This window comes from Sphingopyxis sp. CR5, from assembly GCF_059693785.1.
Genome location: NZ_JCATIE010000005.1, coordinates 166,110 through 223,780, shown reverse-complemented (window position 1 = coordinate 223,780; position 57,671 = coordinate 166,110). Strand labels below are relative to the sequence as shown.

46 protein-coding genes, 1 tRNA gene and 1 pseudogene (2 of these 48 cut by a window edge) are annotated in these 57,671 nt (G+C 66.4%); 13 read left to right on the top strand and 35 right to left on the bottom strand.

Annotated features, from left to right (window positions below; genetic code table 11):
* Nucleotides 1-1,962, top strand: partial view of a hypothetical protein gene (locus AC58D2_RS09770; RefSeq protein ID WP_497389749.1) — the 3' portion only. It extends 864 nt beyond the left edge of the window; only the last 1,962 of its 2,826 coding nucleotides appear in the window; the start codon falls outside the window, past its left edge; the stop codon is at nt 1,960-1,962.
* 180 nt (nt 1,963-2,142) lie between these two features.
* On the opposite strand, the gene AC58D2_RS09765 is transcribed toward AC58D2_RS09770, so the two are convergent.
* From AC58D2_RS09765 to AC58D2_RS09750, 4 genes are all read right to left on the bottom strand, one after another.
* Nucleotides 2,143-3,318, bottom strand: a complete 1,176-nt coding sequence (locus AC58D2_RS09765) for a mandelate racemase/muconate lactonizing enzyme family protein (protein WP_497389747.1) — start codon at nt 3,316-3,318, stop codon at nt 2,143-2,145.
* Nucleotides 3,319-3,327: 9 nt separating this feature from the next.
* Nucleotides 3,328-4,257: a dihydrodipicolinate synthase family protein gene (locus tag AC58D2_RS09760; protein ID WP_497389745.1), complete on the bottom strand. Its 930-nt coding sequence runs from the start codon at nt 4,255-4,257 to the stop codon at nt 3,328-3,330.
* A gap of 84 nt (nt 4,258-4,341) precedes the next feature.
* The gene (locus AC58D2_RS09755) at nt 4,342-5,064 is read right to left on the bottom strand and encodes an IclR family transcriptional regulator (protein WP_497389743.1); all 723 of its coding nucleotides are present in this window, start codon (nt 5,062-5,064) and stop codon (nt 4,342-4,344) included.
* Between the two features lie 239 nt (nt 5,065-5,303).
* On the bottom strand, nt 5,304-6,671 hold the full coding sequence (locus AC58D2_RS09750; protein WP_497389741.1) for a hypothetical protein: 1,368 nt from the start codon (nt 6,669-6,671) through the stop codon (nt 5,304-5,306).
* A 245-nt stretch (nt 6,672-6,916) separates the two neighbouring features.
* On the opposite strand from AC58D2_RS09750, the gene AC58D2_RS09745 reads away from it, so the two are divergent.
* The 4 genes from AC58D2_RS09745 to AC58D2_RS09730 are packed head-to-tail and all read left to right on the top strand — an operon-like array spanning nt 6,917 to nt 11,762.
* Complete coding sequence (locus AC58D2_RS09745) at nt 6,917-8,656, top strand: sodium:solute symporter family transporter (RefSeq protein ID WP_497389739.1); 1,740 nt, start codon at nt 6,917-6,919, stop codon at nt 8,654-8,656.
* Nucleotides 8,640-9,377 carry an SDR family NAD(P)-dependent oxidoreductase gene (locus AC58D2_RS09740; RefSeq protein WP_497389737.1) on the top strand — a complete coding sequence of 246 codons (738 nt, stop codon included), beginning with the start codon at nt 8,640-8,642 and terminating at the stop codon, nt 9,375-9,377. Before AC58D2_RS09745 ends, AC58D2_RS09740 begins: the two co-directional genes overlap by 17 nt.
* The gene (locus AC58D2_RS09735; RefSeq protein WP_497389735.1) at nt 9,361-10,311 is read left to right on the top strand and encodes a 2-dehydro-3-deoxygalactonokinase; all 951 of its coding nucleotides are present in this window, start codon (nt 9,361-9,363) and stop codon (nt 10,309-10,311) included. The genes AC58D2_RS09740 and AC58D2_RS09735 overlap by 17 nt, the downstream gene beginning before the upstream one ends.
* Nucleotides 10,308-11,762 (top strand): 2-dehydro-3-deoxy-6-phosphogalactonate aldolase, encoded by a 1,455-nt coding sequence (locus AC58D2_RS09730; RefSeq protein WP_497389733.1) that lies wholly within the window; start codon nt 10,308-10,310, stop codon nt 11,760-11,762. Before AC58D2_RS09735 ends, AC58D2_RS09730 begins: the two co-directional genes overlap by 4 nt.
* 114 nt (nt 11,763-11,876) lie before the next feature.
* Here AC58D2_RS09730 and AC58D2_RS09725 read toward each other — a convergent pair.
* From AC58D2_RS09725 to AC58D2_RS09630, 20 genes and pseudogenes are all read right to left on the bottom strand, one after another.
* Nucleotides 11,877-12,107: pseudogene (locus AC58D2_RS09725) on the bottom strand (Arm DNA-binding domain-containing protein); the annotation flags it as partial.
* Between the two features lie 164 nt (nt 12,108-12,271).
* Nucleotides 12,272-12,347: transfer RNA gene (locus AC58D2_RS09720), tRNA-Phe, on the bottom strand.
* A gap of 96 nt (nt 12,348-12,443) precedes the next feature.
* Nucleotides 12,444-12,638, bottom strand: coding sequence for a DNA gyrase inhibitor YacG (locus tag AC58D2_RS09715; RefSeq protein ID WP_497389731.1), 195 nt, complete (start codon nt 12,636-12,638; stop codon nt 12,444-12,446).
* Nucleotides 12,628-13,608, bottom strand: a complete 981-nt coding sequence (locus AC58D2_RS09710) for a ribonuclease (RefSeq protein WP_497389729.1) — start codon at nt 13,606-13,608, stop codon at nt 12,628-12,630. Before AC58D2_RS09710 ends, AC58D2_RS09715 begins: the two co-directional genes overlap by 11 nt.
* On the bottom strand, nt 13,592-14,164 hold the full coding sequence (locus tag AC58D2_RS09705) for a Maf family protein (RefSeq protein WP_497389727.1): 573 nt from the start codon (nt 14,162-14,164) through the stop codon (nt 13,592-13,594). The genes AC58D2_RS09710 and AC58D2_RS09705 overlap by 17 nt, the downstream gene beginning before the upstream one ends.
* Before the next feature lie 14 nt (nt 14,165-14,178).
* Nucleotides 14,179-14,397, bottom strand: a complete 219-nt coding sequence (gene infA / locus AC58D2_RS09700; protein WP_003049127.1) for a translation initiation factor IF-1 — start codon at nt 14,395-14,397, stop codon at nt 14,179-14,181.
* A gap of 85 nt (nt 14,398-14,482) precedes the next feature.
* Nucleotides 14,483-15,349 carry a transcriptional regulator gene (locus AC58D2_RS09695; RefSeq protein ID WP_497389724.1) on the bottom strand — a complete coding sequence of 289 codons (867 nt, stop codon included), beginning with the start codon at nt 15,347-15,349 and terminating at the stop codon, nt 14,483-14,485.
* Entirely contained in the window at nt 15,346-16,542 is a 1,197-nt protein-coding gene (locus tag AC58D2_RS09690; RefSeq protein ID WP_497389721.1) for a GNAT family N-acetyltransferase, read from the bottom strand. Before AC58D2_RS09690 ends, AC58D2_RS09695 begins: the two co-directional genes overlap by 4 nt.
* Nucleotides 16,543-16,621: 79 nt before the next feature.
* Entirely contained in the window at nt 16,622-18,517 is a 1,896-nt protein-coding gene (locus AC58D2_RS09685; protein ID WP_497389719.1) for an XrtA/PEP-CTERM system amidotransferase, read from the bottom strand.
* A gap of 9 nt (nt 18,518-18,526) precedes the next feature.
* Nucleotides 18,527-20,041, bottom strand: a complete 1,515-nt coding sequence (gene xrtA / locus AC58D2_RS09680; RefSeq protein ID WP_497389717.1) for an exosortase A — start codon at nt 20,039-20,041, stop codon at nt 18,527-18,529.
* Nucleotides 20,041-21,246, bottom strand: coding sequence for a TIGR03087 family PEP-CTERM/XrtA system glycosyltransferase (locus AC58D2_RS09675; RefSeq protein WP_497389715.1), 1,206 nt, complete (start codon nt 21,244-21,246; stop codon nt 20,041-20,043). Before AC58D2_RS09675 ends, xrtA begins: the two co-directional genes overlap by 1 nt.
* Entirely contained in the window at nt 21,246-22,307 is a 1,062-nt protein-coding gene (locus AC58D2_RS09670; protein WP_497389961.1) for a FemAB family XrtA/PEP-CTERM system-associated protein, read from the bottom strand. The genes AC58D2_RS09675 and AC58D2_RS09670 overlap by 1 nt, the downstream gene beginning before the upstream one ends.
* Nucleotides 22,308-22,315: 8 nt before the next feature.
* Nucleotides 22,316-23,176: an XrtA system polysaccharide deacetylase gene (locus AC58D2_RS09665; protein WP_497389713.1), complete on the bottom strand. Its 861-nt coding sequence runs from the start codon at nt 23,174-23,176 to the stop codon at nt 22,316-22,318.
* Nucleotides 23,177-23,237: 61 nt separating this feature from the next.
* Nucleotides 23,238-24,458 carry an XrtA/PEP-CTERM system-associated ATPase gene (locus AC58D2_RS09660; protein WP_497389711.1) on the bottom strand — a complete coding sequence of 407 codons (1,221 nt, stop codon included), beginning with the start codon at nt 24,456-24,458 and terminating at the stop codon, nt 23,238-23,240.
* Between the two features lie 23 nt (nt 24,459-24,481).
* Nucleotides 24,482-26,209, bottom strand: coding sequence for a hypothetical protein (locus AC58D2_RS09655; protein ID WP_497389709.1), 1,728 nt, complete (start codon nt 26,207-26,209; stop codon nt 24,482-24,484).
* The gene (locus AC58D2_RS09650) at nt 26,209-27,222 is read right to left on the bottom strand and encodes an AAA family ATPase (protein ID WP_497389707.1); all 1,014 of its coding nucleotides are present in this window, start codon (nt 27,220-27,222) and stop codon (nt 26,209-26,211) included. Before AC58D2_RS09650 ends, AC58D2_RS09655 begins: the two co-directional genes overlap by 1 nt.
* 14 nt (nt 27,223-27,236) lie before the next feature.
* On the bottom strand, nt 27,237-28,778 hold the full coding sequence (locus tag AC58D2_RS09645; protein ID WP_497389705.1) for an XrtA system polysaccharide chain length determinant: 1,542 nt from the start codon (nt 28,776-28,778) through the stop codon (nt 27,237-27,239).
* Nucleotides 28,779-28,826: 48 nt separating this feature from the next.
* On the bottom strand, nt 28,827-29,483 hold the full coding sequence (locus AC58D2_RS09640; protein WP_497389703.1) for an XrtA/PEP-CTERM system exopolysaccharide export protein: 657 nt from the start codon (nt 29,481-29,483) through the stop codon (nt 28,827-28,829).
* A 173-nt stretch (nt 29,484-29,656) separates the two neighbouring features.
* Complete coding sequence (locus tag AC58D2_RS09635; protein WP_497389701.1) at nt 29,657-30,886, bottom strand: pyridoxal-dependent decarboxylase, exosortase A system-associated; 1,230 nt, start codon at nt 30,884-30,886, stop codon at nt 29,657-29,659.
* Nucleotides 30,883-32,415: an acyl-CoA ligase (AMP-forming), exosortase A system-associated gene (locus AC58D2_RS09630; RefSeq protein WP_497389699.1), complete on the bottom strand. Its 1,533-nt coding sequence runs from the start codon at nt 32,413-32,415 to the stop codon at nt 30,883-30,885. Before AC58D2_RS09630 ends, AC58D2_RS09635 begins: the two co-directional genes overlap by 4 nt.
* Before the next feature lie 35 nt (nt 32,416-32,450).
* Between AC58D2_RS09630 and AC58D2_RS09625 the strand changes: the two genes are divergently transcribed.
* The 4 genes from AC58D2_RS09625 to AC58D2_RS09610 are packed head-to-tail and all read left to right on the top strand — an operon-like array spanning nt 32,451 to nt 35,212.
* Nucleotides 32,451-33,449, top strand: coding sequence for a GNAT family N-acetyltransferase (locus tag AC58D2_RS09625; protein ID WP_497389697.1), 999 nt, complete (start codon nt 32,451-32,453; stop codon nt 33,447-33,449).
* Nucleotides 33,450-33,459: 10 nt separating this feature from the next.
* Nucleotides 33,460-33,720 carry an acyl carrier protein gene (locus tag AC58D2_RS09620; protein WP_497389695.1) on the top strand — a complete coding sequence of 87 codons (261 nt, stop codon included), beginning with the start codon at nt 33,460-33,462 and terminating at the stop codon, nt 33,718-33,720.
* A 17-nt stretch (nt 33,721-33,737) separates the two neighbouring features.
* A complete protein-coding gene (locus tag AC58D2_RS09615; protein WP_497389693.1) occupies nt 33,738-34,412 on the top strand; it encodes an alpha/beta hydrolase family protein in 675 nt (224 codons plus the stop codon).
* Entirely contained in the window at nt 34,397-35,212 is an 816-nt protein-coding gene (locus tag AC58D2_RS09610; RefSeq protein ID WP_497389691.1) for a hydrolase 1, exosortase A system-associated, read from the top strand. Before AC58D2_RS09615 ends, AC58D2_RS09610 begins: the two co-directional genes overlap by 16 nt.
* Nucleotides 35,213-35,436: 224 nt before the next feature.
* Here AC58D2_RS09610 and trxB read toward each other — a convergent pair whose 3' ends face one another.
* On the bottom strand, nt 35,437-36,402 hold the full coding sequence (trxB, locus tag AC58D2_RS09605) for a thioredoxin-disulfide reductase (RefSeq protein WP_497389689.1): 966 nt from the start codon (nt 36,400-36,402) through the stop codon (nt 35,437-35,439).
* 100 nt (nt 36,403-36,502) lie between these two features.
* Between trxB and AC58D2_RS09600 the strand changes: the two genes are divergently transcribed.
* Nucleotides 36,503-37,132: a class I SAM-dependent methyltransferase gene (locus AC58D2_RS09600; RefSeq protein ID WP_497389687.1), complete on the top strand. Its 630-nt coding sequence runs from the start codon at nt 36,503-36,505 to the stop codon at nt 37,130-37,132.
* 35 nt (nt 37,133-37,167) lie between these two features.
* Here AC58D2_RS09600 and AC58D2_RS09595 read toward each other — a convergent pair whose 3' ends face one another.
* The 5 genes from AC58D2_RS09595 to AC58D2_RS09575 form a co-directional block, all read right to left on the bottom strand.
* Nucleotides 37,168-38,421, bottom strand: a complete 1,254-nt coding sequence (locus tag AC58D2_RS09595; protein ID WP_497389685.1) for a multidrug effflux MFS transporter — start codon at nt 38,419-38,421, stop codon at nt 37,168-37,170.
* A gap of 60 nt (nt 38,422-38,481) precedes the next feature.
* Nucleotides 38,482-41,319, bottom strand: a complete 2,838-nt coding sequence (locus AC58D2_RS09590; RefSeq protein ID WP_497389683.1) for a M16 family metallopeptidase — start codon at nt 41,317-41,319, stop codon at nt 38,482-38,484.
* 169 nt (nt 41,320-41,488) lie between these two features.
* The gene (locus AC58D2_RS09585) at nt 41,489-41,791 is read right to left on the bottom strand and encodes a hypothetical protein (RefSeq protein ID WP_497389681.1); all 303 of its coding nucleotides are present in this window, start codon (nt 41,789-41,791) and stop codon (nt 41,489-41,491) included.
* A gap of 25 nt (nt 41,792-41,816) precedes the next feature.
* Complete coding sequence (locus tag AC58D2_RS09580) at nt 41,817-44,702, bottom strand: M16 family metallopeptidase (protein WP_497389679.1); 2,886 nt, start codon at nt 44,700-44,702, stop codon at nt 41,817-41,819.
* Between the two features lie 93 nt (nt 44,703-44,795).
* Nucleotides 44,796-46,949, bottom strand: a complete 2,154-nt coding sequence (locus AC58D2_RS09575) for an acylase (protein ID WP_497389677.1) — start codon at nt 46,947-46,949, stop codon at nt 44,796-44,798.
* Between the two features lie 130 nt (nt 46,950-47,079).
* Between AC58D2_RS09575 and clpB the strand changes: the two genes are divergently transcribed.
* Nucleotides 47,080-49,659 carry an ATP-dependent chaperone ClpB gene (clpB, locus tag AC58D2_RS09570; protein WP_497389675.1) on the top strand — a complete coding sequence of 860 codons (2,580 nt, stop codon included), beginning with the start codon at nt 47,080-47,082 and terminating at the stop codon, nt 49,657-49,659.
* Between the two features lie 59 nt (nt 49,660-49,718).
* Here clpB and AC58D2_RS09565 read toward each other — a convergent pair whose 3' ends face one another.
* The 5 genes from AC58D2_RS09565 to xseA all read right to left on the bottom strand — a co-directional run bounded on the left by AC58D2_RS09565 (nt 49,719) and on the right by xseA (nt 56,053).
* Nucleotides 49,719-49,979, bottom strand: a complete 261-nt coding sequence (locus AC58D2_RS09565; protein ID WP_497389673.1) for a hypothetical protein — start codon at nt 49,977-49,979, stop codon at nt 49,719-49,721.
* A 119-nt stretch (nt 49,980-50,098) separates the two neighbouring features.
* Complete coding sequence (locus AC58D2_RS09560; RefSeq protein WP_497389671.1) at nt 50,099-53,092, bottom strand: TonB-dependent receptor domain-containing protein; 2,994 nt, start codon at nt 53,090-53,092, stop codon at nt 50,099-50,101.
* 273 nt (nt 53,093-53,365) lie between these two features.
* A complete protein-coding gene (locus AC58D2_RS09555) occupies nt 53,366-54,310 on the bottom strand; it encodes a M23 family metallopeptidase (protein WP_497389669.1) in 945 nt (314 codons plus the stop codon).
* On the bottom strand, nt 54,307-54,519 hold the full coding sequence (locus AC58D2_RS09550) for a DUF2093 domain-containing protein (RefSeq protein WP_497389667.1): 213 nt from the start codon (nt 54,517-54,519) through the stop codon (nt 54,307-54,309). Before AC58D2_RS09550 ends, AC58D2_RS09555 begins: the two co-directional genes overlap by 4 nt.
* Before the next feature lie 79 nt (nt 54,520-54,598).
* A complete protein-coding gene (xseA, locus tag AC58D2_RS09545; protein WP_497389665.1) occupies nt 54,599-56,053 on the bottom strand; it encodes an exodeoxyribonuclease VII large subunit in 1,455 nt (484 codons plus the stop codon).
* Here xseA and purD point away from each other — a divergent pair.
* Both purD and AC58D2_RS09535 read left to right on the top strand, forming a co-directional pair.
* Nucleotides 56,052-57,329, top strand: coding sequence for a phosphoribosylamine--glycine ligase (gene purD, locus AC58D2_RS09540; RefSeq protein ID WP_497389663.1), 1,278 nt, complete (start codon nt 56,052-56,054; stop codon nt 57,327-57,329). The two genes, xseA and purD, sit on opposite strands and share 2 nt — an antisense overlap.
* 112 nt (nt 57,330-57,441) lie before the next feature.
* Nucleotides 57,442-57,671: the beginning of a helix-hairpin-helix domain-containing protein gene (locus AC58D2_RS09535; protein WP_497389661.1), read on the top strand. It continues 346 nt past the right edge of the window; 230 of the gene's 576 nt are visible here — the first part of the coding sequence; the start codon lies at nt 57,442-57,444; its stop codon lies off the right edge, out of view.

Here is a 57,671-nt window from a genome sequence, read left to right as displayed (position 1 = left end):
CGTACCTATCTGGTCCGCGAACCGGCGAAGGATCTGACGCGGCTCTATGAGCGGCTGGCGCGCGGTGTCTATGGCTTCGGCGATTTCCGCCACAATGCCGTCGGATCGCTCAATGCGACCTTCGACCGCATCGTCGATTATTCGATGTCGGCTTACGCCCGCTGGATCGCCGACCTCAAGGGCTCGTCCTATTCGACCGACGTTCCCGGCGCGGTGAAGAATGTCAGCAGCCTCAATCCGTTCGAACTGGCGCTCGTCACCGACCGTCCCGCGATGTTCGAGAGCCGCGTAATCCCCTATGTCGAATATATGCTGTCGCGGGAAAAATTCCTCTTCAGCCTCGACCCCGAGCAGAAGATCCAGAACCCCTCGCGCGCGCTGCTGGGGCCGACCGCCCCGATTTCCGAGCTTGCGACGCTTTATGCGGTGCTGGGCCGGCGCAATCCGGCACTCCTCGACCTTGCAAGGCGCGAATATGCGGGGTCGCGCACGCGCAATCTCGACGTCGCCGAAAATGGCCGCACATGGCAGAATGCGCTGTCGCTGTTCGAAGCGACGGGCGACCGCGCGATGCTGGCGACCGCGATCGAGGGCGCCGACCGCTATCTCGCGGTGCGTGTCGACACGCCGCAGCAGACGTTCGAGCATGCCGCCTTCTTCTTCTGGCCCGCTTTCGTGCCGGACTTCGTCGACCTCTACCGGCTCTACCGCGCAAGCGGCCAGCGGCGTTTCCTCGATGCGGCGCAGCTGGGCGCGCGGCGCTACACTATGTTCACCTGGATGGCGCCCGCGGTTCCCGACGCCGACATCACCGTCAATCCGGGCGGCAAGGCGCCGGTATACTGGTATCTGGCGTCGAAAGGCCACAAGCCGATGTCGGCGCCGCAGCAGGACGTCCCGGCGTGGCGCCTGTCGGAAATGGGACTGACCCCCGAAAGTTCGGGAACCAGCACCGGCCACCGGGCGATCTTCATGGCGAATTACGCGCCGTGGCTGCTGCGTATTGCCGAGGACGCGAACGACGCGTTCCTGCACGACGTCGCGCGCTCGGCGGTGATCGGGCGGTATCGCAATTTTCCGGGCTATCACATCAATACTGCGCGCACGACGATCTACGAAGGCGCCGACTATCCGCTGCACGAGCATGAAGCGCTGAGCGTGAACAGCTTTCACTATAATCATATCTGGCCGATGGCGACGATGCTGCTCGACTATCTGGTGAGCGACGCACGCGGACGGTCGGACGGAGCGATCGATTTCCCGAGCCAGTTCATCGAGGCCTATGCCTATCTGCAGAACGGTTTCTATGGCTATGCGCCGGGGCATTTCTATGGCGACGAAGGCGTCAATCTGTGGATGCCGAAGGGACTGCTCACCGGCTACGACCCCGAGCTCAACTATATCGCGGGCTATCGCGGCGACACGCTTTACGTGGCGCTCGCCAACCAGTCCGACACGGCGATCACGAGCCGCTTCACCATCGCGCCCGAGCTGGCGCAGCGTGTCGGTGCAGCTACGGTCGCGCGCCTGTCGCCAGGCGGCGTGGCACGGGCCGATGGCGATGACTTTGCGGTCGAGGTTCCCGCGCGCGGACAGGTGGCACTGCGGATCGACGGTCTGCGCGCCCGCCCGCAGATCCACCGCGCCGATCTCGAACGCCAAGCGGTGCCGGTGCCGAACGACCAAGCGGCGCTCACCGTGGGCGATACCCGCGCCTATCTGCTGGATTTCGGCCACTTCGGACGCCGGGCCTATGTCTATCTGCGCGACGACGACAGCAAGGTCGTCCGCGCCCGGCTGCGCTATCGTTCCGCGAAGGGCTGGCAGACGCTGACCGACGACGCCTTTCCGTTCGAGTTCAGCGTGCCGAGAAAGACGGGCGAGGATTTCGCGTTCAGCCTGTCGGTGGACAAGGTCGGCGGCGGCAGCGCGCGCAGCGCGGAGACCGTCCTCGGGAAATAGGGCGGGGATTCCCGGCCTCGAAGCGGGACGACTTTGTTTCGCGTTCTAACCCCGGCGAAGCCGTGGGAAGCAATCGCATGCGATCAAAGCCACCGTGGATTGCTCCCGTCGCTCGCGGTTCCTGATAAAGGTCGCATTGGACCGCGACCTTCCGCTGAAGGGCCCGGTTTGCTCCGACCTTTATCCTTGTATCTTTTCCGCATGCGCCCACAGCGCCGCGCCGGGCGCAACGCCAAGGCCCGGGCCGGACGGCAGCTTGTAGACGCCCGCCTCGCACGTCAGCTCGCCATCGAGCAACGCCGCGTTCCGATCGAGGATCGAGTGCTGATATTCGTGCATCGGCAACTCGTCGACCGCCGCCGATGCTTGAAGGCTCGCAGCCTGGAAGATGCCGACGCCGATCGTTGCATGCGGGATGGTAACGACATGATGCGCAGCCGCGAGCCGGGAGATCCGCATGAACTGCGTGATCCCCGTATGGCCCATTTCGGGCTGCACGATCGAAAGCGCCCCGACCGCGAGGCGTGGTAGCGCGTCATGGACGCTGCGCCATTCCTCGCCCGCCGCGACCGGGATGGATGTCATGCGCGCCACATGCGCAAGCCCCTCGACATCCTCGGGCTTCACCGGCGCTTCGGCGAAATAGAGCCCATAGGGTTCAAGCCGGCGGATCAGCGCCGCGGCTTCGCCGCGACCGAACATCCAGTGGAAGTCGATCATCAGCTTGATCCTGGGACCAAGCGCGGTGCGCAAGGCGGCGAGTTCTGCCTCGATGCCGTCGGGATCGACGGCGGCGGCGAATTTGATCGCGTCATAGCCCTTCGCAACGAAGTCGGCGGCGAGGTCCACCCGCTCCTCGAGCGACGCGCGCGGCAGGCCGGAAACATAGGCGGGAATCGACGCACGGCGCTCGCCGCCGAGCAACTTGCGCACCGGCACGTCGGCAAGCTTGCCGCATATGTCCCACAGCGCGATGTCGAGAGCGGCGAGCGCATCGAGCCAGAAGCCGCCGGTGTAGCCGCGCACCCGCAGCAGGTCATAGAGATCGTGCCAGATCGCCGACACATCGAACGGGTCGCGGCCGCGAACGAGCGGCAGGACCAGGTCCTCGATCAGTTCACCGATCACCCGCGGGGCGGTAAGGCCATAGGTTTCGCCCCATCCGACCGCGCCGCCCCTTGTCGTCACCTTGACGAGCACCGAACGGTCCTGGGTCGGATAGATGGTACGGTTCGACGTGCGGACCAGATAGCCGCGTTCGTTCACCGCCTCGCCGGCGCGCAGCGGCCCGAGATAGGGGGTATCGCGCGGGATCGTGACGACGAAGGTCTCGATATGGTCGATGGGGTCGAGCATGGCGAACGGCTATACCATCTGCGCCGCGGCGGGCGAGTGGCCCATTTCGCGCAGCAGCGGATCGAGCGCGGCGAGCAAGGCGTCGAGTTCGGCATGATCGTGGCGATCGAGCGCCGGACCGGGGGCGCGGACGAACGCCGATCCGATAAGGCCGCGGCGACGCAGGACTTCCTTGGTCAGCCGCCAGCGATACACCGCCTGCATGTTGAGCAGCGGCAAGGTTCGTTCGAAGAGTGTCCGCACGGTATCGGCGTCGCCCGCACGGTGCGCGGCTATCAGGCGTACGTGGAGGTCCGCGATCTCGGCCGCGGGCATCGTCCCGACGGCGCCGCGCGCCAGTTCGTCGGTGATATAGCGCCCGCCGGCGCCGCCGAAGATGCCGCGAAGCTGCGACGAGCCGGCGGCGAGCAGCGCCGAGATGCGCTGACCGCAGGGGGCGTTTTCCTCTTTCACGTAGCGAATGTTCGGGGCGCGGCCGACGATATGCAGCACCTCCTGTGCATCGAGGCCGAGACCCATCGGCTTCGGCGCGTTCTGGAGCATGACGGGAACGTCGGCATGGCTTGCAAGGCCGGCGTAAAAGTCGCCGATCGCGTCGAGATCGTCGCCCTTGCGTGCCGGCGTCACGATCATCGCCGCCGCGGCCCCTGCCTGCCCCGCGGCCGCGATCAACGTGGCACTTTCCTCGTCGTTCGCGCCGCTACATCCCGCAACGAATGCGGCCCGGCCCGCGGCGCGTTCTCCGATGAGCGCGATCAGGCGAAGCCGCTCGCCGAGGGTCAGGTGGTCATATTCGCTGGCGAGGCCGGGGAAGACCACTCCGTCGACCCCGCATTCGATCACCCATTCGATCGTCCGGACCATACCGGTCTCGTCGATCGCCCCGGCAGAATCAAAGATGGTCGGCAATACCGGAAAGGCGCCGGTGATATCGGTCATTCGTGTCACTCCCTTGGCACGGCCCCATCGCGGCCGTGCCAAAGGCGGTAGAGTAGTATTGCTAATTTAGCAATACTACTGCGACTATTCGCCGATCTGCCGCGCGGCGTTGACAAGCGCTTCGACGATCGGTCCATTATTCTGCTCGGGTATCCAGCCCGAAACGCCGATCGCCGCGAAGGACAGGTCCGACACCGGCACCGCGACCGTATGCCGGTCCTCGACCGGATCGACGCAGACGCGCGCATAGCCGAGGCGGCGCACGGTTTCGATCGACGCCATAAGATCGGCCAGACCGCCCGGAAAACCGTCGATTTCGCGGTCCGCAAAAAGCTCCTCGATATGAGCATCGTCGCGTTGGGCGAGCAGCGCCATGCCGATACCGCTCGACGTCGCCGGCAGGAGCCCGATCCGCCCGATCCCCTGGGTTGTCGTCATTCCCGGCGGCGCGTGAAAGAGATAGCTGACGCTGTCGCGCCACAGCACACCGAGCGCAATGGTAAGGCCGAAACGCCGCAACTCCTCGAGGACCGGCAGGGCGTCCTGCATGATACGCGAAGCATGCAAGCTCTGCGCTGCAAGCACGTGCATTCCGGGGCCGGCCGTATATTTGCGGTTCGCGGTCTGGCGCGCGATGCCGAGATAAGCGAGCGTCTTCAAGAGCCGGTTGACGCGGGTCGGGTTGAAGCCGAGTTGCCGCGCCAGTTCACGATTGCCAACGGGTTCGGGCGACACGGCCAGCGCCTGGAGTGTCGCGATTCCGTCGATCAGGCTCTGGTTCGGCTGCGCATTGGGTTTGGGGTTCATTCGCTTCGGTCCGTCCAACACAGAGGGTAAGAAAGCGATGATCGCTGCCCCTCGATCGTGCATGATAATCGCTCTGCGGGCAATTTCACCACCGCCCATACTTCCCGCCATATTGTCGCTAAGATTGCAACGTCAATGTTTCATCTGGCGTAACAAAATGGGCAGGCGGCATGGAAAGCCGCCTGCCCAGTTGGTGGTGGAGACGAGCGCCGGGGCCTTTGAGCAAGGCCCGGATCCGGTCAGCCGGGGTTGGACGAGGAGGGCGGGTCTGCCGGATAGTTGGTCACCGTGATCTTGCGCCGCGTGATACGCGTATGCCCGCTCGCGATCGACTTGCGATAAAAGAGATAGCTTTTGCCGTTGGAATAGAGGCGGTCGAAGTCGGAATCGCCATAATCGCCGCCGTCGAAATCGATCGCGACGGGATAATTGGCCTGGGCCGAGGTCGAAACGAGCAAATTCTGCCCGTCGCTCCAGTTCACCAGATCGGTCGAGGTCGCATAGCGGACCGCACTGCTGTTTCGGAAGATCGCGATGTAATGGCGCGACGGCTTGTGCCACACGACCGACCGCACATAGGAGTTGAACATCGTCGGCTTGACTACCGCGCAGGCACTGTTGGTATAGACCGTGGGGTTGCGCATTTGCTGGGTGAAGCCGGGTGTGCTGCTGTTCCCGTCCCACGCGCGCCAGCTCGTCCGATCGGTCGGATCGGCGGTGCGGAACAGGCACACCCCCTTCGACTGCCCGGCATAGGTCGAGCTGCTGTAGGCGAACATATAATAATAGCCGTCGAGCGAACCGTCGGGATTGCGCCCCCGGATGATGTTCGACGGCGTCCCGTATCCGATCCACCCCGCCGAAGTGGTGCTGGCGTCGCCGGGGTAGGCGACCTTCGGATAGATGGCGACATGATCGGGCGTCGCGGCCGAGCGCGCGAAGTCGAGATGGCGATCGGGCGGCGAAACCGAAGAGGTCCAAAGCGGGATGGACGCGTACCAGCAATAGGGTTTTCCGTCGCTCGTCCCCGCATCATGGCAATCGGGATCGTTCGTGCGCGTACCGAAATAATCCTCATGCCCATAGGCGTAGACGGTCGAGCCTTCGAAGTGCAGCGCCTGTATCCATGTCTTCTGGTCATAAGCGTCGGGGTCGGTGTTGCCGCTGTTGCCGATCATCACCGGATCGCAGTCGAGCACCGCGGTCTTCGGATTGTTGGTGAAGCCCGTCACCGAACCCGTCCACTGCCAGCCGGTCGCATTGGGATCGGAGACGGTCAGGTGAATGACATTATTCTGATCCTCGAACGCCCGCACCGGGCCGTCGATATGAACCTTTTGAGTCCCGCACAGATTGGCATCGCTGTCGTGGAAGGTTTCGATCACCGAATCGGCGAGGCCGAGCGTCGGCGCATCGGGGACCACCAAAGCCGCGGACGGCGTCGCATCCGTCCCGCCCGCCCTGGGGGCGGCCGGCGCCGATGGCGGCAGCAGGACCTGCACCGCGCCCGGTTCGGCGGCCGAGTCGCTGCCGAGCGCGAAGGCTGCACCGCCAGCCAATGCCGCAACGCCGGCAACGCACGCCCATTTCAACGCTTTATGCTGCATGTTTCCTCTCCTGTTGCACGGCGTTCACACCGCTGCCCTTCGGGGTATAGTCATAAAATGCTAATAAAGCAATTTTTTGAGAAGATCGCCGCCGCGAGACGGGCCGAAGAGAGGGTCACGGGAGTTGAAGATACGGTAGATTTTCTGGCAATGTCTGACTGAATTCTCCCGAAGCGATCGACAGCCTTGCCTTTATTTTTCGTTGCTTTAATAGCCTCCTTTGATCGTATGGAGAGAGGAAGTTTATGAGCAAAGCCGATGCGGTCGTGCTGATCGCGTATCTCGCGGGCATGCTGGCGCTCGGCGTCTATTACATGCGCCGCAACACGAACCTGAAGCAGATGTTCGCCGCGGGCCATCAATCCCCTTGGTGGGTCGCCGGGCTCTCCGGTTTCATGACGATGTTTTCGGCCGGCACTTTCGTCGTCTGGGGCGGGCTCGCCTATCGGTCGGGCCTCGTCGCCGTGGCCGTCAACATGGCCTATGGCGTCGCTGCATTGCTAGCGGGCGCAGTGCTTGCGGGACGCTGGCGCGAACTGGGCGTCGATTCCCCCGCGCAATATGTGCGGCTGCGTTTCGGCGCGTCGGCAGTGCAGCTCTATCTGTGGGCGATGATGCTCTTTCGATTGATCGGCGCAGGTATCGCGCTCTACGCGCTCGCGGTGCTGCTATGCGTTCTCGTCCCGCTCGACCCCGGAAGCCTGTTTCGCGATCCCGCAACGGGCAATCTGTCCGTCACCGCCGCGGTCGTGGCCTTCGGCGCCGTGATCATCGTCTACACGATGCTTGGCGGCCTCTGGGCGGTGCTGATGACCGACGTGATGCAGTTCATCATATTGAACATGGCGGTGCTGATCACCGTGATCCTGATCCTCGCGCGGCTCGGCGGGTTCGAGGGGTTCGCCGCGCGCGTGCCGGCCGATTTCTTCGCGCTGACCGACGCCGACTATGGCTGGTGGTTCATCGCCGCCTGGGCCGCGATCCATTTCTTCATGATCGGTGCCGAATGGGCGTTCGTGCAGCGCTTCCTGAGCGTGCCGACGCCGCGCGACGCCCGCCGCAGCGCCTGGCTGTTCGGCGGCCTCTATCTCGTGTCGCCGCTTTTCTGGCTGCTTCCACCGATGCTCTATCACGCGATCGATCCCAACGCCGATCCCGAGCAGGCTTACATGCTTGCGGCACAGGCGGTATTGCCATCGGGGATGCTTGGTCTCGTGCTTGCGGCGATGTTTTCGGCCACGGCAAGCCTGATCAGCGGCCAGCTCAACGTCTTTGCCGGCGCGCTGACGCCGATGCTGACCGCCGACGCGGAAGGAGCGAAGGCCGTGCGCGTCGGACGCCTCGTAACCGTTGGCCTGGGGGCGTTCCTGACGATCGTCGCCGCATCGATCCCGCTCCTCGGCGGCGCCGAAAAAGTGATCGTCGCCGCGACGAGCCTGCTTGTCGTTCCGTTGGTCGCGCCGAGCGTATGGGGATTTTTCAGCCGCCGCGTCGACCAGCGCGCCGCGTGGCTGACCGCGCTTTGTGCAGCCGCGCTCGCGCTGTTCCTGCGCTATCTGATCACGCCCGCCGGGCCGCTGGGCTCTGTAGCGGCGCTCCGCCCGCTGCGGCAATGGGCGGAGACCTCGGGTATATTGGTCGATGTGGTCGTAGGCGTTGGAGTCCCGATGCTCGTGCTCGGCGTCTATCACATGCTGTCGCGCCGGGACGCGCCGGGGGTCGCCCGCATTGCCGCATTGCCGCCCGCGCCGCCCGCCGGCGCCTCGAACAGCGTTGCCTCGGACGCGCCGCGCATCGTTGCATTGACCGTGGGAGCGAGCGGCGCGCTGCTATGGCTCACCGCGATCGCTGCCGACCGCAACGACCGCCTCGTGCTGCTCGCGACCGGCGCAGGGCTCGCAGCGCTGGCCGCGCTCGCCGAATGGATCGCACGGCGCACCACGCGGAATAATGCAAAGGAGGCTGCTTATGACCCGGCGCTTTGAAGGCAAGCGGATATTGGTCACCGGCGCCGCCGGCGGCATCGGGCGCGCGATCGTCGACGCGTTTCGCAGCGAGGGCGCCTGGGTCTGCGCCTGCGGGTACAGCCTGCCCGATAATGGCGATTGCAATGTCGCCGCCGACCTCGCCTCGGACACCGAGGTCGAACAGGCGGTCGCGGCGATGGTCGCCGCAGGCGGATCTGCCGACGTCGTGGTCCACGCCGCGGCGGCGAGCGTCAACGCCGGCATTGCCGATACGCCAAGCACCGACTGGCTGCGCCTCTACGACGTCAATGTCGTCGGCGCGGTGCGCTTGATGCGGGCATGCGCGCCGGCGATGCGCGATGCGGGGGGCGGCGTTTTCACTCTGCTGTCCTCGATCAACGCCCGCTTCGCAACGCCGACACTCGCTGCCTATGCGGCATCGAAGGCCGCCCTCGACGGGCTGATCCGCACCGCCGCACTCGAGTTGGCAAGGGACGGTATTCGCGTCAACGGCGTCGCCCCGGCGTCGGTCGATACCGCGCTGCTCGCGCGCAATTTCGAAGGTGCGCCGGACCCTGCTGCGGCGCGCGCAGCCAACGTCGCGCGCCATCCGCTTGGGAGACTGGGCACGCCCGAAGACATCGCGCGGAGCGTGCTTTTCGTGTCGTCGGCCGAGGCCGGCTGGATGACGGGAACGATCATGGAAATCGATGGAGGTGCCGGTGTCACACGCCGCTGACAGGACCCGGCCGATGGTCGGGATCAACTGGGGAAGCAGCAATTTCCGGGCGTGGCGGATCGCGCCCGACGGCGCGATACTCGACCGGGTCCAGATGCCCAAGGGAGTCGCGGCGCTCGACCGGGAGGGGATGGAGGCCTGCCTTGGCGAGCTTGTCGCGCGCTGGGGCGACCTCGGCGACTGCTGGGCGTCGGGCATGATCGGCTCGAACGTCGGCTGGATCGACGCCGGCTATTTCGAAACACCCTCGTCGGTTGCGGACCTCGCTGGCGGGGCCGTCGCGGCGCAGATCGGCGGCCAGGCGGTGAAGATCGTGCCGGGGCTGACCTGCACCGGACCGCATGGCGGCCCCGACGTGATGCGCGGCGAAGAGATCGAACTGTTCGGCTATCTTGCCGAACGCCCGGATGCGGAAACCGGCGAGCATTTCATCGTTCTGCCGGGCACGCACAGCAAGTGGGTGCATTGCCGCAGCGGCCGCATCGTCGATTTCTTCACCAGCATGGGCGGAGAGATATTCGACCGGATGACCGCACAGGGCCTCCTGGCGTCGGTGACCGAAGGCAACGGCACGGCCGGCAAGATGTTCGACGCCGCATGCGACCGCGGGCGAGCGAGCGGGGTGGGACTCGGCAGCCTGGCTTTCGAAACGCGCGCCCGCGCCGTTCGCGAGGGGCTCGGCAAGGCCGACGCGGCATCGTGGCTGCGCGGCCTGCTCGTCGGCCGCGAAATCGCCGACGCGCTGCATTATTATCCGCGGCTCGCCTCGGGACGCGTTACGCTGATCGGCAGCGGGGCGATGTGCAGCCTGTTCGCGCATGCACTGGGGCGCCTTGCCATCGAGGCCGAGACGGTGGCGTCCGAACGTTGCTGTATCGCGGGCTACCGCGCGCTGCGCTCGGCGCATGCCGCGCGGCAGGCCGAAGCGGCATGAGCGGCGATATCGCGGCGGCCCTCGAAGCCGCGCTCGCATCGGCGCCCGTCGTTGCGATCCTGCGCGGACTGACACCCGATCGGGCGATCGCGGTCGGTGAGGCTTTGTTCGATGCCGGCGTCCGGGTCGCCGAGGTACCGCTCAATTCGCCGTCGCCGTTCGAGAGTATCGCCCTGCTCCGCGCCCATTTCGGCGAGCGGATGATCGTCGGCGCCGGCACGGTGCGCGATCCCGCCGATGCCCTGAGGCTGGCGGACGCCGACGGGCAGATTTGCGTCGCGCCGGACTGCAACCCCGCCGTTATCGCAAAGGCGCTGGAGTGCGGCATCGTCCCGATGCCGGGGGTCGCATCGCCGAGCGAGGCGTTTCGCGCCTATGACGCGGGCGCGCGGTGGCTTAAATATTTTCCCGCCGGCGACGCAGGTCTCTCGGCGATCAGCGCTTTGCGCCCGGTCATGCCGTCCGGGGTCCGCTTCGTCGCGGTCGGCGGTGTCGGCGCGGCCAATGCAGCGACGTTCCTCGCCGGTGGCTGCAGCGCGATCGGCGTCGGCTCCGAGCTGTTTCGCCCCGGCAGGACCGCCGCGGACGTGGGGGCCGCGGCGCGCGCAATCATGGCGGCGGCGGCGGCTCCAGTAAGCCCCGCGCTCATCGCAAATCCGCGCGCCACGATAAGCGAATCGCCGCTGCTCTCGCGCGACGGCACGAGCCTCTTCTTCGTCGATCCCGTGCAATCAAAACTGCATCGGGTCGCACTCGACGATGGCGCGATCGCGTCGGTCGCGACCGCAGTACCGGTGAACGCGATCGGCTGGCGCAGCGAAGCGATGATCGGCCTTGGCGACGACGCCCTGGTGGAACTTGACCCCGCCACGGGCGATGTCATACCCCTGGTGCAAGTCGAGGTTGGGAGCGGCTGCCGTTTCAATGATATGACGATTGCCTCGGACGGTACCGTCTGGGCGGGTACCATGCACCGGGGTCTGCTGGCAGGACGCGGTGCATTGTTCCGGATCGACGCCGCACACGCCGTCACGCGCGCGTGCGATGGTCTTGGCGCCTGTAACGGCATGGCGCTCGCCGCCGACGAGCGATCGCTCTATCTCGTCGACACGCTGCTGCGCACGCTGATCCGCTTTCCCGTGGCGGAGGATCGCACGTTGGGCGAGCCGGTGATCGTCAGCGATTTCATGGGCCTCGACGGCAAGCCCGACGGCATGACGCTCGCGCCGAACGGCCATTCGCTTGTCGCCATGTGGGGCGGGAGCGAGGTGGTGGAACTGGGCCCCGACGGAGCGCTGCAGAACCGGTATCGCCTGCCCGCGCCGCATGTCAGCAGCCTGTGCATCGGCACAGGGGGCGATCTCCTGGTCACCACGTCGCGCATGCGGCTTAGCACCCCGGTTGCCGACGCCACCACATCGGGCGGCGTCTTCAGGATCACCCGGTGCTGACTCTGGCCCCGCCGCGGTTGCCAAACCGCGAAAAGCGCCGCGTCTTCGACATGGCCGAGCTGCCGCTCGATCGCGTCGGGATGCCACTCGCGGCATTCGTTGAGGAGCGTCTTCGTCCGCCGCAACGAGTCGCCGCGCCTCCTCGCACTTGTCGCGCGCCATCGCGAGGCCGGTGTCGGGATAGACGCCCAGCGAGATCGTCTTTCGCTTGCCGGCGAAGCTGTAGCTGACGCGCCAGCAGCGGGCGCCGTTCGGCATCACGAGAAGATAGAGCCCGCGCTCGTCCCAGAGCTTGTACTGAAAGCCCTGCGGCCGGGCGTGCGCGACGGCCGCGGCGCTGAGCATGTCGGTAACTCCTTTCGCTCACCTGCGATAGTTACCGCAAATCTGTGCAAAAAGAGGCTGGGATGCAAAGCGACGCCTCGCGACGAAGCGAACAAATAAATCATTTATTCAAAATGACTTACCTGACGTTCTAGGATTTTTTGGAATGCCCTGAAAAAGGGTAATGGTGCCCGGGGGCGGGATCGAACCACCGACACTGCGATTTTCAGTCGCATGCTCTACCAACTGAGCTACCCGGGCACGGGATCTGCGAGGCCGGACGGCCTGTTCGCGAGCGGCGGCTATAGGCAGGGGGGGACGCCGTGTCCAGCGTCTTTTCGGACCAATTTTCACGACCTAATCCTCGTCGTAACGATCGGTCTCCATCGTGCCGTCGGGCGCCTGTTCGGCGGGAACGCGATAATTTTCGTCGAACCAGCGATTGAGGTCACGATCGCGACATCCGCGGCTGCAAAAGGGCTTGTACGCCTCGTCCCGCGGTTTGCCGCACAGGGGGCATTTGCGCGTCCTGGCGGTCGTCTTACTGGGCATGGCCGGCTCCTTTGATTAGCGGATCGGCGAGGATTTCGACCCGGCGTCCGGTGCGCGCCTGCAAGGCGTCGACCCACGCGCGACGCGAAGCGATATAATCGGCAACCGCCGGACGCGCGACGAGTTGCAGCCCCCCTGCCCCGACCGCGCGGACGGCGAGGCGCAGCAACTCGGCGGCGTCGGTCGCCACCGCGTCGAACCGCACCTGTTCGATCAGCGAAGGGCGCAGCCGGCGGCGCACGATCTGCAAAAAGCCAAAGCCGTTGGTAGCGGTGCGTTCGAACGGCTGCGGCAGCAATCCGTCGATCAGCCCGTCGATCGCCTGCCGTTCCGCGCGGCCCGGCAGCGAAGGAAAGTCGATCCCGATCGCGCCGCCGACATCGCAGCAGCGAAGGACATGCACTGCCGCCTCGCCGCCCGCCCTTGCCAGCGCAAGCGCATCGCCTTCGCCGTCGATGTCGATCATCAGCATCGCCGGCGTCGGATCGACCCACAGCGCGCCGCCGACAAAGGGCCAATGGCCGGTACGGACATGGTCGATCAGGTCCGACCATCCCGCCGCCTCGAACCGGTCGGGTCCGGTCGATGCGCTGTCGATGATCGGTACGCCCATGACGGCGATGCGCGCGCGCAGGTCTGGCCCATCGGTCGGCGCCGCGGCCGGATCGGCGATCCGGGCACGCGCCGGCTTGTCGCGCCCACGTTCGCGCAGCGCCATGCGGGTTATCTCGACCGCGACGCGACTCCCGAGCGACAGGCCCGGAGCCGCCGACAGGGTTGCCACGGGCTCGCCCGGCAGGTCGAGAACCGCCCGCCCCGGCTCGACCAGCCGGGCACCGAGAACCGCGCCGATGCGCGGCCCATCGCTCGTGCGTTCGATCCGTGCCTCGATGATTCGGTCGCCCTCGACCAGGGCGGCACGCGTCTCGCCGATCCCGGCATCGTAAAGCCACTCAGCCAAGTGGCACACCCACGCTGGTCAGCAGCGCGCGCGTTTCGAACAGCGGCAATCCGACCACGTTCGAATGGCTGCCCGACAGGAAGCGCACGAACACTTCCGCGCGTCCCTGGATCGCATAGCCGCCGGCCTTGCCCATCCCTTCGCCGCTTTGGACGTACCAGTCGATCTCGGCCTCGGTCAGCCGCTTGAACGCCACGACGGTATCCGACACGCGCACGCGCGGCTTGCCGTCGGCGCCGACGACGCAAACGCCCGACCAGACATGGTGGCGCCGCCCCGACAGCAAGCCGAGCATCCGGCGCAGATCGGCTTCGTCGACGGGCTTTCCGAGGATGCGGCGACCGACGGCGACGGTCGTATCGCCCGCGAGCACCACTTCGTCCGCCGCGCGCTCGACCGCGAGCGCCTTGCTCTCGGCAAGACGTGCCACATACACGCGGGGGAGTTCGCCGGCCTGCGGCGTTTCGTCGATGTCGGGGGCCGCGATGCGGACAGGTTCGATTCCGATCCGCGCCAGCAGTTCACGCCGACGCGGCGACGTCGAGGCCAGAACAAGCGCGGGCATGGTCGCCGCGCCGCTCACTTGAAGCGATAGGTGATCCGACCCTTGGTCAGGTCATAGGGGGTGAGCTCGACAAGCACTTCGTCACCCACCAGCACACGGATGCGGTTCTTGCGCATCTTGCCGGCCGTATGGCCCAGAATCTCGTGGTCGTTTTCCAGTCGGACGCGAAACATCGCGTTGGGCAGCAGCTCGACCACCTGGCCGCGCATTTCGAGAAGTTCTTCTTTCGCCATCAATCCTCTATGGGCTCGAACAATCGGGATGGGCGCCCATAGCCCCAAATGCGACCAATTGAAAGCTATCTGTGGGCCGCGCGGTTCAGGACACGAGGCGCAGTTTGCGCGCGATGCGCCAGCCGACGGTCTTGGCGCGCGCATGGTCGGGCCAGCGCGGCGGCATCGAAGGGTTCATGCCGGCGTGGCGGAGCAGCGCATTGGCGGCATGGGCCTCGGATTCGCGATAGCTCCATTCGCTGCGCCAGGTGATCGACAGAGAGATCGACGGTGTATCGCCATTGGCGACGAAATGCGGCGCCATCACCGGCATCAGTACCGCCTCGCCGGGCGACAAGGGAACGCGCTGCTGCCCCCCTTCGAACCCGTCCTGCCACGGCAGATTGCGGTGACCGCCGGTGTGATAGCGTTCATGTTCGACCCGGTGCGCAAACCGCTCGTCGCCCGCGGGCCACACGTTCATCACCTTGCTGCCCCGCAGTTGCAGCAGGATGTTGTGCTCGGGATCGAAATGATAGGGCGTGATCGAGCCCGGTGACGAAATGAAGACAAACCCCTGCGGGGTCAGCATCGCGCCGGTGCGCGGCTCTACAACGGGTTTCAGCTCGGCGAGAAGCGACAAGAGAAGTTCGCGGTACGCCGGTACGCTCTCGATATTCTTGAGCACCGCCCAGCTTCGGTTGCTGTCGATCGTGCGGATGGTTTCGCCGATCGACAGACCGTTCGAGGGCACGTCTTCGGGCCGAATGCCGACCGGCAGGTCGCCTGGATTATATTCGACCTGCTCCGCCGGCAGGCTCTCGCCCAGTGCGGCGAGGGCATCGAGCGACAGCAAGGGGTGGTCGGGCAGGCGATGGTGCAGCAGGCCCGCCTGCAACGGATAGAGTTCTTCCATCCGTTCGAGCGTTTCGGCGGGAAAAACGGGGGTGGAAATCATCTGGTGCATCGTCATGCCGGATCCTGTTCGTGGTCGCTTATATCTCGCGGACGCTTCCAGCGCCGCCACAATTTTTCGATCCGGCTGAGCGCCTGAAAGCGCCAGCGGTCGCTTGCCGCCGACAAAGGGGCATTGACCCAGACCAGCCGGCGCCGTTCGCGCCAGATGCTGTCGATCATCGGATGGTCGGGCGCCGCGCAGCTGTCGACCCAGGCGATGCGCGTGTCGTCGAGCAGGTCGAGATTGGCCTGCTGGAGCAGCACGCCGGGCGAGAAACGGGCATAATCCTCGTCGAACGCGGTCTTGAACGAAAAGCCTCCGGGCGCGCTGATGAAATTGACCAGCATCGCGAGCGGACGATCGCCCAGATCGAGCGCGCGCATGTCGAGCTTCCCGGCTTCGGCGGCGCCGGTCAGGATCGCACGGAACCACGCCTCGGTGTCGCTGTGGCTTGCAAGCGCCGAGCCCGCGCGTCCCTTCCAGCCGCGCACCTCCAGGTCGAGGAAGGCGTCGAGCCACGGCCCCAGCGCCTCGCCCGCTTGCCAGCGGCGGAACCGGACATCGCCTTCCTCGGCCAGCCGGTTCGCCTGGCGCCGCAGTTCCTTGCGTTTCTTGGCACGCATCGCCGCGTCCCAATAGGCGGTCGGCGACAAGTCGCTATCGAGCAGCGCGCGCTCCTCGCGGTGCACCGTCTCGGCCTCGCAGCCGCGCACCCGAGCAACGTCGACGAGCGCGCGGTGGAGCGGGCCGTCCTCGGTCAGGCGCGGGACGTGGACGAGCGTTCGCGCCCATGCGGCGGCATCGCACCAGCCGAGCAGGATCGACCAGAACAGCCGTTCAAAGCCCGCGCGAACCAGCGGCGCGCCGTGGAAATGGTTGGGATGCGTCCAGCCGGTGACATGGCGCAGCGGCAAGCGGCCATAGTGAAGCGCGGGTGCGAGCGGCATGACCCCGATCACCGGTCCGCCCTCGCCGTCGCGCACCAGCACGAGCCGTGCCTGCCGCTCCGGATCGAGCAGGTGGAGCGCCGATTGCAGGCACCAGCGTTCGACGAACGGATTGGGTTCGCTCGCATCGGCCGCCAGGGCGTCCCACGCCGCGGCGAGATCGTCCGACAGCGACAGGGGATCGACCACCCTTACCACCAGCGGCGTGGCGGTTCCGGCCGCGGCGTGCGGATTTGCAGAGAAGGCGGGATGGACCGTCATCGGCGGCGAGCGTAGCCGACAAGCGTTAAGATGTGGTGGCAATTCGGCGCAAACATGAAAGCGCCGGGTCGGCCTGACCCTAGATACCGAACAGTTTCCCGAGCGACTTTTCGAGCATGAAGAATTGCCAGATCAGCCGCCCGTGGTCGCGCCGTCCCGACTGGTGCGCCGCGACGATGCGTTCGATCTCGGCCATGTCGAACCACCCCGATCGCGCGAGCGTCGACGAGGTCGCGAGGCCGCGGGCCTGTTCGGTCAGCGGCCCACGGAACCATTGCGATACCGGCGTCACGAATCCCATCTTGGGCCGATACAGGATATCGCGCGGCAGATAGGGCTCCATCGCCTTTTTGAGGATGGCCTTGCCGGTGCCGCCCTTTACACGCATCGACGCGGGTAGCGAGGCGGCGAATTCGACCAGGCGATAGTCGAGCAGCGGCTCGCGCGCCTCCAGGCTGACGCCCATGCTCATCCGGTCGGTCTTGGTCAATATGTCGCCCGGAAGCCAGATTTTCAGGTCGGCATATTGCGCGCGGTCGAGCCGCTCGCGCGCCGGTGCGTCGGCCATCGCTCGCCAGTAACGCCCCTCGGCGACATGGTCGCCAAGCGCGGTCCTGGCCGCTCCGTTGAACAGCCGCGCGCGCTGCGCCGGGCCGGTAACCCCGACCGCTTCGGCATAGCCCTCGGCGCCGCTCTTCGAGAGGCTGGCCAATGTCGCACGAGCGCGGAGCGGGCGCGGCGCCCAGTCCATCTGGGGCCAGGCGCGCGCCAGCGGGCCCAGCAAATTGCGGCGCAATACGGCCGGGATCATCGCCCGCAGCCGCTCTTCCTGATGCTGGAAGACCAGCCGGCGATACCCGGCAAACGCCTCGTCGGCTCCGTCACCCGAGAGGGCGACCGTCACCTGCTCGCGCGCGAGTTCGCACACGCGATAGGTCGGCAGGGCGCTGGCGTCGGCAAAGGGTTCGTCGAACAGGTCGGCGATCCGGTCGATCAGCGCGAAGTCGGCGGCCGCGACGGTGCGCGTCCGGTGGTCGGTCGCAAACCGCTCGGCAATCACCTGGGCATAAGCGGTCTCGTCGAGCGCCGCCTGGTCAAACCCGATGGTACATGTCTTCACCGCCTTGCGGCTCGCCTCGGCCATCAGTGCGACGACCGCGCTCGAATCGACCCCGCCCGACAGGAAGGCGCCGAGCGGTACGTCGGAAACCATCCGGTCGGTGACCGCCGCGCGCATCAGGTGGACGAGATGCTCGGCCGCCTCGCCCTCGCTGGCGCGGATGCGGGTCGAAAAATCGGGTGTCCACCAGCAAGTCGGCGCGGGAAGACCCTTGCCGCGCTCCAGCATCAGAAAATGGCCGGCGGCCAATTTCTGTACCCCGGCAACCATGCAATTGTCGTCGGGAACATAGCCAAAAGCCAGGAAGTCCTCGACCGCCGACAGGTTCGCCTCCTGCCGCAGCAGCGGGTGACGGAGCAGACCCTTGAGTTCCGACGCAAAGGCCAGCGACCCGTCGGACAGGCGCGCATAATGGAGTGGCTTCACCCCCAGCCGGTCGCGCGCCAGAAACACGCAGCCGCGCGCGTGGTCGTGGATCGCAAAGGCGAACATGCCGTTCAACCGCGGCAGGCATTCCGGCCCCCATTGGCGCCACGCGGCGATGATCACCTCGGTATCGCCGCTGGTGCGAAAGCGGTGGCCGCGATCCTGCAATTCCGCGCGCAATTCCCGATAATTATAGATTTCGCCGTTGAAAGTGATGGTGACGGCCTCGTCATCGCTCGCCATCGGCTGCGGGCTGCCCGCGATATCGATGATGGACAGCCGCAAATGGCCGAAGCCGACGCCGGGCGCGGTCCAGGTGCCCGATCCGTCGGGGCCGCGATGCGCCATGGGATGCAGCATCGCGCGCAGGCGCGCCGGATCGACCGGCTTCGCCGTTTCCAGATGATAGAGGCCCGCGATCCCGCACATGCTTCGCGCTTAGCCGGTTTTCAACGCGCGGTCAGCCATCGCCTTCGCACCGCCCGACGCGGAAACGAAATCGGCCACCGCCGCGCGTCCCCCCTGGCCCACCTCGCTCGATACGATCAGCGAGAGGGCGCGCGGATCGCCACCGATCAGACGCGCCTTCAATTCGGCGAGCTTGGCCGCACGGGGATCGCCCGTAACCCGCCGGTCCACGACGTACCACGTCGCCGCTTCGCGCAGCAGCGGGCCGGGATGGAGCAGCCGCTCGGTCTTGCCGCCATCGACGCTCGGCAGCGCCGCGCTCCACATCCATTTGCCGTCGGGGTCGGCCGCTCCCTGCCCGAAGCCCACGATCTCGCGCCCTTCGGCCTGCCTTTCATAGCCGCCGATCGCGACGGTCACGCGGCGCCCGTCCGCGTCGACGAAATGGCGGATCAGTCGCTGGTCGGCGCCGTCGAAGCGCGGTTGCCATGCGGTTCCTCCCGCCGTCGCGTCGCTCCAGCCTGCGGGCACCGCGACCGGCATCGTCGCCGGCAGCGGTGCCGAGCGTCCGCCGACAAGCATCGCCCAGCAAAAGAAGGCCAGCGGGATCGCGAGCGCCGCAAGGCCGACGACGCCCCCCGGGTCCGCGCGGCGCGGCACCGCTTGCAGCGTGGCGACATCGATCGCGGGATCGTTCGCGGGCCGGTCGAACCAACGCCGCGCAACCAGCATGACGAACAGGATGACGAGTCCGAAAAAAATCCAGCCATAAAAGATATGGTCGATCCCGCCCGCCCGCTCGATCCCCCAGATTTCCGCGGCGACCATCGTGCCCCAAGCGCGCAGCGCATTGGCAAGGATCGTCGTCGCGAGCGCGGCCGAGACAAAGACGATCCGGCGCGGCCAGCGCGTGAAGCACAGATGCGCGGCGAACACCGAATAGGCGAGCATCGCGATCAGGAAGTTGACCCCCGAACATTCCTCCGCAACCTCGAAAAAGCCCGCGCGCGTCGTGATGAAAACGCCCTCGATCGACGCTTCGAGACCCGACAGATGGAGCAGGACGACGCTGATCCGTGCGGTGAAGGTCTGGAGAAGCGGCACCAGTTCCTCGCCAAAGGGCACGAGCAAGAGCGCATAGGCGAGCGGGAAGTGCAAGGCGCGAACGAGCTGCCTGCCGAGCGCGACGCCCACCGCGCCCTGGAGCATCAGCACCAGCCCCAGTTGCCGGAACAGCGCGACCCCGGCCGCCTCGCCGACAAGCCAAGCCAGTCCGCCGCCCGCCAGCCAGATCAACGCGGGCCCCCACCACACCGGGGTCAGCCCGCGCAGCAACGGCACGCGCAGCGAGATCAGCCAGCCGATCATCGGCACCATCAGCAGGCAATGGGTGAAGGTCGAACTGTGCCACCAGATGCCTGCCATATCGCCGGCATCGCGGTGGAACAGCAGCAGGATCGCGGCCGACAGCACGGCCAGCGCGGCGAGGTGCCGCTGCCAGATCGTCCAGCGCCGCGGACGGGCGGGGTCAAAGGTCGCCGCCATCAGTCGGCCAGGCCCAGCAGCTGCCCAAGCGGCGCAAGCCTCGCGTCCCAGCCATAGCGCGCGATCATTCGCGCTCGCGCCGCCGCACCCATCCTTGCCGCCGCGACGGGATCGTCGAACAGACGGCACACCGCGTCCGCCATCGCGTCGGCGCCGTCCGCGACGAACAGATGCTCCCCGTCGCGGGCGTCGATGCCGGTCGCCGCCGCCGAACTCGCGGCCACCGGACGCGCCATCGCCATTGCTTCGAGCAGCTTGTTCTGCACCCCGCGCGCCAGCAACAGCGGCGCGACCACCGCGTCGGCGGCCGCCAGCCAGGGGCGGACGTCGGGCACTTCGCCGGTCACCTCCACCCCCGGCAATTCGCCAAGGACGCGCACCTCCTCGGTCGGCGCGCGCCCGACGATCGCAAAGCGCGCCTTTGGATGCCGCTTGCGGACCAGCGGCAGGATGTCGGCCGCGAACCAGTGTACCGCGTCGATGTTCGGGCGATAGTCCATCTGGCCGGTGAAGACCGCGAGCGGCCCCTCCCCTAAGCCGACGGGTTCGAACGTCGGCGCGGGGTCGAAGCGATCGGTGTCGATGCCGTTCTCGACCGCAAGGACGATGTCGCCGCCCAGCCCGCTCTGCTTGCGGAACAGCGCCGCTTCGGCCTCGCTGACGAACAGGCTCGCATCGACCTCGCTCGCCACCTTTGCCTCATAGGCGCCAAGTTTCGTAGCCTCGCGCGCGTGAACCCAGTGCATCGGCTGGCTTTTGTCCTGCTCGGCATAGGTGGCGAATTTCGCCGAATCGACGTCGACGAAATCCATAACAACCGGTCCGTCGAACCGGCGCGGCAGATATTGCGCCATCTGGCTGGAAAACGCGACGATATGCGTGATCGTGCCGAGCGCGAGCAACGCGCCGATATGCTCGGCCAGCGCCGCATTGCGGAACAGCCGGTTGGACACAGGCTCCCCGCGCAGCACCGCTCCCGCCAGCGCGAGCGGACGCGGGACGTTGCGCACTTCGATACACAGGCTCTTGCAGAGCGGTGCCATTTTTTCCCGGGCGGCTTTTGCATCGGCGGCATTGTCGGCGAGCGCCGCCACGTGCACCGGCGCCAGCTTCGCCAGCGCTTCGAACATATGCCAACTGCGAATGCGATCGCCGCGATCGGGCGGCCATGGCGCGCGATGCACCAGAAACAGGATTTCAGCCATCACCCCAAACCGCGTGCGATCAGTGGTCCGATACGGTTCGCGGCCCACAGCGGCAGCTTTTTCCACAAATTGACCTGCAGCCGGTATTTGGCGCTGTTCGGGTTGGTGTCGCGCGGCGTTTCGCCCGGCGCAAGCCAGCGGGCATAGACGAGCGGCTGTGGCTCGAACCCCCAATTCTTCTTGTACGACCAGGGGCCGGTACCGACCTTCGATCGCCCGAAATCGAAACGCGAACACCCCTTGGCGCGGGCATGGTTCATCAGCGCGTAGTACATCCGTTCGTTGGCCCGCAGCCCGCGCGCCGCAAAGGTCCCACCGCCCCAATAGGGCATTACCGTCCCGCGCCAATACAGGCTGAGCACGCTTGCGACGGGCGTGTCGCCGGCGCGGACCGTCAATATGTCGGCGGCGTCGCCGAAGGCGTCGAGAATCGCATCGAACAGGGCTTTTGGAAAGACCGGCGTTCCCAGATTGCGTACGCTTTCAGCGTAGACGCGATAATGGTCGCGCCGCTCGGCAGCATCGCGGCCGGTCGTCACCGACAGCGGGCCGGCAAGCGCCTTGCGCACTTCGGCACGCTGCTTGCGCGGGATCGCCAGCAATTCCGCATCGTCGTCGGCGGCAAGATCGCGCGCGAAGCCGGCATAGACCCCGTCTTCGCGTCGCCAGCCCTTGCCATCGGGCAAGCCCCCGCCGCGCAATTCGACCGAGGGAACGCCAAGCGACCGGGCGAGATCCGCCGCCGCGCCGGCAAGCCCGTCCGCCGCCGCGGCATCGCCCGCCAATATCCCGCCATCGACGGCAAACCCGCTCGCGACCAGCGCCTGTCCGAACAGCGGCGAGCGGACATGATGCAGGGGTAGCAGCCCTGTGACCGCCCCGTCGGCACCGCGCGCCGCCAGCGGATGACAGCGATGTCCCGTTGCCGCGCTCACCGCTTCGCACCACGCGCGGCTGTGGAACGGCGTTGCCGCGTCATGCCCGGCGACATAGGCGTCCCACTCGGCCGGCTCGCCGAGCGGCGCTATGGCCGCTTGCGTCGACGGGTTCGCGGCACGCATCGGGGCCGTCACGCCGCCGCCTGCCACGGCTGCGCGCGATCGCGCTGTGCGGGCACCAGCGCATCGGCGCGGGTCCAGTCGAAGTCGTCGAGCAATTTCTTCAGCTTGCCGGCCATCGCCGACAGGCCGCTGTAATGGCGGATTTTCGACTTGAGCGGTGCCTCGTCGACGCGCGGCTGCGCTGGGTCGATTTCCCACGGGTGGAAATAGAGGATCGCGGGATGCCCCTCGGCATTCATTCGCGCGACCGCCCAGCGGGTGAAGCCATAAGGCAGCAGGCGCATGAAGCCGCCGCCGCCCGCGGCCAGCGTCCGTCCCGCAAGCCGCGCGGTCGTGACCGGCCACTCGACAAGATCGCTGTCGGGCAAGGGGCGCCAGGCATGGCGCGGACTTTGCGGCCAGCCATAATGGTCGTGAACCACCGGCGCGACGCTGGACGAATAGGCATAGCCCTGCTCGGCAAGCACCGCATGCGCCCAGGGCGTCCGCGTATCGACAGAGAAGCTCGGCGCCCGATATCCGCGCACCGCGACCCCGCCCAGATCCTCCAATATGCCTTGGGTTTTCAACAGGTCCGCGGCGAATTCGTCGGCGGTCAGCGTGAAGACGCGCTTGTGGTCGTAGCCGTGGCTCGCGAGCTCGTGCCCCGCCGCCACGATGCGCTTGATCAGCCCGGGATAGCGTTCGGCAACCCAGCCGAGCGTGAAGAAGGTTCCTGCAACTCCCGCGTCCGCGAAGATCTGCAGCACCGCGTCGCAATTCGCCTCGACCCGGCATTCGAGCGCCGGCCAGTCGGCGCGGTCGATCGTGCGCTCAAAGGCGCCGACCTGGAACCAGTCCTCGACGTCGACCGACAGGCCGTTCTGCATCTTCGCTCACCTCCATCGCCTTCCCGGGGGCTCCTGACCCTAGCCGAAAGCGGCGCCGACGTCAGGCCGCCCAGACCTGCGACCGCGCGGGGTTGGGCGCATTTTCCGGGTCGCGCTCGACCCATTCGATAAGCAGATCGAGCACGCGCCGCAGCGCGGCGTCCTGCTCGACAAGTCGCGCCTCGAGGCTGGCGATCTGGTCCCTCAACGCTTCGACTTCGGCGGCGTCGATCGATGCGAGCGACGCTGCGCCCGACGATACACCGCCGCTCGCTTCGTCCGATCCCTGCAACGCAATCTCGCTCGGATCGAGCGGCGCATCGGCCGCATCGGGTGCCGCGAATGGCGCGCGGTCGCTGTTCGATGCGACCGGCCACTCGAGCGGCGCATCGGCCGGTGCGGCGGCCGGCGTACCGAGCGCGCGGGCGATGTCCTCGACCGGCGGCGCGAGCGTCGCCTCGTCGATGCCGCGATCGGCCTCGATCTCGCCGATCACGTCGCGGACATGCTGTCCGGTGATGCGGTTCAGCTGCTCGACCGCGCCGAAGAGCAACAATCGGCTGACGAGGACGTTCAGCTTGCGCGGCACGCCCTCGCTATAATCGAAGATTTCCTCGAAGGCATCGGGACTGAAGCTGGGGTTTCCGGTCCAGCCGACCTTGCCCAGTCGATGCAGGATATAGGGTTCGACCTCCTCGGGCTCCATCGGATCGAGGTGATGCGTGGCGATCACCCGCTGGCGAAGCTGCTCGAGCGTCGGCGAATGGAACAGCGTCTGACGAAACTCGGGCTGGCCGAGCAGGAAAATCTGCAGCAGCGAATGGCCACCCAGCTGGAAATTCGACAGCATGCGCAATTCTTCGAGCGCCGAAATCGCCAGATTCTGGCCTTCGTCGACGATCAGCAGGGTGCGACGTCCGGCGCGCGCCTGCTCGCGCAGATATTGCTCCATCGCACGCAGCAATTCGGCCTTGCTCTGGCCTTCCCACTCGATCCCGAACTGTTCGGCAACCAGGCGCAGAAGGTCGTCGCCCTCGACCTGCGTCGACACCAGCTTGACCGCGGTCAAACGATTGGGATCGATCGTGTTCATCAAATGGCCGACCAGCGTCGTCTTGCCGGTTCCGATGTCGCCGGTGATGACGATGAAGCCCTCGCCCTGCGCCAGACCGTAGCCCAGATAGGACATCGCCTTGCGGTGCGTGCCGCTCTCGAAATAGAAGCTCGGGTCGGGGGTCAGCTGGAAAGGGCGCCCCGTGAAGCCGTAGAACTGATCGTACATCGGATGTCCTTCGCAGGTCTGGATCAGAAGTTATACCGCAGGCCGACCAGCGCCGAACCGATAAGTTCGCTGTTGAAGCCGTCCTGGTCGAAAGCGTTGAGTGCGGCCGCGGCCGTGCCGGTCAGCCCGCGCCACAAGCGCCGCGAATAGGTCGCCGTGATGCCCGCCGACTGCACGTCGGCGGCGCCCGGCGCACCATTGTCGTAATAGTTCAAATAGCCCGACAGGCCGAGCGTCGAGTCGGCGTCGAGTTGCCGCCCCGCGGTCAGGAACAGATAATAGCTGCTGTCCTTGATGCCGTCGAGTTCGGCGATGACCGAGGTGGCGGGAACGAGCAGGCGGCGCTGGTCATATCCGATGCCGACGCCATAGCTCCAGCGGCCATAGCGCGACGACAACACTGCCTGGATACCGCGGTTGCGATATTGGGCCGCGGTCGCGCTCCCCAGTTGCGGGGTCAGACAGCCGCCGCCCTCTTCGCCAAAGACACACGGATCGATACTGCCGTCGACCGGGTTGCGCGTCGGATCGAACTGGGTCGGCAGCGCCGCCAGCCCACCCGAAAGGCCGCGCCCGAAACTCGAAAGTCCGTCATAGACGCCGACCTGGATCGTCGTCGCGTGGTCGGCGCGATAATAGAAGGCGCCGGTGTAGATGGTGTCGCCATAGCGCCGCCCGACCCGCGCGGTCAGCGACGTGCGCGGGCTCGGCCGCCACATCACGCCGGCATCCCAGATCAGCCCGTCGGTTTCGAAGGCGAGCTGGCGCGGCTGCGACGTGTCGGTGACATAGCGTCCGTTGGCATCGATCACCGGGATTCCGTTGGCGTCAAGCACGGGATCGCGCTGGCTGATCTCGATATCCTCATAGCCGACGCCGCCAAGCAGCGCGACCGCCGGCCCCACCGGGACGGTAATGTCGGCGCGCGCATATTTGCCTTCGTATCGCTGGTCGAGCTGGGTCGTGTCCTCGCGCTCGTAGCCGCCCGACACCTGCCAGCCAAAGGGCAGGTCGCCCGGTCGCTGCCCGACGCTCGCCCAGGCGACGTGGTTGGTCGAGCTGTCGAATGTGCCCTGCGAAAGTCCCGGGGTCGCGGCGCCCGGCGTATCGACATCGACCTTGGTATAGCCGAACCGATAGCCGGCGCCGACGTCGAGCCCGCCGATGCGGCGCGCGAAGGTCGGCCCCGCATAGAGCGAATAGACGTTGCCGCTGTTGGTGCCGCCGCCCAGAAAGACATTGGCGCTGCCCTGGCCGTCGGCGCGCGTCCGCGTCGCGAGCGCCCCGCCTTCGAGGTTGAATCCGCGCGCCGCTTCGAGCCGCGCGCGCACCAGGCCGCTCAGGATATCGGAATCGCCCAGCCCGCCCGATTCGCCGATGCGGTGTTCATAGCGGACCGACGCGGCGACTTCGGCGCGGCGCGTCACCACGGCGGCGTCGACTCCGGCCGCCAGCGTCGTATAGGTCAGGACGTCGCCGCCGTTCTTCAAATCGGCATTCAGCACCTGGCCGATCTCGAGATAGGGCGAAATATCGACCTGCCGCTGACGACGACGCTCGCCGCGTCCCTCGCCCGATTTGCCCTCGCCCGCTCCGTCCGGGGCCGGCGAACCGGACGCCGCCGGCGTATCGTCGCCGCTGCTGCCATAGCCGCCGTCCGACCATTGTGCATGCGCCGCGCTCGCGGTTCCGGCGAGCAATAGCGCAGCTAGCGCCGCGGCGCGACGCGCGAAAAGTGCTTCGGTGCGCATCAGGACGCGCCTCCCTGTCCATAATAGGTTCCAAAGCGGCGGCCGCCGGGGGAGAATTTGACCCCGTTGAGCAGCAGCTGCATGTGCGGGCACGCGCCCATCAGCCCGATCGCATCGCGCAGCGAGGATTCGAGCGTTTCGTCGGCACGCACGACCATGATCAATTGGCCGACATGGCCGGCCAGCACCGCGGCGGGCGACGCCGCGAGCACGGGCGGCGAATCGAGAATCACGATGCGGCCCGGCGCGCCCTGTTCGAGCTGCGCGAGCAGCGTCTCGGTCCGCGCCGACGCCAGCAATTCGGTGTCGTTCATATGCTGGGTACCGGCCGGCATGACCTTCAGACCCGGAATATCGGTCTGGATCAGGCAATCGCCGAGCGGCAGGTGCGGGTCCGACAGCGCATCCATCAATCCCGGCCCTTCGGCCAGTCCCAGCGTGTCGAGCACGCTCGGCTTGGCGATGTCGGCATCGATCAGGAGCACGTCGTGATCGGCCTCTGCGGCAAGGCTGAGCGCAAGGTTGATCGCCGTGAAGGTCTTGCCCTCGCCCGGATTCGCCGACGCGATCAGCACGCGGTGGCCACGCGGCACGACCGGGCGGTTGGCGGTCCCGGAAAAGTTGCGGATAAGCTCGCGCTTCACGATCCGATATTCTTCCGAAATGCCCGTTACCGGTGCGCCGGGCACGACCATCCCGCGCGCGGCAAGCGCATCGCGGTTGATCTTGCCCTGCCGGGCGGGAACGATCGCAGGTGCGGCGCGGGCGACATCCTTGCGCGGCGACGGCGTCGGCGCTGCGGCCGCCGCGACTTCGACGACGGGCTCGGCGACGTCGGCGGGCGCGGGTTCGGCGTCCACCTCGGGCTTGCGCTTCGCCCTTTTTTTGTCGGGCTCGGGCGGCAGGTCGGTCAGGTCGATCGTCGGCGCGTTCGACGCCGCGTCGATCCCGAACATGTCGGCCGCGCGTTCGAGCAGCGACGGCTTGCGTTTGAAGGGGCGATGTTCGTTCATGTCCTTTTCCCCCGTCACGCCACCAGGCCGCGTTGCACGAATTCGGCGACAAGCAGCAACGCATAGAGCGCGACCAGCGCCCCCGCGCCGCTCGCCAGCCAGACGAGGCGCTTGCGGCGCTCGACATGGCGGTCGGGCGTCACGACCTCGGTAATCGACCCGATCACCGGCAGGCCGCTCGCGCGCTCGAGGCGGGCGGCGGTCGGATAACTGGTGCGGACCTGCGCCAGACCAAAGGCCACGCCGATCCCGCCGGCGATGCCCGCCAGCAGCACCGCGGTCAGGAACAGCGGACGGTTGGGCGCCGACGGGCTCGTCGGCTTCGACGGCGGATCGAGCAATTCGACCTTGATCGCGTCGGTTTCGGTTTGCACCTGCCCGCGCAGGCGAACCTGTTCCCGCTGCGCCAGCAACTTGTCATATTGCGCCTTCAGCGCAGTATATTCGCCATTGATCCGGTCATATTCGGCCGCGACGCCGGGGTTCTGGATCTGCTGCGACGTGATCTTCGCGATATCTCCGGTCAACTGCGCCTTGCGCGCGGTCAGCGCGCTGACCGTCGCCTGCCGCTCGGCACGCATCGCCGCAAGCGAGGCATAGGCCGGGTTCTGGGCGTTGCCGCCGCCCCCGCCCGTCCCTTCTCGGTCGGCCTGCGCCTTCAGCGCGGCGATCTGGCTCTTGATGGCGATGACGTCGGGATGCGCGTCGGTCAGGCCCCGTGCGCGCATCTGCGACAGTTCGTTCTGCGCCCCCGCGAGCTGCTGGCGTGCGACGCCGGCGCCGGTCGCCGGGGCACCGGGAACGTTGATTGTCGCCGGGGTCTGGGCAAGCTGGCCGTTCGCCGCCGCGAGCGACGCCTGCGCGGCGACGAGCTGGCTGTCGATCTGGTTGATTTCGGAGCGCATCGCATCGACGCGCTGCGCCGGCGATCCCGCGCCGCCTCCGACGAGCCCGATGTTCGACGCCTCGAAGGCGGCGCGCCGCGCCTCGACCTCGCGCAGCGCCTTTTCGCGGTCGGCGATCTGCGACTCGAGGAATTTCAGACCCTCGCGCGCGTCCATCCGCCCGCCGCGCAACTGGTCGTCCCGAAACACGGTGATCAGGCTGTCCAGCACGCCCGACGCCAGCTTGGCGTTGTCGGCGTCCGACAAGCTGCCGACGCCGATGCTCGACGTGATTTCAAAGATATTGTCCTGCTGCGGTACGACCTTGATGTTCTTTTGCAGCATCGCGACCGCACCCGCCTTTTCGCGCTCGCTGGCGGCGGCCGGCAACAGGCCGGTCGTTACCGCAACCTTCTCCATGTTGCGCGCGCTGGTCAGCGTTTCGCGGATCTGGTCGATCTGCTGGCGACTGCCAAGTCCGCCCGGCGTGTCGTCAGGCAGGATCTGGTTGACGTCGACGAGCAGCCGGGCGCGCGAATCATAGCGATTGGGGATAGAGGCGATCGCCAGCCAGCCCAGGATGCAAATGCCCCATGCAACCGCGAGCACCAGCCATCGGCGTGTCCAGACGCTGTGCAGCGCCACCCGGATTTCGTCGTAAAGGCTGTTCATCGGTCGGGGTCGTTCCTTGAATTATTGGCGCGGACGGCGAACCGTTCGTCAGAACATGCTTTCGGGGATGATGATCACGTCGCCGGGCTGCAGGCGGACATTGGCCTTCACGTCGCCGCGCTTGATCAGATCGTTTAGGCGCAGCGCATATTCATGCTGCTTGCCCGTCCCCTTGTCGAAGCGGACCAGCCGCGCCTTGTTGCCCGCGGCATAGTCGCCAAGCCCGCCGACCGCGATCATCGCGTCGAGCACGGTCATGTTCGCGCGATACGGGATCGACGCCGGCTTCTCGGTCGCGCCGACGATGCGGACCTGCTGCGAAAAGGTGCTGTTGAAACTGGTGACGATGACGCTGACGATCGGGTCCTTGATATACTGCCCCAGCGCCAGCTTGATGTCCTGTTGCAGCATCGTGGGCGTCTTGCCGACCGCGGGCAGGTCGGTGATCAGCGGCGTGGTGATCCGGCCGTCGGGACGGACCTGGACCTTGCCGCCGAGTTCAGGATTGCGCCACACGAAGATCTGCAGTTCGTCGAGCGGCCCGATGATATATTCCTCGCCCGGCCCTTCCTGGTTCGCGACGAAGTTCGCGCTCGGCAGTTGCGGTGCGTTCGCGCCGCCCATGCAGCCGGTCAGCGCGGTCGCGGCGATACCGGACACCAGCGCGGCGCGGGCGGCACGGAGCGAGGGGGAGGACGTCTTCATCAAATCACCTTTCGACCGGCCGGGGGTGTCCGCCCCGGGACAAGGCCCGCGGCGACAGCCATTGCGTCAGGGTCAGCCATGCTCGAAAAGGGTGAACATACCGTTAGTATTGGGATAAGTTCGAACCCCGCTTGTCGCGATCTGTCCCGATGTGGAACGGAAAGCGGCCCGCGTCAGACGAGCATTTCGCGCGCCGGCCCCTGTCCCAGAAATGCCGACGGACTTGCCGACGCTCCATAAGCGCCTGCCTGGAAAATCGCAACGAGGTCGCCGACTTCCGCCCGTGGCAACGCCACCTGGTCGCCAAGCCGGTCGAGCGGCGTGCAAAGGCAGCCGACCACCGACACCGTCTCGACGGGTTCGGCGCCAAAGGCGCGGGCGATGGCAATGGGATAGTTGCGGCGGATCACCGTCCCGAAATTGCCGCTCGCCGCCAGTTGGTGATGAAGCCCGCCATCGGTGACCAGAAAGGTTTCGCCGTGGCTCGTCTTGCGATCGACGATCCGCGTCAGATAGACCCCCGCCTCGGCGACGAGCCAGCGTCCGAGTTCCATGGCAAAGCGGCTGTGCGCCAGCATCGGATCGCGCGCGGCGAGCGTTTCCGCAAGCTTCGTCCCGACCGCGGCGACATCGACCGGTCGGTCGCCGGGGAAATAAGGAACGCCCATCCCGCCGCCCAGGTTGACGAGCGGCGGCGGCGCGCCGGCTTCGTTCGCGAGCCGCGCCGCCAGCGCCACCGTCTGCGCCTGCGTATCGGCGATGGCTTCGGCATCGAGCGCCTGCGATCCGGCGAAAATATGGAAGCCCCGCCAGTCGGCGCCCGCCTCGATCAGGCGCTGGACGAGCGCGGGAACGGCGTCGGCGTCAACTCCAAAAGGCTTGGCTCCGCCGCCCATCTTCATGCCCGACCCTTTCAGGTCGAAGTCGGGATTGACCCGCACCGCGAGCCGCGGCGTCACGCCGAGCCGCGCTGCGATAGCCAGCGCGCGCTCGGCCTCGCCGGCCGATTCGAGGTTCAGCGTCGCGCCCGCCGCGATCGCCGCCTCCAGTTCGCGGTCGCGCTTGCCCGGTCCGGCAAAACTGATGTGTTCGGCCGCCATCCCGCTGCCGAGCGCGGCCTTCAACTCGCCTCCGGAGGCGACGTCGAAGCCGTCGACCTGCTCCGCCATGAACGCCAGCAGGGGCGCATAAGGGTTCGCCTTCATCGCGAAATGAAGCTGCACGCCCTCGGGCATCGCGGCGCGCCATTCGGCGACCCGCGCGGCCAGCTTCACACTGTCATAGACGAACAGCGGCGTATCGCCAGCCACGTCAGCAAGCCGCTCGGCACGGTCGCCGCCGATCAGCAGCATGCTGTCGCTGTCGGCGACAAAGCCGGGCGGGATCGGGCCGTGCGGCTTCATGCCGTCACCTGTCCGTCCCACGCCGCCGCGATGGCGACGCGATCGAGCTTTCCATTCGGATTGCGGGGCAGCGTTTCGCGCCACTCCACGACCCTGGGCTGCATGAAATTGGGGAGCGACCGGCGCAGATGGGCGGCCAGCCCCGCGTCGTCTTGCACGCCGTCGCGGCCGCGCACGATCAGGACGATCGCCGCGCCCAGCCGCGCGTCTGGGATGCCGAAGGCGACCGCTTCATAGATCAGGCCCGACGCGACCGCCGCTTCTTCGACCTCGGTCGGGCTGACGCGATTGCCCGCCGTCTTTATCATCGCGTCGTCGCGTCCGACGAACGTCAGCAGTCCCTCGCCATCGCGCTTCACCGTGTCGCCCGACCAGACGGCGGTGCCGCCATAGGCCGATGACGGAGGCGCGGGCCGGAAGCGCCGCGCCGTGCGCTCGGCGTCCTGCCAATAGCCTCGCGCGACGAGCGGCCCGCAATGGACCAGCTCCCCCGGCTCACCGTCTGCGGCGATGCTGCCGTCGGGGCGGCACACGAGAATCTCGGCGTGCGGAATTGCGCGGCCCATCGACGTCGGATGCCCGGCGACGAGCGCCGGGTCGAGATAGGTCGACCGAAACGCCTCGGTCAGTCCGTACATCGGATAGATATCGGCGGCGGGAAACCGGCTTCGCATGGCCTCGATCAGCGATGGCGTCAACGCCCCGCCGCTGTTGGTCAGCCGCTTCAGGTGGGCGGCGGTTTCCGCCGGCCATTCGGTTTCGACAAGCTGCACCCAGAGCGGCGGTACGCCGGCCAGCGTCGTCGCTTCGTATCGCGCCACCGCCTTCACCACATCGCGCGGGGTCAGGTAATCGAGCGGCGCGACCGCCCCTCCGGCGTGCCAGGTCGAAAGAAGCTGGTTCTGACCATAGTCGAAGCTCAGCGGCAGCACGGCAAGCACCCGGTCGGCGGACGTCAATTTCAGATAGGAGGCGACGCTTTCGGCGCCGAGCCACAGATTCGCATGGCTCAGCATCACGCCTTTGGGGCGTCCGGTGGACCCGCTGGTGTAGAGGATCGCGGCGAGATCGTCGGGGTGGGCCTGCGAGGGGGCAAGCGATTCGCCAAAGGAATCGATCGCCCCTTCGGCGGACTTCAGATCCTCCAGCGCGCATCCGGCCGGCCTGTCATCGCCTAGCGCATCGGCACGCGCAGCGTTTGTGACGAGCAGCCTTGCGCCGCTGTCGGCCAGGATATGCGCGACCTGCGGCGCCTTGAGCAGCGGATTGACCGGGACGTGGATCAGCCCCGCCCGCGCGGCCGCCAGCGGCATCAGGCACGCGGCGCGCGTTTTCGCACTCCAGCTTGCCACGCGTTCGCCCGAATCGCCGGCCCGTTGGCGCAACCACGCGGCAAGGCGGCCCACGCCCGCGTCGAGATCGGCAAAACGCATCGCCGTGTCGCCGATCAGAAGCGCAGGCGCATCGGCGGCACCCCGGCGGGCGAGATGGTCGATCGGATACGAGGGAGGGCTTAGGTCTTTGGTCATCGGCTGTTAGGAGAGTGGTGATAGAGGGCCGCATCATGCAAGGGAACGGTGAAGATCGCACTAATGATGAGGCGCTGCCGGCCACAGCGCGCGGCGCGGGCTTCGCCTCGCCCTTCGACCGTCCCGCCTGGTTCGGCCTGCTGGAAGCGCATGGCTTCGCGGGTCGGGGCCGTCACGATGCTCGGGGCGCGGCGGGTACGACGCACGCCTGGCTGCCGCTCCGCGTCGATGGCCCCGGCCGATATTCGGGTCTCGCCAACTGGTACAGCTTCGCGATCCGTCCGCTCTTCACGGGGGAGGACGATCGTTCCGCCGCGCTCGGCGACCTGTTCCGGCGCCTGCGCGGCCACGCGGCCCGATTGACCCTTTATCCGGTCCCCGAGGCCGAACATCATGCCATTGCCGCCGCCTTGCGCGCCGGAGGCTGGTGGGTGAAGGCGGCACCCAAGGGCGACCGCCACTGGCTCGACCTCGGCGACATGGACCATGACGCCTGGTGGGACAGCCGCCCCGGCGCGCTGCGCAACACGGTCCGGCGCAAGGCGAAAAAGGGCGTCGTCGACATCGAGCTGCTCACCGCGTTCGACGCCGACGCGTGGACCGCCTATGAAACGATCTACGCGGCGAGCTGGAAACCCGAAGAAGGCCACCCCGCCCTGCTGCGCGCCTTTGCGGAGGCCGAAAGCGCGCGCGGCACATTTCGCATGGGCCTGGCACGAATCGAGGGGACGCCCGTTGCGGCGCAATTCTGGACGGTCGAGGACGGCACCGCCTTCATCCACAAGCTCGCGCATGTCGAGGACAGCCTGAAAGCCTCGCCCGGTACGCTGCTCTCGGCGGAGCTTTTCCGCCATGTCATCGCGGTCGACGGGGTGCGGCGGGTCGATTTCGGCACCGGCAACGACGGGTACAAGCGCGACTGGATGAACCGGCACGAACCGCTCTGGCATATCGAGGCTTTCAATCCGTCGCGCATCACGGCATGGGGACCGGCGTTAAAGGCTTTTGCGCGCTCGGCATTCGGGCGCGAGTGAGGACAAGAGTGTGACCGATACCGTCGATGCCAATCTCCGCGCGCTGCTCGCCGATGTCCTGGGACTGGGCGAAGATCGCGCCGCCGCGCTGACCGCCGACAGCGGGCTGTTCGGCGAACTTCCCGAATTCGATTCGATGGCGGTCGCGACGGTCCTGACCGAGATGGAGGACCGGCTGGGCATCCTGATCGACGATGATGACGTCGATGGCGAAATCTTTGAAACCTATGGCAATCTGCTCGAATTTGCCGAACGGAAGGTTCGCGGCTGATCGCCGCGCGGGGGCGCATGGACGAACAGATACTTCGCCTCTCCCCCGCCGGGCCGCCGCGTGCGAAAATCCTTTTCGTCCCGCCGCTGTTCGAGGAAGCGAACCGTACCCGCCGCACGCTCGTGCTCGCGATGCGCGCGCTCGCGGGCGCAGGCTTCGCCACGCTGCTGCCCGACCTGCCGGGTCAGAACGAGAGCCTCGTCCCGCTCGTCGAGGTCGATCTTGAACGCTGGAGCGACGCGCTCGCCGACAGCGTGCACGGTATCGACGGACCGCTGATCGTCGCGTCGCTGCGTGGCGGCGCGCTCATCGACCACCGCGCCAGGGCCGCCGCCTGGTGGCGCCTCGCGCCCGCCAGCGGCGCCTCACTGCTTCGCACATTGCTTCGCGCCCGCGTATCGGCCGATCGCGAAGCGGGCATCACCTCGTCGATCGAAGGCTTGCAGGCGGCCGCGCAGACCGAAGCCCTGCTGCTCGCGGGCAATCGCCTGTCGCCTGCGATGATCGCCGGCCTGGGCCAGGCCGAAACGCGGGACGTCGCTCCGCTGCGCACGGTCGCGCTGGGCAGCGGAGAGGGAAAGATCGCCGGAACGCCGCTGTGGCTGCGCGCCGAGCCGGGCGAGGATCCCGCAATGGCGCGCGCGATCGCCGACGATATCATCGGATGGAGCCGGACATGCGGCGTCATCTGAGCTTTGCCTGCGAAGGCGCCGCGCTCGCGGCGACGCTCGATGACGCGCCGGGCACGACGGGCCTCCTCATCGTGTCGGGCGGCAACGAGATTCGCAGCGGCGCGCATCGCGGCATGGCAATGCTCGCACAGCGGATCGCGGCGGCGGGCCATCCAGTATTCCGCTTCGACCGCCGCGGCATCGGCGACAGCGAAGGCGAAAATCGCGGCTTCGAGGCGAGCGGCCCCGACATCGCCGCTGCGATTGCCGCCTTTCGCGCCGCGGCGCCCCACCTGACGCGCATCGTCGCGTTCGGCAATTGCGATGCCGCGAGCGCGCTGCTGCTCCACCAGCCGCTCCCACTCGACGCGCTGATCCTTGCCAACCCGTGGACCTATGACAGCGGAGAGGACGAAAGCGACGCGCCCGCCCTGCCCCCGGCGGCGGCGATCCGCGCCCGCTATTGGGCGCGGCTCAAGGACCCGGCAAGCCTGCTGCGTCTGCTAAGGGGCGACATTGATATCCGAAAATTATTCCGCGGACTATCGGCGCTACTGCGTCCGCCCCAGCCTGCCGCGGCTGGTAGCTTGGTCGACCAGCTAATTGCGGGACTGGTCTCGACCGATCGACCGGTAACGTTTCTGCTCGCGACGGGCGACCGTACGGCTCAGGCTTTCGCTGAGGCTTTCGACACCGCCCTCTTCGCTCTTTCCCGCGATGGACATGCGATCGGCATCGCGCGGCGCGCCAGCGCATCGCACAGCTTCGCCGGCGACGATGCCGATTGGTTGGCAGCGCGGATCGTTGAAAAGCTGAGGTAGATATCGGACGCGCCATCGGCGGTTTTGGGGTGGGAAGCGGCCGTTCGCCTACTCTCTTTCGTCATCCCGGACTTGATCCGGGATCCATAGCAGCGCTGAAGTCATGGACCCCGGATCAAGTCCGGGGTGACGATGATAGATAGGGCGGCTTCCGGTCGATTCCCGCCACCCCCATCCCCGTTAGGGCGGTTCGTCCGCAACCGCGCGATCCTTGCCATCTTGTCCTACGCGTCCACCATCGCGTGATATTCGGCCTCGGCCAGGAAGCGTTCGGCGTCGAGCGCGGCCATGCAGCCCATGCCCGCTGCCGTTACCGCCTGGCGATACACCTTGTCGGTGACGTCGCCCGCCGCGAATACGCCGGGGATCGCGGTCAGCGACGTGCCGGGTGTGACCTCCAGATAGCCGTCGGCGTCGAGCGGCAGCTTGCCCTTGAACAATTCGGTTGCGGGGCTGTGACCGATCGCGACGAAGCCGCCGTCGGTCGCCTCATGGCTCGCTTCACCGGTTTCGGTGTCGATCAAATCGACCCCGACGAGTCCCGCATTGCCTTCGCCCGCGACGAAGCGCGCGACCGTCTTGTTCCACAGGACCTTGATCTTCGGATTGGCGAACAGCCGGTCCTGCAGGATCTTTTCGGCGCGCAAGGTATCGCGGCGGTGGATCAGCGTCACATCGTCGCTGTGGTTGGTCAGGTACAAGGCTTCCTCGACCGCGGTGTTGCCGCCGCCGATCACCACGACCTTCTTGCCGCGATAGAAAAAGCCGTCGCACGTCGCGCACGCCGACACGCCCTTGCCGCCGAGTTCCTGCTCGCCGGGGGCCCCCAGCCATTTCGCCTGCGCGCCCGTCGCGATCACCAGCGTCTCGGCCAGATAGACGTCGCCGCCGTCGCCAGTCAGCTTGAACGGGCGCTGCGACACGTCGACATCGACGATCGTGTCCCAGATCATGCTCGTCCCGACGTGCACCGCCTGGGCGGTCATCTGTTCCATCAGCCACGGCCCCTGGATCACCTCGGCGAAACCGGGATAATTCTCGACGTCGGTCGTGATGGTCAGCTGCCCGCCCGGCTGGAGCCCCTGCACGACGATCGGCTTCATCCCCGCGCGCGCGGCGTAAATCGCCGCCGACAGGCCGGCCGGCCCGGAGCCGAGGATGAGCATCTTGGTGTGGTGAGTGGTGGGCATGATTGTCCTTCGCTGACGCCGCTCCGGCGCGGGAGCGAGAGATGGGTGTTGCCAAGCGCGCTAGCAAGGGACAGGCTGCACGCCAAGGGGAGACAGGCCGATGGCAAGCTGGTGGGAACGACACGGGGTACCGCGCCTGATCAAATGCGCCTGCTCGCAGGGACAGATCATGAAGGCACGCAGCAGGGTCGTGCCGCACGCAACGGGCGACGTGCTCGAACTCGGCTGCGGCGGCGGGATCAACATGGAATTCTATGACTGGAACCGCGTGTCGAGCTTCACCGGGCTCGACCCCTCGCCCGAACTGCTCGCGATGAGCCGCGCGGCGGCGCAGGATCGCGGGATCGAGGCGCGAATCGAAGGCGGGGTCGGCGAAGCGATGCCGTTCGACGATGATCGCTTCGACACGGTGGTCACGACCTTCACCCTCTGTTCGGTGGCCGATCAGGCGGCGGTGCTGGCCGAAATTCGCCGCGTCCTGAAACCCGGCGGCACTGCCCTGTTCCTGGAACATGGCGGCGCCCCCGATGCGCCGGTCGCAAAATGGCAGCGCCGGATCGAGCCGCTATGGAAACGAATCGGCGGCAATTGTCACCTGACCCGGCCGATTTCGGATGCCTATGCCGGGGCGGGCTTCGCCGTCGACCGGCAAGGCGCGCACTATATCCCGAAAACCCCGCGCCCCTTCGGCTGGATCGAGTTCGGCGCGGCGCGCGCGCATGGCGGCTGACGGGCGTCACGGCGGCTGTTGCCGCGGCGTACCCGTTAGAACGGGCTTTTCGGCGCGGTACCCGGCCGCGTGAACAGCCGGCCCCGCTCGGCCCACAGCACCAGCAACAGCCCCGCGGCGGCACAGCCCATGAAGGCATAGGCCAGCGGCAGCGTCGTACCGTCATACTGCTGACCGATCGCGGCGCCGACGACCGCGGCGAGCAGGGCACGGGCAAAGCTCTGATACGAGGATGCGACGCCCGCCATATGGCCGAAATCCTCCATCGCGATCGACCCGAAATTGCTGCCGATAAAGCCGATCAGGCCGACATTCGCCATCATCAGCACGGTGAACATCGGCAGTGTTTCGATACCGCTCAGCGCCGCGATTATCTGGGCGAGCGCGGTCGCCATGAAGGCGAAGACCGCGGTCTGCGACACGCGCCGCGCGCCGAACCGCTCGACGATGCGCGAATTGGAAAAATTGGCGATCGCGATTCCGATCGCGACACAGGCAAAGATCAGCGGGAACAGCGCACGGGCATCGAACACCTCGGCGATAATCTGTTCGCTGCTGTTCAGATAGCCGAACAGCGCACCCTGCATCACCCCCGCCGCGATCATATAGCCCGCGGCGCGGCGGTGCCGTGTCACCGTGATCCAGCCCGCAACCATCGTCCGCCAGTCGAGCCGGCGCACATCCTCGGCGGCAAGCGTCTCCGGCAGGCGGCGCAGCCAGACGAGCATCAGCAGCGCCATCGCGGCGAAGAGAAAGAAGATCGCGCGCCATCCGGCGATCGCCGCAACCCCGGCGCCGATCGACGGCGCGATAATCGGCACGATCATGAACACCAGGAAGATCAGGGACATGCGCTTCGCCATCGCGTCCCCGACGAACAGATCGCGGATCACCGCGACGACGATCACGCCGAGCGCCGCGCTGATGAAGCCATGTCCGAAACGCAGCGCCAGCAGCATCGGAAAGCTCGTCGCAAGCCCGCTGCCGATCGCGAACAGCGCGTAAACCACGAGCGCGGGCACCAGCACCCCCTTGCGCCCGAAGCGATCGGCAAGCGGGCCATAGACGAGCGATCCGAACCCGACACCGAGCAGATAGACCGATATCACGAACTGGCGATCGTTCGCCACCGTGACCCCCAGCGCCTCGCCGATCGCCGGCAAGGTCGGCAGCATCGAGTCGATGGCGAGGGCGTTGAGCGCCATCACCATCGCCATCATCAGCACCATCTCGCGGTCGCCGGGCAGGCGAACCGACGGGGTCGGCGAGGCATGAGTCGGGTTGGACATGATGGCAACCCTATGAAGAGGATCGGCTCCTTTGGCCAGAGCCGACCCGTGGCTTCATAGCTATTCGCCGACCGTCATCACCTCGACCGGCAGGCCCAGCTTGTCGAGCTGCGGCCGCACCGTCTTGGCATCGCCGACGACGACAATGACCAAGTGCCCCGGTTGCAGGTCCTTCGCCGCGGCAGCGTTCAGGGTCTGCGCGGTCAGCGCACCATAGATCGCCGGAAGCGTCTCATAATAGTCGTCGGCACGGCCGAAGCGGACGATCTCGTCGATCCCGCCCGCAATCTGTCCGCGCGTCTCGAAGCGGTTGGGCAGGCCGCGTATATTGCCTTCCTTGATCCGGTTGACCTCGACCGCGGTCGCGCCACGCGTCGCCGGATATTCCTTCATCTCGCGCAGGATCTCCGCGATCGCATCGCCGGTGCGGTCGCTCTGCACCGGCGCCTGGATCATGTGCGGCATCCGGCCTTCGGTCTCCTGGATGCGGCTGCGCACGCCATAGGACCAGCCCTTGGCTTCGCGCAGATTGCTGTTGAGGCGCGACAGGAACCCGTTGCCGAGAATCTCGTTCGATGCCTGCAACACCTCGTTCGCGTCCTTGCCCGTTTCGGGCAGCACCTGCCCCGCCGCGATCACCGACTGCGGTGCGCCGGGACGGTCGATCAGCACGATATGCTGGGCCTGCGTCGGAACGGCCGCATCGATGTTCTTGCGCACAGCGGGGGTTGCCGGCGCCTTCCAGTCGCCCAAAGCCCGGTTGAGCGCGGCCACGGCTTCCGCCTCGTCGACGTCGCCGACGACGACGATCCGGGCCGTGTCGGGCCGGATCGACGCCGCATGCGCGGCCGCGAGGTCCGCAGGGCTCAGCTTGGCGACAACATCGCGACTGCCCGTACCGGTCAGCGGCGCGCCATAGGGATGTGTCTTGCCATAGAGGAGCGGCGGCAACGCGCGCATCGCGAGCAGGAACGGGCTATTCTCTTCCTGCGCGATCCCCGCAAGCCGCTGATCGCGTACCCGGTCGACCTCGGCGGGTGCGAAGGCGGGGTTGCGCAGGATGTCGGCCATCAATGCGAGCGACGGGGCCAGGTTGCTCGACAGCGCATCGAGCGACGCATAGGTTGAATCGAGTCCCGCGCCGACGTCGATGCGCGCACCGAGCCGCTCCTGCTCGGACGCGATCGTGATCGCATCGCGGGTCTTGCTCCCCTCTTCGAGCATCGCCGCCATGAAGCTTTGCGTCCCGCGCGCGTCGGGGGCATCGGCGGCATAGCCCGCGTCGAAGCTGATCGTCACCGTGACCTTGGGCACTGCGGTCCGCTTCGCGAAATAGACCGGGATGCCGTTCTGCAGCGTCGCATGCTCGATCGTCGGGAAATCGAACGCAGCGACCGGTTCGACGGGCGGAAAGTCTCGCTTTTCCGGCGCGGCCTCCCCAGGCGCGGGATCGCCCGCACCGCGATAGAAGCCGATGCGCGGGCTACCCGCTTTCTCCCATCCGCCGCGGTTCTCGCCACCCTCGGTTCGTTCGCCGGGATCGACGCGGATCGCCGCGACGGGGCGCGTCAGCCATTTGCCCATCGCGGCGCGCACATCGGCCGGGGTCAGCGCCGCGAGTGCCGCGAGATCCTTTTTATATTTGTCCGGATCGTTCGAAAAGACGAGCCCCTCGGCCAGCGTCGCCCCCTTGCCGCCGAACCCGCCGACCTGCTCGAGCTGGCCGACCTGCGAGGATACGAGGCTCGCGACTGCGCGGTCGAGTTCTTCCTGCGTCGGCCCGTTCGCGATGAAATCGGACAGGATCGCGTCATAGCGCGCTTCGGCCTTGGCGACATCGACGCCGGGCTTCACGTCGATATAGCTTTGCACCATCGACGCCTGCTGGAACGGCAACAGATAGGCGGTCACCGCAACCGCAAGCTGTTCCTTGCGGACGAGCAGGTTGTCGAGCCGCGAACTCGCGAGCCCGCCCAGAATATACATGCCCGCCGTCAGCGGCGCATAGCTTTCGTCGTTCAGGCCCGGCACCGCCCAGTTGCGATAGAGGCGCGTCGTCGCGACCTGGTCGGTGATCGTCTTCGAAAACGGCTTGTCGAGCGTCGGCACCGGCGCCTTCACCGGCGCGATCGGCGGACCCGCCGGTATGTCGCCGAACCAGCGTTCGACCTTCGCCTTGGCGGTGGCGGCATCGATATCGCCCGCGAGCACGAGCACCGCGTTGTTCGGTCCGTAATTGTCGCGGAACCACGTCTTGACGTCGGCCAGGCTCGCGGCGTCGAGGTCGGCCATCGAACCGATCGTCGAGTGACGATAGGGGTGGCCGACCGGGAACAGCGCATCCTGCACTTCATATTCGACGATGCCATAGGGCTGGTTGTCGCCCTGCCGCTTTTCGTTCTGGACGACGCCGCGCTGCTGGTCGAGCTTCTCCTGCGTCACCGCGCCCAGCAAATGCCCCATGCGGTCGCTTTCCATGAACAGCGCAAGGTCGAGAGCCCCCGTCGGCACCGTCTCGACATAGTTGGTGCGGTCGAGCCAGGTCGACCCGTTGGTCGGGGTCGATCCCGCCGCCTCCAGCGGCTCGTCGAAATTGGGGACATTCTCGCTGCCGCCGAACATCAGATGCTCGAACAGATGCGCAAAGCCGGTCTTGCCCTTGGGCTCGTTCTTCGATCCGACTCGGTAATAGGTCGTTACTCCGACGATCGGCGCCTTGCGGTCGGTATGGACCAATATGGTGAGCCCGTTGTCGAGCTGGAATTGCTCATAGGATATGTCGACCGCCGCAACGGTCGCGTCCAGCGCCTTGGCCGCGGCGGGTGCCTCGGCCGCGGCAACGACGATGGGCGCGCCCGACAAGGCCAGCGCAAGAGCGGCCAGAGAGGCCGAAAGCATTTGGTTCCGCATGATTTTCCCCGTGTTGCGAACGCGATGGTTCATGCTGGACTATCGGCGGGGACGCGACCAGCACCAAATGCTTTTCGACGAGTGACAGCGATGAAAGCGCAAAAAAGGCCGCCCGTCGCCAGCGCAACGAGCGGCCGATCTGTTCGATTGCAGGCGATCAGGCCTGGCGCGTGCCGGTCATCGCCATCGATCCGAACGGTCCGGCCTTGATCGTGCCGGTCAGCGCGTCGCCGTCGATCGTCGCTTCGCATTCGAGCGTCATCGGCATCGGCACCTTCATGTTCATGGTCCAGGTCAGCTTGTTGCCGTCGACCTTGCCGTTCTCGACATCGAGCGAGCCCATCGCGCCCGCATTCTGCCCGGTGAAGCTGTCGCCGTCGCTCTTGACGGTAAAGACCGACTTCTGGTCGCCCATCGGCGACTTGGTCACGCAATCATAGCTACCATCGACTTGAGACATTGGGGCTCTCCTACTGAAACTGATGTCAATTAGACGGTGTCGCTGTTTCCACGGTCAGGCCCAGTCCGTCAAGCTGCGGTTTCACCGTTGCCGCGTCGCCGACCACGACATAGACGAGGTCGTCGACGCTGAGCGCTTTTCGCGCCGCCGCATCGATTTCGGCCGCGGTCATCGCTTCATAGGTCGCGGGCAGCTTTTCGTAATAATCGTCGGGACGATCGAATTTGACGATCGAGCGCAGCCCCCCGAGTACGTCGCCCGACGTCTCGAAACTGCCGGGAAGCGCGCGGACGCTACCGTTGATCGTGCGCTCAAGCTCTTCGGCGGTCGTCCCCTTGTCGCCCAGATAGGCGGTCAGGTCCTCGCGGAACGCCTTGATCGAATCGCCGGTCCGGTCGGCCTGAACCGGTGCGATCGCAACCCAGGTCAGCCGTCCGGCATCGTCGGATACGCCCGACCGGACACCATAGGACCAGCCCTTCGTTTCGCGCAGGTCCATGTTGAATCGCGACAGGAAGCTGCCACCGAAAATATCGTTCGCGGCGCGCAGGATTTCCAGGTCGTCACCGCCCTTGGCATCCAGCACCTTGCCCGCGAGGATCACCGACTGCGGCGACTTGGGCCGGTCGACGAGCAGGATGCGCGGCTTCGGCTGCGGGATCGCAACGTCGAAATCCTTTTCCGGCTTCGGCGTCTTGGGGGGCGTCCAGGTTCCAAGCGTCGCATCGAGCTGCTTTTTCACCTCGGCAAGGGTCGTGTCGCCGACGACGAAGATACGCGCGTTGTCGGGCCGAACCCAGCTATCGTGAAACGCGACCAGATCGGCGCGGGTCGCGCTCTTCACCGCTTCGGCCGTGCCCAACCCCGACGGCGGGATGCCATAGGGATGATCGGCTCCATACAGCACCGGCCGCAGCACGCGCGATGCGATCGCGCGCGGGTCGTTGAGTTCGGCCTTCAGCCGCGTGAGCTGCTGCGCGCGCACGCGCTCGAGTTCGTTGGCGTCGAAGGCGGGGTTGCGGATATAGTCGGCCAGCAGGTTCAGCGACGGCCGCAGGTTCGGCTTCAGCGCGAACAGGCTGAAAATCGTTTCGTCGGCATTGGCCGATCCATCGATCGCGGCGCCAAGCCGTTCCTTCGCTTCGGCAAAGGCGATCGAATCGAGGTTCGTCGTACCTTCGTCCATCAGGCTGAGCATCAGCGACTGGGTGCCGAGCGCGCTGTGCGGGTCGGCGGCATAGCCCGCGTCGAAGCTGACCGCGACCTGCACCGTCGGCACGGCGTCGCGATGCGCAAAGAAGACCGGAATGCCATTCTTCAGCGTCGCGCGCTCGATCGCGGGAAACTCCAGCGCCTTCAGTTCGGCGACCGGCGGCAATTGCGACCGGTCGGCGACGAAGGATGCGGTGCCGATCCCCGCGTCGGGGCCGACATCGCCCAGCTCGGGATTCCAGTAGCGATCGGGCGCGACCGCCTCGCTGGCCTTGCCGTCGCGCACCGCGCCGCCGCGATTTTCTCCCCCCTCGGTCCGCTCGCCCGGCACATAGGTCAGCGAGAACGCCGGACGCGACAGCCATTTGTTCGCGACCGCCTTCACCTCGGCGGGGGTTGCCTTCGCCATCCGCGCAAGTTCGGTTTTGTAATAGGCCGGATCGTTGGAATAGAGCGCGCCCTCGGCGAGCGTCACCGCCTTGCCGCCGAATCCCCCGACCGATTCCAGGCTCGCGATCATGCCGCCCAGCGTGCTCGCGGCGGTGCGCTGCAATTCATCGGCGGTCGGCCCGGTCGTCAGGAAGTTGGCGATTTCCTCGTCCAGCTTCTTGCCGACGACATCGGGCGAGACGCCGTCCTTGACGTCGGCCTGGACGATCAGGATGCCCGCATCCTCGAACGGCTGGGCATAGGCCGACACGCTGACCGCGACCGGGTCCTTGCGGACCATCGCATTGTCGAGGCGCGAACTCGACAGCCCGCCAAGGACGCCCATCGCCATCTGCAGCGGCACCGCTTCGGGATCGTTAAGCCCGGGGATCGCCCACATGCGATAGATGCGCGTCGTCGGGACCATGTCGTGAACCGTCTTGGCCAGCGGCGCGGGCAGCGTCGGAACCGTGACCTTCGGCATCTCGACCCCGGGGCCGCGCGGAATGTCGCCGAACCATGTCTCGACCTTCGCCTTCGCGGTCGCGGCATCGATATCGCCCGCGAGCACGAGCACCGCGTTGTTCGGCCCGTAATGACCGGTGAACCACCCCTTCACATCGTCGAGCGTCGCCGTGTTGAGATCGTCCATCGAGCCGATGGTGCTGTGATGATAGGGATGCCCCGACGGAAAGAGATTTTCGAATATCTCGTAACGCAGCAGACCGAACGGCCGATTGTCGCCCTGTCGTTTCTCGTTCTGCACGACGCTGCGCTGGTTATCGAGCTTTTCCTGCGTCACCGCGCCGAGCAGATGCCCCATGCGGTCGCTTTCCAGGAACAGCGCCCGGTCGATCGCACCGGTCGGAACGGTCTCGAAATAATTGGTGCGGTCCATGTTGGTCGTACCGTTGCTGTCGGTCGCGCCGACCTGTTCGAGCGGTTCGAAGAAATCGCCGGGCGAATTTTCCGATCCGTTGAACATCAGATGTTCGAACAGATGGGCAAAGCCCGTCTTGCCGGCGGGCTCGTTCTTCGATCCGACGCGGTACCACACCGACACCGCGACCACGGGTGCCTTGTGGTCTTCGTGGACGATGACGCGCAGCCCGTTGTCGAGCGTGAACGCCTGGTACGGAATGTCGACCGCTTTCACCAGGTCGGCGATCGGCGCGGCCTGTTCGGCTTTCGCCCTGGCGAGCGCGGGACCGGCGGCGACGAGCGAGGTCGAAAGCGCCAGGGCTATGGCGAAACGATGAAAACGGGGCATGGATGCTCCTCAGGGCAGATGGGGGCGCGAACGATGGTCGCGGCGGCGCCGGACGGCGGTGTGTGAGAGGTTTAGGACACGGCTTTCGCGCTTTCAAGGGCGATAGAAGCGCGCACCGCTGGCCTTGAGCACCGCCGGGTCGAACAGCACCGGCTTGAGCTCGTGCCGTACAAACAGCGGCGCCTGGTCGTTGTAATGCGGACTGTCGGGCCGCGTCGTCGCGGCGCCAAAGGGTTGGATCGATTGCGAATGCACGCGCCCCGCCTTGTCCCACGTCACGAACATGATGAAGCTGTCGCCATGGCGCACCTTCAGCCGCCCGTCGGGTTCGACGTCCCACAGGGTCGAGGCGCGTACCGTGTCGTTGCCGCCGTCGAGCGGCAGGTCGACGCGGTTCGGGCCCTCGCCGTGGCGCAGGCGCAGCACGGTTCCCAGCTTCGGGTCGAGCCCGGCAAAATGCTCCTGCAGGTGCGCGACGACCTCCTTCAGCACCTCGCGCGGATCGGGATCGGCCCGCCGCTGGTAATGGGCTCCGCCGGCGGGGCGCAGCACCATCAGCGCGAGCGCGTCGCCATGCCCCTTGCCGTCCAGATTCCAGTCCCATTCGCCGAGCAGCCTCTGCGCCCTGGCCAGCGCGGGATCGCCGCTCGTGTCGAGCGCGAGCAGCTTGTCCATCCACGCCTTCGCATAGCCCGTCTTCGCATAAGCGGTGTCATATTTGATCTGCTTCAGCCGCGCCTCGTCGATCTGGCCCGACGCCTCGAACAGCTCGATCAGCCGCGTCGCGCGATTGGTCATATCGTCCTCGATCCCGAGCAAGGGCGAAAACGCCGCGGCGTCGAGCTCGTCGCCGGGTCCCGCCGCGACCCACGGCGTATTGTTCGCGTTGACCACATAGCCGGACGCGGGATTGACAAGCGCCGGGACGCGATCGAACGGCAGCGTCTTCGTCCACACATCGGCTGACGTATCGCCGGGCAGGATGCCGCGCCAGTCGAACCCGCGCGGCCGGTCGGGGAACATCGCATTATAGAAAAGGCCGATATTGCCCTTCGCATCGGCATAGATGAAATTGGTCGCCGGCACGCCCTGCGCCGCCATTGCCGCGCGCCATTCTGCAAAATTCTTCGCCTTGTTCAGCCGGTAATATTGCGTGACCATATTCGCCTGGTCGATCCCGGCGTAGCGGATCGCAAAAGCGCCCTTGTCATTCTCGATCACCGGTCCCTGCACCGATCGATAGACGGTTCGCGGCACCGGCAACACGAACGGACCGAATCTGACCTTCAGCCAGACGCGCTTTTTCTCGAGCGGCAGCCATTTGCCATCGAACCGATAGTTTTTGCCGCTTTCGTCGAGCGTTAGCTTGTAAACGTCGATCAGGTCGGGCCGGTTTACCGTGTTCGTCCAGCCGAGATATTTATTGTGGCCGAGAAAGGGATAGGGCGAACCCGGGAAGTTCGCGCCCGCGAAATCCCATCCCTGCTCGCTGTGAACCACCAGTTCGTACCAGGCGACTCCGCCCGTCCACGGCTGGTGCGAGTTCGAGACGAGCCGCGTCGTGCCGTCGGCCATGCGCGACGGCGCCACCGCGATTCCGTTCGACCCGTTCTCGCCGGGATCGCGCCCCAGCGGCGTGTCGGATCGCGGCACGACCTTTCCGGTGACGCCGAGCGGGGGGCCACCCTCGCGCCCGAGCGGCTTGCCTTCGCTGAGCTTTCCGAGCACCGAATCGAGTCCGAAGAAGAACGGCGAACGCAGCACGAAACCCGCGACGACGTCTTCGCCCGTCACCGGGAACAGGCCGCGCAGCCGCACTTCGCCCGGATGCTTGTCGGCATAATGGTTGAGCCCGGCGGCATAGGCGGTGAAAAGCTGCTTCACATCCTCGGGCAGCCGCGGCCAGTCGCGCGCGGTCGTGTCGCGCACGCCCAGCAATGCCGCGGCATAGTCGATCTTTGCCCCATCCTCGCCAAGCATCGCTCCGGCACGTCCCCGCGTCATTGCGAGCACCTCCTGCAGGGTCGAAAAATCGTCCTCGGCATGGGCATAGGCGACGCCATAGGCAACATCGGCATCGGTCTTGCCAAAGATATGCGGCACGCCGAATGCGTCGCGGGCAATCTGGACGCTCGCGGGCTTGTATGTGGGCGCGACCGGGCTCTCGGCGGACAGCGGTTCCCATACCGCGAGTCCGATCGCGACCACGATCAGCACCGCCAACACCCCAATCAGAAATTTGCGCATCCGCTTTCCCATTCGCTGCATTATCTCTTGCGAGGCGCCCTAATGACCGAAAAAATGCACGACGGAAAGCCACGCTCTTGTGTTGCATAATGGCAACACTATCTCTGGTGACGAGAAAGGGGGTTAGTCCATGAACCTCGAAAAATTTACCGACCGCGCCAAGGGCTTCCTGCAGGCGGCGCAGACGATCGCGATCCGCATGAACCATCAGCAGATCGCCCCCGAACATATCGCCAAGGCGCTTCTCGAAGACAATCAGGGCATGGCGGCCGGGCTGATCCAGCGTAGCGGCGGCGATGCCGCACGCGCGGTGCAGGGCCTCGACGCGCTGCTGGGCAAGCTGCCCGCCGTCTCGGGCTCGGGCGCGCAGGCGACGCCGGGCCTCAACAACGACGCGGTGCGCCTGCTCGACCAGGCCGAACAGGTCGCGACCAAAGCCGGCGACGGCTATGTCACCGTGGAACGACTGCTGCTCGCGATGGTGCTCGCAAGCACCACGCCGGTCGGCAAGGCGTTCGCCGACGCCGGCCTAAAGGCCGACGCGCTCAACACCGCGATCAACGACCTGCGCGGCGGACGCACCGCCGACACCGCTTCGGCCGAAGACCGCTACGAAGCGCTCAAGAAATTCGCCCGCGACCTCACCGACGTCGCGCGCGAAGGCAAGCTCGACCCCGTCATCGGCCGCGACGAGGAGATCCGCCGCACCGTGCAGATCCTCGCGCGCCGCACCAAGAACAACCCGGTGCTGATCGGCGAACCCGGCGTCGGCAAGACCGCGATCGCCGAAGGGCTCGCGCTGCGTATTGCCAATGGCGACGTGCCCGACAGTTTGAAGGACCGCCGCTTGCTCGCGCTCGACATGGGCGCGCTGATCGCGGGCGCCAAATATCGCGGAGAATTCGAGGAGCGGCTGAAGGGCGTGCTCGACGACGTCAAGGCCGCCGAGGGCGAGATCATCCTGTTCATCGACGAGATGCACACGCTTGTCGGCGCGGGTAAGGGCGAGGGCGCGATGGACGCCTCGAACCTGCTCAAGCCCGCCCTGGCGCGCGGCGAACTCCATTGCATCGGCGCAACGACGCTCGACGAATATCGCAAATATGTCGAAAAGGACCCGGCGCTCCAGCGGCGCTTCCAGCCCGTCTTCGTCGGCGAGCCGACGGTCGAGGATTCGATCTCGATCCTGCGCGGTCTCAAGGAAAAATACGAGCTGCACCACGGCGTGCGGATCACCGACGGCGCGATCGTCGCCGCGGCGACGCTGTCGAACCGCTACATCACCGACCGCTTCCTGCCCGACAAGGCGATCGACCTGATGGACGAGGCCGCAAGCCGCATCCGCATGGAGGTCGAATCGAAGCCCGAGGAGATCGAGACCCTCGATCGCCGCATCATCCAGATGAAGATCGAGGAATCGGCGCTCGGCAAGGAAAGCGACGATGCGTCAAAGGACCGGCTCGCCAATTTGCAGTCCGACCTCGCGAACCTCGAACAGCAATCGGCCGAACTGACGCAAAGGTGGCAGGCCGAAAAGGACAAGATCCACGCCGAGGCGAAGATCAAGGAACAGCTCGACGCGGCGCGCGGCCAGCTCGAACAGGCGCAGCGCGCCGGCGACCTCGCAAAGGCGGGCGAGCTCAGCTACGGCACCATCCCGACCCTCGAAAAGCAGCTCGAGGAACCACAGGCGGTCGCCGGAAACGCGATGCTGCGCGAAGAGGTCACTGCCGACGACATCGCCGCAGTGGTCAGCCGCTGGACCGGCATACCGGTCGACCGGATGCTCGAGGGCGAGCGCGAAAAGCTGCTCGGCATGGAGGCGCAGCTCGGCAAGCGCGTAATCGGGCAGGACGAGGCCGTCCGCGCGGTGTCGACCGCGGTGCGCCGCGCGCGCGCCGGGCTACAAGACCCCAACCGGCCGCTCGGCAGCTTCCTCTTCCTCGGCCCCACGGGCGTCGGCAAGACCGAGCTGACCAAGGCGCTCGCGCGCTTCCTGTTCGACGACGACAATGCGATGGTCCGCATCGACATGTCGGAATATATGGAAAAGCACAGCGTCGCGCGGCTCGTCGGCGCGCCTCCGGGCTATGTCGGCTACGAGGAAGGCGGCACGCTGACCGAAGCGGTGCGGCGCAGGCCCTATCAGGTCGTGCTGTTCGACGAGGTCGAAAAGGCGCATGGCGACGTGTTCAACATCCTGCTCCAGGTGCTCGACGACGGGCGCCTGACCGACGGACAGGGACGTACGGTCGACTTCACCAACACGCTGATCATCCTGACCTCGAACCTCGGCAGCCAGGCGATCGCCGCGCTGCCCGACGACGCGCCGGTCGAACAGGCCGAGCCCGCGGTGATGGAGGTGGTGCGCAGCCACTTCCGGCCCGAGTTCCTGAACCGGCTCGACGAGATCGTGCTGTTCCACCGCCTGGGGCAACAGCATATGGGCGGGATTGTCGATATCCAGGTTGCGCGGGTGCAGAAACTGCTCGCCGACCGCAAGGTCACGCTCGACCTGACCGACGCGGCGCGCGCCTGGCTCGGCCGCGTTGGCTACGACCCCGTCTACGGCGCGCGCCCGCTTAAGCGCGCGGTGCAGAAATATCTGCAAGACCCGCTCGCCGACCTTATTCTCAAAGGCGAGGTCAAGGACGGATCGACGGTGAAAGTCGACGAAGGCGACGGTGCGTTGGTGCTGACGCCGGAGTGATGAACGCGACCACGTAGCGCACCGGCTCCGCGAGCGGCAGGGCCGCGTATCTCGACTTATTAGTCGCGGCTCGCCCCGACCATCGAACGCGAACGCTCCATAGCGCGCGTGCGATCGATATCGGCCTGACCCTGGGCGGCGAGGGCATCCCATTCGGCCTTCGTGTGGCAGACACGGCGTGCCATGATCGATCCGGTCGATTGCTGCTTGCGGCAGATTTTCTTTTCTGCGGCGGGCTTGTCGCCGTCGGGTTTTTCACCGGCGGTCGCCGCCGCCGGAGCCGCCGCCAGCATGGCAGCGATGGAGAGAAGACGAATCATCTACGGAAGCTCCTTGGTTCGGATCGCCATGTTCGGCGGTCCGGCCAAAAAAATGGGCGACCCCGAACGGGGCCGCCCATCTTTCTATAGAGCTTGGACGGAAAGTCCAAGGCCTTGATTTAGAAGTCAACCTTCGCGCCAATCCGGAAGTAGCGACCCATGATATTCGGGCCCGCCCATGCCGGGTTGTACTGGAAGATTCCATATGCCGCGCTCGGATCATAGGGAGGCTTCTTGTCGAGTAGGTTCAGGACGTTCGCATAGATGGTGAATTTGTCCTGAATCTTGTAGCTCATGGTCATATCAAGATTCCAGGTTGCCTTCGTCCGGCAGCTGACCGGCGTCCCGTCGGGGTACGTCACCACCGAAGCACCAACGCTGGCGGCACAATCGCCCTTGACGCCAGCATAGTCGATCGACGCAAGGTCATAACCGCTGGTGTAATAGGCCGTGAGCGACGTCGCGAAGTCTCCGATCTCGAAGGTGTTCTGCCAGCTACCGCGCCATTTGGGCGACCCGGAGCAGGACGTCACGTCGCACGGGCTGAGCGTGCCATCGTAACGCTGAACACTACCCTCGATCGTTTTCGAGAATTTGATCAAGTACGACGCATCGAACGAGCTCGTCCAGGTCAGGTCGTCGGTCAGCGGCATCTGAAGATTGGCCGCGAAGTCGAGGCCCGACACCGTCTGCGAATCGTTGTTCTGGAACGAATACTGGATGAATCCCAACAGCGGCAGTGCACCCGGGTTGGCATTGTCGGGCGCACCCGGCAGCACCGTGACACCCGGAATGTCCACAACCCCGTTATTGGCGTAGTACAGGTCCGGAATGCCCGAATAGTCCACACCGCCGATGATGTCTTTGACCTTGATGTGGAAATAATCGACCGAGAAGCTGATGCCGCGACGCGGCTCGACCAGGATACCAGCGGTCCAACTCGTCGATTTTTCAGGATCGAGGTTCGGGTTGCCCACCGAAGTCAGACCCACCGAATAGGGCTGCGTCGCATAAGCGTTGCCGCCATGCGCCGCGATGAACGCGGCCTGATCCGGGTCGTCCGGGTCCAGCGTGAACGTCACATAGCCGGTGGTCGGCAGGCCATAGGCTTCGTTGAAGCTCGGGATACGGAAACCCTTCGACCAGGTACCGCGAAGCAGAACTTCCGGAATCGGGGTGAAAGTCACGCCAAATTTCGGCGAGAAATTCTTCTGGCCCGACGAATAATCGTCGTAGCGGCCGCTCGCGCTCAGCTCGACCTGATCGACGACGGGAGCCGACAGTTCGTAATAAGCAGACTTCACGTTACGGCTGCCTTCCGCGCCAACCGCGTTGACGATGAAATAGCGGTCGTAGGGCGAGGTCAGATTTTCCGGGTTCGCCGACGGATTGTTAAGCGATTCATGACGATAGGCCACGCCCGCCGCGACGCTGAGCGGACCGCCCGGAAGCTCGACCAGATCCTTGGTCAGGACAGCCGACACCTGCCACAGGTCGGACGTCGAACGGGTCCTGTTTTCCGGCGAGATATAGTCGCGGATTTCCTGCGAGTTCGATGCCGGATCGAGGAAGTTATAGGAACCGTCGGCGACGACGTCCCAAAGACGTCCCGGGATAATGTAATTGCGTTGAACGATGTCCAACTGAACCTGCGATGCCGTTGCATCGAGTTGATAGCCCCAGCCATCACCGAATGTGCCGCTGATCCCGATCGCGCCACGCAGGCTGCGCGCCTTGCTGTAGATTTCGCGCTCGCGGTCGTAGTTCGATAGAACCTGCGCACGCAGGCCATCAGCAGCGTAGGGGTTGTTCGGATTGAGCACACCATTGGTAGCATCGCATCCGGTGTCCAGCATGGTCAGCGAGCCCACGCCATCGGCGCAGACGTAAACCGGCAGATACAGGCTCGATGGCTGCGCAAAACCCTCCGGGTTAGGCGGCGGCAGCGTACGAGCGAACGAACTCGGCTCGCCAGTCGTCGTCGTTTTCACCTGATAATAATTGGCCGTCGCGTAAAATTCCGCACTATCGCCAACCTTTGCGGTGAAGCGGCCCGAAAAACCGAGGCGCTCTTGCTCAGGCTGCAACTGCGAATAGAGCGCACGCTGATCATAGGAGCACTGAACCGTGCCGCCAGCACTGGCACTCGCACCTACGGGAACATTGACTGCTGTCAGGTCGCGACAACCGTCAGCCGGATTCAGGATCTGGAACAATCCTGCGGAACTGCCGTCGTCATTGACCGGGCGGGCAACAGGAACGGTGGTCGCGAATAGACCGTTAAAGAAATCCCCCGTTACCGCGTTGCGTGCTGCGCTGCGACGACAAACGACTTCGCCACCACTATTTTCACCGCAAATGCGGCTGTAGTCGGACGTGTTATAAGGATAGCCGCGATCGCGCGCCCAGAGCGCTCCCTGGCGTTGATATTCGGCGTTGACATAGAAGTTGTAGCCGTCGCCTTCGAGATCACCATAACCCCAAGTCGCGTCGATCCGCTGCTCCGGCGCATCGCCGCGCTGCGAGATGCCAACCGAACCATTGAGGTGCAGCCCTTGAATTTCCTTCTTGGTGATCACGTTGACCACACCGGCGACCGCGTCGGCGCCATAGGTCGACGACGCGCCGTCACGCAGCACGTCGATACGCTCGATGATCGAGCTCGGGATCACGTTGAGGTCGACGAAGTTGCGGTGACCGTCATCCGCGAGCGGATAGGGAGCCATACGAACGCCGTCGAAAATCGTCAGCGTGGCCTGAACGCTCAGGCCGCGCAGCGAGACTGCGTTCGCACCGGTGGCGAAGTTCGACCCCGTGTTCCAGCCCTGCGTAATCGTGCCAGCACCATTGGCCGATAGACGCTGCACCGATTCGGCAACCGTATTCAGGCCGCGCTTTTCCAGCGTATCGGCGCTGAGCACAGTGACCGGCGATGCCGTTTCCGTGTTGGTACGACGCAGAATCGAACCGGTGACGACGATGACGTCATCGCCCGAGCTCGCGCCGTCGTCATCCGGCGCATTTTGCGCAAAGGCGGGAGCCGAAACCAGCGCGACACCCAAAACGACGGGCGCGACGCTCAATTTCAGCTTCGAAAAATGGGTTTTCTTCACAGTGCAGTCCCTTGCTACTGGTGGCTGAATTACCTGGATGAATTGCGCGCGCAGACTGAATCGCCCGCGACACCAGACACCCCGATGGCGCTCGGGATGACCCTTCATTCATGTTGAGTAAAGGGATTTCCCCTTTGTTTCTGCGGTTTCCGAACCGATTGTGACGTATTTGCAACATCGCCGAAAGCGAGCGCAACACTCGGTCTCGCGCCTCGTCATTTCGCGAAATTTTGTTTCAATGGTTACGATTGTGCAGCGCAGCCAAGGCGAGAATCAGCGGGGCATCGGTCCCGCGAGCGTGCCGGGGTCGAGCCGCGCGTCGCGCCACTTCAGCCCCCAGTGAAGATGCGGCCCGGTCGCGCGTCCCGACTGCCCGACGGTGCCCAGCCTTTGTCCCTGCACCACCCGGTCGCCGACCTTCACGTCGAGGCTCTGGCAGTGGAGGAACGCACTGTTCAGGCCCATGCCGTGATCGACGATCAGCAAATTGCCCTCGAGCGTGAAGGGCGTCGTCGCGGCGAGCGTCACCACGCCGTCGGCGGGCGCATAGAAGGGCGTGCCGGCGGGCACGGCGACGTCGGTGCCGCCGTGATAGCTGCCCGGCTTGCCCTGATAGACGCGCTGCGATCCGAAAAAGCCCGACAGCCGCCCCGTCGCGGGCCAGCGGAATGGCTGGCGCCAGCCGTCGACATCGTGATCGACGCGCCGCGCTTCGGCGATCTGCGCGAGTTCGGCGGGCCGGCGGCGCTGGAACTCGGCATCGCTCGATGCGCCGCCACGATAGGGGGCGTTGATGTGCTCGATACGCCAGTCGCCGGCGGCGATGCTCAAATCGCGCTCGACCCGGCGCCCGTCGGCCAGCGTCGCGACCAGGCGCTCGCCCGTCGGCGCATCGCGATCGAAGGCGATCAGGAACCCGCCGTCGGCGGCGAAGGGAATGGCCTTGCCATCAAATGTCAGCGTGCGCGTCGTTTCGGGGACCCGGCCGATCAGCATCCCGCCCTGCACCGGCGTCCCGCGCAAGATGGTGAAATCGGCGTCTGCGGGCGCGGCCGGTGGCGGGGTGGGCGGCGCGACGGGCGGCGGCGCGGGGGCGGGGCGCACGACCGGTGCCGGGGCCGGCTCGACGGGCGCCTCTGCCGCGGGGACGCAGCTCGCCAGCACGGCCAGCAGCGGCAGCGCGGATGCGTGGCGAAGCCCGGCGCGCCGCGACCTCATGCCTTCGCGGCACCGCCCAGCGCCGCCTGCACCGAAATCGCGGCGGTGGCATAGGGCTCCTGCCGCGACACCGACCAGTAACGCAGCTCGTCGAGACCGATCGGTACCCCGGTCACCGCGCACAGCACATGGTCGCCCGGCGACAGGATGCGATAGCCGTTGGGGCCATATTCCAGGCGGGCGAGGCGATTGCGGCTGGCGATCAGCATGATTTGAAATCCATTGGACGAAGCGGGAACGGGATTGCGACTATAACAGCATCGGCGCGCGCGGCCACCCCGTCCGCCGTCAGAACAATTCCCCCTGCCCTTTTCCCGGCGCTGCGGGAACGGCCTTGCGCCCCGTCGCCTTCGGCTGGGCCGGCGGCGGCGCGGCGCCCTCGACCGCCACGGGAACGTCGCCGTCGGCGAACTGCAGGCGCATATGTCCCGCCGCCCGCGCCGCGGCCGAGGTCGCGACGATCGCACCGTCGGCGTCGCGCACCATAGCATAGCCGCGCGAGAGCAGCGCGCGCGGGTCGAGCGACACCAGCAGCCGGGCCAGTCCCTCGATCTTCGCCCGGTCGCGATCCCAGCGCCGTCCCAGCAGCGACGGTCGCAGCGCCGCCGCCCGCGTCGCGACCCGCTCGCCGAGCACGTCGAGCCGGTGGCGCTGGCAGCGGTCGAGCCGGTCGCCGGCGTCGTCGAGCCGCTGGCGCTGCGGCGCATAGAGCGCATCGCGGCGCGGCAGGTGACGGGCGAGCGCGGTCAGCCGCTCGCGGCCGAGCGCCTGGTGCCGGCTCGCCGCGCCCGCCATCCGCCCGCGCCAGGTCGCGAGCTGCGCCGCGAGTTCGGCGCGCACCGGCACCGCCATCTCGGCCGCCGCGGTCGGAGTCGGCGCGCGCACGTCGGCGGCATAATCGGCCAGCGTAACGTCGGTTTCATGTCCGACCGCGCTGATCGTCGGGATGCGGCACTCGGCAATCGCGCGCACCACGGCTTCCTCGTTGAAAGCCCACAGATCCTCGATGGAGCCGCCGCCGCGCGCGACGATCACCAGGTCGGGGCGCGGGACCGGTCCGCCCGTGGGGAGCGCATCGAATCCGCGCACCGCGCGTGCGACTTGCGCGGCGGCGCCGTCGCCCTGAACCAGCACCGGCCAGACGATCACATGACTGGGGCACCGATCGGCAAGCCGGTGCAGGATGTCGCGAATCACCGCCCCGGTCGGCGAGGTCACGACGCCGATCGTGCGCGGCAGAAAGGGCAGCGCCTGCTTCCTGGCCTGGTCGAACAGCCCCTCCGCGCCCAGTCGCGCCTTGAGCTTGTCGAAGAGCAGCATCAACGCGCCCTCGCCCGCGACCTCCAGGCTTTCGACGACGAGCTGATATTTGGAACGGCCGGGATAGGTGGTCAGCTTGCCGGTCGCGATCACCTCGATCCCGTCCTCGGGACGAAAGGCGAGTCGCGCCGCCTGCCCCTTCCACATCACCAGGTCGATCAGGGCATTGTCGTCTTTCAGACCCGCGTAGAAATGTCCGGACGCCGCACGCTTCGCGCCCGACAGCTCGCCGCGAACGCGCACCCGTGCGAACCCGCTCTCGACGGTGCGCTTGATCGCCGCCGACAATTGGCTCACCGACAGCGCCGGTGCCCCGTCGCCGGACGGCGACCCACTCAATTGATTGTCGTGGGTCCCCGCCTCGGCTAACAGCCGCGCGGGCGTGTCGTCATCGGACGCCGGATCGGGAAAAGGAACTGACATGAATATCCTGCTTGTGGGCTCGGGGGGCCGCGAACATGCACTCGCGTGGCAGCTCGCACAATCGCCGAGCTGCGACAAGCTTTATGCCGCGCCGGGCAATCCGGGGATCGAGCTGCACGCCGAATGCCTGCCCGTTGCCGCCGACGACCTCGACGGGCTGCTGACGCTGGTGCGCGTCCACGGGATCGAGTTCGTCGTCGTCGGCCCCGAAGCGCCGCTCGTCGCGGGGCTCGCCGACCGGCTGCGCGAAGCGGGAGTCGCGGTCTTCGGCCCCGGCGCCGCGGCGGCGCAGCTCGAAGGATCGAAGGGTTTCACCAAGGATCTGTGTGCGCGCGCGGGCATTCCGACCGCCGCCTATGTCCGCTGCACCTCGGCGGACGAAGCACATGCGGCGCTCGAGGGGTTCGATATCCCCGTCGTGATCAAGGCCGACGGTCTGGCCGCGGGCAAGGGCGTGATCATTGCCGAAACGCGCGAAGCGGCCACCGCCGCGATCGACGACATGTTCGCCGGCGCGTTCGGCGGTGCGGGCGCCGAAGTCGTCATCGAGGAATTTCTGACCGGCGAGGAAGCGAGCTTCTTCGCCCTCTCCGATGGCACCGGCGTTATCGCCTTCGGCAGCGCCCAGGATCACAAGCGCGTCGGCGAAGGCGACACCGGCCCGAACACCGGCGGCATGGGCGCCTACAGCCCCGCGCCCGTGCTGACCGATGCGCTTGAGGCAGAGGTCATGGACCGCATCATCCGCCCGACCGTTGCGACACTGGCGGCCGACGGCACGCCCTATGTCGGCGTGCTCTTCGCCGGGTTGATGCTGACCGGCGAAGGACCGAAGCTGATCGAATATAATTGCCGCTTCGGCGATCCCGAATGCCAGGTGTTGATGATGCGCTTCAAGGGCGATTTTGCGGCACTCCTCCATGCCGCCGCGACCGGCGACGTGACGCGCGCCGAACCGCCGCACTTTGCCGCCGACTATGCGCTGACCGTCGTGATGGCCGCGAACGGCTATCCCGGAACCCCCGAAAAGGGCGGCGCGATTCGCCGGATCGCCGATGCCGAAAAAGGCGGGGTGCGCGTTTTTCATGCGGGCACGGCGCGTGCCGACGGAGCGATCGTCGCCGCGGGTGGACGCGTGCTGAGCGTCACCGCGACGGGCAAGAGCGTCACCGAGGCCGGGGCGGCCGCCTATTCGGCGCTCGACCGCATCGACTTCCCCACCGGCTTCTGTCGCCGCGATATCGGCTGGCGCGAAATCGAGCGCGAAAGCGATTGAGACAGGCCCCGGCGCCGTCCTGGCGCGGCTGAACCGGCTCGGGCTGGACCCGGCGCCAGCCAGCCGATAGGCTTGAAACACGGTGGGGCACCCGCAGGACAAGGGGATATTGATGACTTGGCTTCAGGACAACTGGATCGTCGCGCTGATCGCGCTGATCGTGGTCATTGCGCTCGTCTGGTGGCTTCTCGCGCGGCGCAAGCCCGAAGAGATGGCGCCTCCGTCGGTCGAACCGGCGAAACCCGCAAAGCCGCTCGAACCTGCGAAACCCGATATCGTTGCCGCCGAACCCGCCTTCAAAAAGGCGCCCGTCGCCGCGCCTCCTCCGGCGCCCGCGCCGGT

What these genes read in the sequence shown, in the direction of transcription:
- AC58D2_RS09765 (WP_497389747.1), bottom strand. Translation starts at nt 3,318, where the DNA reads ATGCTCGACCCCATCGACCATATCGAGACCTTCGTCGTCACGATCCCG.
- AC58D2_RS09760 (WP_497389745.1), bottom strand. Translation starts at nt 4,257, where the DNA reads ATGACCGATATCACCGGCGCCTTTCCGGTATTGCCGACCATCTTTGAT.
- AC58D2_RS09755 (WP_497389743.1), bottom strand. Translation starts at nt 5,064, where the DNA reads ATGAACCCCAAACCCAATGCGCAGCCGAACCAGAGCCTGATCGACGGA.
- AC58D2_RS09750 (WP_497389741.1), bottom strand. Translation starts at nt 6,671, where the DNA reads ATGCAGCATAAAGCGTTGAAATGGGCGTGCGTTGCCGGCGTTGCGGCA.
- AC58D2_RS09745 (WP_497389739.1), top strand. Translation starts at nt 6,917, where the DNA reads ATGAGCAAAGCCGATGCGGTCGTGCTGATCGCGTATCTCGCGGGCATG.
- AC58D2_RS09740 (WP_497389737.1), top strand. Translation starts at nt 8,640, where the DNA reads ATGACCCGGCGCTTTGAAGGCAAGCGGATATTGGTCACCGGCGCCGCC.
- AC58D2_RS09730 (WP_497389733.1), top strand. Translation starts at nt 10,308, where the DNA reads ATGAGCGGCGATATCGCGGCGGCCCTCGAAGCCGCGCTCGCATCGGCG.
- AC58D2_RS09715 (WP_497389731.1), bottom strand. Translation starts at nt 12,638, where the DNA reads ATGCCCAGTAAGACGACCGCCAGGACGCGCAAATGCCCCCTGTGCGGC.
- AC58D2_RS09705 (WP_497389727.1), bottom strand. Translation starts at nt 14,164, where the DNA reads ATGCCCGCGCTTGTTCTGGCCTCGACGTCGCCGCGTCGGCGTGAACTG.
- infA (WP_003049127.1), bottom strand. Translation starts at nt 14,397, where the DNA reads ATGGCGAAAGAAGAACTTCTCGAAATGCGCGGCCAGGTGGTCGAGCTG.
- AC58D2_RS09695 (WP_497389724.1), bottom strand. Translation starts at nt 15,349, where the DNA reads ATGACGATGCACCAGATGATTTCCACCCCCGTTTTTCCCGCCGAAACG.
- AC58D2_RS09690 (WP_497389721.1), bottom strand. Translation starts at nt 16,542, where the DNA reads ATGACGGTCCATCCCGCCTTCTCTGCAAATCCGCACGCCGCGGCCGGA.
- AC58D2_RS09685 (WP_497389719.1), bottom strand. Translation starts at nt 18,517, where the DNA reads ATGTGCGGGATCGCGGGCCTCTATCATCTGGAAACGGCGAAGCCGGTC.
- xrtA (WP_497389717.1), bottom strand. Translation starts at nt 20,041, where the DNA reads ATGGCGGCGACCTTTGACCCCGCCCGTCCGCGGCGCTGGACGATCTGG.
- AC58D2_RS09675 (WP_497389715.1), bottom strand. Translation starts at nt 21,246, where the DNA reads ATGGCTGAAATCCTGTTTCTGGTGCATCGCGCGCCATGGCCGCCCGAT.
- AC58D2_RS09670 (WP_497389961.1), bottom strand. Translation starts at nt 22,307, where the DNA reads ATGCGTGCCGCGAACCCGTCGACGCAAGCGGCCATAGCGCCGCTCGGC.
- AC58D2_RS09665 (WP_497389713.1), bottom strand. Translation starts at nt 23,176, where the DNA reads ATGCAGAACGGCCTGTCGGTCGACGTCGAGGACTGGTTCCAGGTCGGC.
- AC58D2_RS09660 (WP_497389711.1), bottom strand. Translation starts at nt 24,458, where the DNA reads ATGTACGATCAGTTCTACGGCTTCACGGGGCGCCCTTTCCAGCTGACC.
- AC58D2_RS09655 (WP_497389709.1), bottom strand. Translation starts at nt 26,209, where the DNA reads ATGCGCACCGAAGCACTTTTCGCGCGTCGCGCCGCGGCGCTAGCTGCG.
- AC58D2_RS09650 (WP_497389707.1), bottom strand. Translation starts at nt 27,222, where the DNA reads ATGAACGAACATCGCCCCTTCAAACGCAAGCCGTCGCTGCTCGAACGC.
- AC58D2_RS09645 (WP_497389705.1), bottom strand. Translation starts at nt 28,778, where the DNA reads ATGAACAGCCTTTACGACGAAATCCGGGTGGCGCTGCACAGCGTCTGG.
- AC58D2_RS09640 (WP_497389703.1), bottom strand. Translation starts at nt 29,483, where the DNA reads ATGAAGACGTCCTCCCCCTCGCTCCGTGCCGCCCGCGCCGCGCTGGTG.
- AC58D2_RS09635 (WP_497389701.1), bottom strand. Translation starts at nt 30,886, where the DNA reads ATGAAGCCGCACGGCCCGATCCCGCCCGGCTTTGTCGCCGACAGCGAC.
- AC58D2_RS09630 (WP_497389699.1), bottom strand. Translation starts at nt 32,415, where the DNA reads ATGACCAAAGACCTAAGCCCTCCCTCGTATCCGATCGACCATCTCGCC.
- AC58D2_RS09625 (WP_497389697.1), top strand. Translation starts at nt 32,451, where the DNA reads ATGCAAGGGAACGGTGAAGATCGCACTAATGATGAGGCGCTGCCGGCC.
- AC58D2_RS09615 (WP_497389693.1), top strand. Translation starts at nt 33,738, where the DNA reads ATGGACGAACAGATACTTCGCCTCTCCCCCGCCGGGCCGCCGCGTGCG.
- AC58D2_RS09610 (WP_497389691.1), top strand. Translation starts at nt 34,397, where the DNA reads ATGCGGCGTCATCTGAGCTTTGCCTGCGAAGGCGCCGCGCTCGCGGCG.
- trxB (WP_497389689.1), bottom strand. Translation starts at nt 36,402, where the DNA reads ATGCCCACCACTCACCACACCAAGATGCTCATCCTCGGCTCCGGGCCG.
- AC58D2_RS09600 (WP_497389687.1), top strand. Translation starts at nt 36,503, where the DNA reads ATGGCAAGCTGGTGGGAACGACACGGGGTACCGCGCCTGATCAAATGC.
- AC58D2_RS09595 (WP_497389685.1), bottom strand. Translation starts at nt 38,421, where the DNA reads ATGTCCAACCCGACTCATGCCTCGCCGACCCCGTCGGTTCGCCTGCCC.
- AC58D2_RS09590 (WP_497389683.1), bottom strand. Translation starts at nt 41,319, where the DNA reads ATGCTTTCGGCCTCTCTGGCCGCTCTTGCGCTGGCCTTGTCGGGCGCG.
- AC58D2_RS09585 (WP_497389681.1), bottom strand. Translation starts at nt 41,791, where the DNA reads ATGTCTCAAGTCGATGGTAGCTATGATTGCGTGACCAAGTCGCCGATG.
- AC58D2_RS09580 (WP_497389679.1), bottom strand. Translation starts at nt 44,702, where the DNA reads ATGCCCCGTTTTCATCGTTTCGCCATAGCCCTGGCGCTTTCGACCTCG.
- AC58D2_RS09575 (WP_497389677.1), bottom strand. Translation starts at nt 46,949, where the DNA reads ATGCGCAAATTTCTGATTGGGGTGTTGGCGGTGCTGATCGTGGTCGCG.
- clpB (WP_497389675.1), top strand. Translation starts at nt 47,080, where the DNA reads ATGAACCTCGAAAAATTTACCGACCGCGCCAAGGGCTTCCTGCAGGCG.
- AC58D2_RS09565 (WP_497389673.1), bottom strand. Translation starts at nt 49,979, where the DNA reads ATGATTCGTCTTCTCTCCATCGCTGCCATGCTGGCGGCGGCTCCGGCG.
- AC58D2_RS09555 (WP_497389669.1), bottom strand. Translation starts at nt 54,310, where the DNA reads ATGAGGTCGCGGCGCGCCGGGCTTCGCCACGCATCCGCGCTGCCGCTG.
- AC58D2_RS09550 (WP_497389667.1), bottom strand. Translation starts at nt 54,519, where the DNA reads ATGCTGATCGCCAGCCGCAATCGCCTCGCCCGCCTGGAATATGGCCCC.
- purD (WP_497389663.1), top strand. Translation starts at nt 56,052, where the DNA reads ATGAATATCCTGCTTGTGGGCTCGGGGGGCCGCGAACATGCACTCGCG.
- xseA (WP_497389665.1), bottom strand. Translation starts at nt 56,053, where the DNA reads ATGTCAGTTCCTTTTCCCGATCCGGCGTCCGATGACGACACGCCCGCG.